The organism is Brevibacterium sp. CT2-23B (assembly GCF_013168765.1).
GTDB classification, from domain to species: domain Bacteria; phylum Actinomycetota; class Actinomycetes; order Actinomycetales; family Brevibacteriaceae; genus Brevibacterium; species Brevibacterium sediminis.
In genome coordinates, this window is the sequence record NZ_JABBYK010000005.1 from 343060 (window position 1) to 400730 (window position 57671).

Consider the following 57671-nt stretch of genomic DNA (forward strand, 5'->3'; position numbering starts at 1 on the left):
CGACCCAGCCTCGATCAAGGCGCAACTCAGTCCTCGAAAGGCGCACGGGTCGACGTCTGCGCTCTGCCTTGAACGAGCCTCCTGGGGGCGTCGACTGCTTGAGCACGGCCCCGATTCCGAGCTGGTCGGCGCATCAGGGGATCACCGCGATGCCGACATAGCTCTGCCCGTGCGGTCCGGTCAGAGCGACAGCTTGGCCGTCGACGCTGAGCACGAATCGCCCATCGGGCTCGATCCCGATTGTCTCGAGCTGAGCGCGAGTGTCAGGCAGAACGCCGGCGCCCTCATTGCTGATCCACACGACGTCGTCGCGCGATTGCATGAGCGAAGCGAAGCGGGCACGCGCCTCGGCGTCGACATAGGCCAGCACCGCACTGTGGAAGACGATCGGTTGGGTCCCGGCTGGTACCTCGGCAAGTAGGATTTCGACGGTGTCGAGCAGGTCGCCGCGGACGAGGTGCGGGGGATCGGCGGCCGCGACCGAGGCAGCGGCGAGGAGGCGCTCCCGTCTCGACTCATGCTCCGGCCAGATCAGCGAAGTCAGCCATTCCCGCTGGTCAGCATCGGTGATATCGAGAGGATTGAGATCGATTCCGGCCCGCCACGCGACCTCGGGGAGACGGTTTGGCACGGCAGTGTTCGTCAGTTCGCATTCGAGCCCGACCGGGCTCGGACCGTCCGCAGGGTCGAGCGTCGTCGACTTCGCGGAATCTGAACCGGACGACCCGGCCGCCTCGGTGACGGTGAACCTGTAGCTGTACCGGTCAGGGTAGAGGCAGAGCCCCGCTGAGGCGCCGACTTCGATGAGCGCAAGCGGTCCTGCAACCCGTGCGAGTGCTGGAAGGAGCGTCGCGCAGCGACCCGCCTCATTCGTCTGGGTCGACCGGGCGAGCATGAGCTCGCGCACCTTCGCCCAGTGATCAAGCAGCCATGCACGCAGGTCAGCATAGGAGCCTTCGCCGGCGCCGAGGTGGCGGGCTGCGCCGAAGAGCAGATTGGCCTGGCGCTTCGGTCGGGGCAGTTCGAGCAGGAGCGAGAGAATCTCGTCATCCGCGGCCACTCCCTCGGCCCATGCGGTGTAGATCGGGGAGGTGCCGGCCGCTTCGAGGCGGGCGAACTTGCCGTAGTAGTCGCGTAGAGTCTCGGCTTCGAGTTCCGTCATCGGCTGCATGTCGCCCTCCTCGCAATGGTATCCGCGCCTCAGTGACTTCATCGTACTGACCAGTTGCCCGACGGCGAGCGGGCAACCGAAACGTCGTTCAAGGCGGAACGCGGATGTCGAGTCGAGCACGGTTCGACATCCGGGCGCCGGCTTGAACGAGCCGATTGAAGTCCCCGTCCCGGTATTCGGTACTTTTGCTGCGAACGCTAGGTCAGCCGCCCGCGCTGTCGTAATGTGTTGCCATCATGCGCCGACGACCATGTTCGCGGCGCATCCCCGCGCCACCACCGTGGCCCGACCTGATCGAAGGAGATCCCATGTCATCCGAGGTGAGCCCGCCGACCAGCGGACAGACCCCCGCCGATTCGGCACTGGAGAAGAGGACCCTGCGCAAGGTCCTCATCCGTCTCATCCCGTTCGTCATCGCGATGTACTTCATCAACTACCTCGATCGGACGAACATCGGCATCGCCGGACCGGGCGGAATGAACGAAGACCTCGCGATGAACGCGACCCAGTTCGGGTTCGCCGCAGGCATCTTCTTCTTCGGCTACCTCATCCTCGAAGTGCCCTCGAACCTCGCTCTGCACAAGTTCGGCGCCCGCATCTGGCTCGCCCGCATCCTCATCAGCTGGGGCATCGTCGCCGCGGCCATGGCATTCGTGCCCAACCACGGCTGGCTCTACGTGCTGCGGTTCCTTCTCGGAGTCGCCGAGGCGGGATTCTTCCCGGGCATCATTCTCTACCTCACGTACTGGTTCCCGACCTCGATGCGCGCGCGGGCCACGGCTCTGTTCATGCTCGCCATCCCGCTCTCCAGCGTCGTGGGTTCGCCCCTGTCGTCGTGGCTGATCTCCAGCGGCAACTCGATCTTCGAGAACTTCGCCGGCTGGCGCTTCATGTTCATCATCGAAGGCGTGCCCGCCGTTCTCCTGGGCATCATGTGCATCTTCTACCTCACCGACCGCCCGCGGGACGCGAAGTGGCTGAGCGCTGAAGAGCGCAACTGGCTGCAGTCGACGATGGACGCCGAGGAGAAGAGCAAGGAAGAGACCTTCCACTACCCGGTCCGCCGCTCCCTTCTCCAGCCCCGCGTCTGGGCCCTGTCCTTCGTCTACTTCGGCATGGTCTACGGCCTCTACGCCATGAGCTTCTTCCTCCCGACGATCATCGCCGGCTTCCAGGAGTCCTTCGGCGTCGAGTACTCGATCGTCGAGATCGGTCTCATCACGGCCATCCCCTATGTCTTCGGTGCCCTGGCCATGTATTTCTGGTCCCGGCACGGCGATCGCACGGGTGAGCGTGTGTGGCACGTGGCCATCCCGCTGTTCGTCGGCGGTGTGGCGATCCCCATCGCCCTCTACCTGTCCTCGCCGTTCACCACGATGATCGCCGTGACGATCACCTGCATGGCGATCTGCGCCGCCCTGCCGACCTTCTGGCCGCTGCCGCAGACCTTCCTCGCCGGTGCCGGTGCCGCCGCGGGACTCGCGCTCATCAACTCGCTCGGCAACTCCGCGGGCTTCTTCGCCCCCTACATCACCGGTTGGCTGGCCGATCTCACCGGAACCCAGAATGCCGGCATGTGGGTCGTCGGCGCGGCCATGGTCGCCGCCGGCATCGTCACCCTCATCCTCCGGGCCGCACCCGCTCCCGATAACCTGGACGTGATGAAGTAACGGCCCGCCGTCCGCCTTCGCCCGACCGATCCGAGGAGCAGAATTGACGACCCCGACGTCCACCGCACCCGACTTCCCCGCCCTCGACCCGGTGGCACTCGATGACCTCACAGCGAAGCTGAGTCCGGGTGCGCTGACGACTGACCCGGACGTCATCGACGCCCACTCCAGCGATGAAGCCCTGTTCTGCCCGCGCGAGGGGGCGATCGCCCTGGTCAGGGCCGCCTCGGCGGAAGACGTCCAAGAGGTCATGGCCTTCGCCAGCGCACACCGGGTGCCGGTCGTCCCGCAGGGGGCGAGATCCGGGATCTCGGGAGGCGCGAACGCCTCACCGGGAGCGATCCTGCTCAACGTGTCGAAGATGAAGGACGTCGTGGCCGTCAACGAGGCCGAACGTCTCGTCACCGTTCAACCGGGCATCATCAACCAGGACCTCAAGGACCACCTCGCCCCGTTCGGACTGTCCTACCCGCCGGATCCCGGATCGGTGGCACTGTCATCGATCGGTGGGAACATCGCAACGAATGCCGGCGGACTCTGCTGCGTGAAATACGGTGTGACCAGGGACTACGTGCGCTCACTCAAAGTCGTACTCGCCGACGGGACCATCACCACGCTCGGCCCGCAGACGGCCAAGGGCGTGGCCGGACTCGATATGCGTCATCTCTTCATCGGCTCCGAAGGCACCCTGGGCATCGTCGTCGAAGCGACGCTGCGCCTCGTGCCCGCCCTGCCCGAGCCGTTCACCGCGATCGCGACTTTCCCGGATGAGCGCAGCGGACTGCAGACCGTCGCCGACTTCATGGCCGGCGGCGGAGTGCCGAGCCTGTTCGAATTCCTCGACGGGGCCAGCCTGCGCATGCTCAACGACTACGGCGACTTCGGCCTCGACGACGGTGCCGGTTCGATGCTCATCATGCAGGTCGACGACAACCCGACCGATGCGGAGGCCGCGATGTCGACCTTCACCGAGGTGGCCCAGCGCTGCGGTGCCCTTGACGTCGCTTACTCCGACGACCCGAGCGATTCCGCGGCTCTCATCACGGCACGGCGGATGATCCAGCCGGCCTACGAGAAATTCGCCAACGCTCACGGCGGCGGTCAGCTGCTCGACGATGTCTGCCTGCCGCGCACCGCCGTGCCCGAATTCTGTGACCGTCTGGCCGAGCTGCGGTCATCATCCGGACTCGAGATCGCCCTCGTCGCGCACGCCGGCGACGGAAATATGCACCCATCGGTGTTCTTCGACTCCGGCGATGCGGCCGAGACGGCGAAGGCCGAAGGTGTGTTCGCTGAGATTATGCGCATCGGCCTCGAACTCGGCGGCACGATCACCGGCGAACACGGGGTCGGGTTCCTCAAGCATGCTTGGCTGCCGAACGAACTCGACGAAGGATCACGACGGATCCAGCTGGCCGTGAAGAACGCGCTCGACCCGCTGGGCATCCTCAACCCGGGGAAGATGCTCGCCGAGATCTGAACGCAGTCGGACCGCCAGCAGAGGGCCCATGAGCTGCCGAGGCGCACCCTCGAAGCAGGAGGCCGGCGGTCTTTCCATCGTCAGCCGGTGGCGAGCTCGCGCAGGGCTGTGACCGCATCCTCGATGAGTTCCTGCTGCGGGTGGCCCGGATCGCTGATCGCGTGGATGAAACGGATCGGTTCGGGCGCTGTCAGCCGGATGATGGCCACCCCGGGAGGCAGGGGTTCGACACCGAGCCGCGGGAGAATCGTCAGACCCAAGCCCCGACTGACCATGTGCAGGGCCGTGGCGAAGCTGTGAGCCTCGTGCTTGAAGTGCACCGCCACCCCTGCGCGTGCGCAGGCGTCGAAGAGGATCGTCCGGCACGGACCGTCTCCGGTGTCGTTGTCGATCCAAGGATGATTCTCCAGCTCGTCGAGGCTGACCTCCGGACGCGAGGCCAGGGGGTGATCGTCGGGCACTGCGACCACATACGGATCCTCGGTGAGGAAGTGGCTCTCCACTTGCGATGGGAACACGGGATCCTCGGAATCTGCGATCACGACCTGGACATCGGAGTGGAATTCGGTCCAGGGACCTTCTGCCAGGTTGAGCTGCACGGCGACATCGGGATGGCGGTTCTCGAGGTAGGACACGAGTTCGGGCATCCACTGGGTGCCGGCCGTGCCGAAGTACCCGATCGACAGGCGTCCGATCCGATTCTCATGCAGGTCCGAGATGCGTTGGCCCAATCGCCCCGAGCTCTCGAGCACGGAGTCGACGTCGGACATGATCGCTGAACCGGTGTCGGTCAGGCACAGGCCGCGTCCCTGTCGCTGAAACAGAGTCAGACCGGTCTCCTGTTCGAGAGTTTTGAGGTGATGGCTGACTGCAGACGGAGAGAGACTGAGATGCTGTGCGGCGGACCGGACGGACCCGGTGAGTGCGACCGATTTGAACGACTTCAGGTGGGCAACGTTGTACACAGTCGAACTGTACGCACATCACGGACAGTTGTGCAATAGTGTGCGCTTTTCTTTCACGATCATGCGACGAATAATCGTTCCTATGAACAGATCAGCCCTCAGCCCTCGAGTCGCGAGTCCGAATCCTCGCCAGATGACAGCGCCCCGCGTCCTGCCCTGGATCGCTGCCCTGCTCACCATGACGTTCTGGGCGTCATCATTCGTCGTCATCCGCGATGCCGGCGAGTTCTTCTCACCTGGTCCGATGGCGCTGCTGCGCGGCGCGTCCGCGGCTGTGGTGCTCTCCGTGTGGATGCTCTTCCGCCGCCCCCGATTCCCCTCCGGCAAGGTCGTCTGGCTGATTCTCGTCCTGTGGGGAGTCGCCTGGTTCTCTGCCTACGTCGTCGTCCTCAACGCTGCGGAACGGTCGATTGATGCCGGAACCGCCTCGATGATCGTCAATATCGCACCGCTGATCATCGCCGTCTTCGCCGGCCTCGTCTTCGGAGAAGGGCTGCCGAAGCGCCTGCTCATCGGCATCATCGTCTCTCTGCTCGGAATCGGGCTGATCACGGCAGCCAGCTTCACCGGCTTCTTCACCGTCGGCGGTCTCGTCCTCAGTCTCGTCGCCGCAGTGCTCTACGCCGCCTGCGTGCTGCTGCAGAAGCACTTCCTGTCCGGAGAGGACTCGGTGACCGTGACCTGGATGGGAATCCTCATCGGCGCACTCGTCAGTCTCGTCTTCGCCCCTGGCCTCATTGACGAGGTGGCCACGGCACCCATCGAGATGACGCTGCAGATCATCTACCTGGGAGTCGTACCGACCGCTATCGCCTTCAACCTCTGGGGATATGCGCTGAAATCTCTGCCGGCAGGTCTGCTCAGCTCTTCGAGTCTCCTCGTCCCCGCGATAGTCGTCGTGATGGCCTGGATCGTTCTCGGAGAGGTCCCGCCTCCGCTGGCCGCAGTGGGCGGTGTGCTCTGCCTGGCCGGGGCGGCTGCCGCGATCGGGCCGCAGATCATCGGAGCTCTGCGACGGTAGCCGGCTCAGCCCGGCAAGGTCTGAGAGTTCAGTCAGGCAGAGTCTGAAGGCTCGGTCGAGCTGGGCCTGAGGGCTCAGCCCTCGGCCTTGCCCTGACGCCAGTAGCCCATGAACGCGATCTGCTTGCGGTCGACCCCGACTTCCTGCACAAGGTAGCGGCGCAGGCGCTTGACCGGTCCGGCCTCTCCGGCGATCCAGGCATAGAAGGGGCGGTCATCCTTCTCCGTCGCACTCGAACTGCCTTGAGCCGCCTCGGTGAGGGCCGCGGGAACGTCCCAGAGGATCTCTTCGTCGATGTTGACATCGTCGAGTTCCCGGACCTGACCATCCGGCCCGCCGGCCGACCCTGCCGCTCCGGCTCCGACGGGGATCCGGGTCTCCGACCGCACCGCCTCGCGGACGGCAGGTTCGAGGAGCTGACCGAAGTCGGCCTCCCCGCGTGGCAGCCATTCGATCTCGAAGCCGGTGGGAGCGGTGATGTCGATCATGTCCTCGGCGCTCGGGACCTCGAGGACGGCCTTGCCCTGCGCGGAGGTGTTCTTGAGCGAATCGAGGATCGAGGCGATGGCGGGCACAGCGGTCTCGTCGCCGGCGAGCAGGATCTGGTGGGCGTCACCGGGGGCGAATTCGATCCCGCCGTAGGGGCCGTCGTAGTCCCGGGAGGGTCCGATGATGTGGAGGGAGTGCCCGACCTCGGCCGCTTCGGCCCACCGCGCGGCAGGACCCGAGTGTCCGACCTCATCGGTGTGGAGCACCATGTCGATGACGAGTCTGCGCTCGGCATCGTCCCATTCGCGCACGGTGTAGGTGCGCATTGCGCCGCGCACCTCGGGGCTGACCTGCAGCCAGGCCTGGTACCAAGACACTCCAGCGGCTTCCTGCTCGGTGAGGAATGCCGGCAGATCGAACTGCGGCGAAGCGGCACGCTGAGGAGGGATGACGAGTTTGATCCGCAGATCACGAGGGTGGGTGTTCGGGCCGAATTCCTCGAGTCCCGCACCCCCGAAAGTCACCCGGCGGAAGGACGGGCTGAGGTCTTCGACGGCGAGGACCTCTGCTTCGAAGGCACCGATGGGGGCTCGTGACACTGATTCTCCTTCGCATCCCCAGGACCATGTGGCCGTGAGGGCGTCCCCGCGGGGACGCGTTGTGTTCGTGTGTGCAGCTGTCGTGGATATGTCAACATCCGCAACGCTACTCTACTCTAATTTAGTAAGGCTAGCCTTTCCAAATAGTGCTACGGTGGTCCCGGCGTCACTACAGGCGCACCAGTTCCGTCCCTGCGGGGACGCCCACCGAAAGGCTCTCGATGCGTCGTCGTCAGCTCCTTGCCCTGTCCGTTCTCGCCCCGTTCGCCCTCGTCGGCTGCCGCGGCGAAGCCGATGGCGATGCGGGTGACGGCGCTTCCGGCGCTGCGGGCAACGTCCCGAACTTCACGTATTCGCCCGAAGGCTATGACGGGCTGACGATCAAACTCGACCGCCCGGCGAAGCGCATCGCCGCGGACTTCTATTCGGCAGCCGGACTCGCGCAGTACGGAATCACACCGGTCGCGGTCTTCGGGTTCGGACAGAACGAGTCCCCGGGCAAGTCCTTCGACTCGGAAGGAGTCGAGGTCGTCGGCACCGATATGGAACTCGATATCGAGGCCCTCGCGGTTGCCGAGCCGGACATCCTCGTCGCCTACGGCAATGAGGCCGGCGACGGGTGGACCTGGTGGGACGAGAAGGTGAAAGGTCAGGTCAGCGAGCTCGTGCCGTTCGTCCCGGTCAAACTCGGCGGGAAGGGCCCCGACGCGATGTTCGCTCAGTACGCGGCCATCGCCGAGGCGCTGGGCAAGGACACGGACACCGGCGCCATCGCGGACAAGCGGAAGGCCTTCGACGACGCTCGGGCACGCATCCGCAGCGTGGCGAAGAAGCAGGACCAGCTGACAGTGCTGCTGGCGAACTTCACCGCGGAGATCAACTACACCTCGAATTCCTTGGGCATCGCCGAGATGCTCAACGAGGACGGGCTCACCCTCGTCGGCCCCGATGCCACGGGAGAGAGCAGTTGGGCAGAAGTCTCCTGGGAGAAGATGTCGGACTACCCGGCCGACGTCGTCCTCGTCCACGACGCCTCGACCGACTACGAAGACAACCCGGTGTACAAGAGCCTGCCCGCAGTCAAGGAGGACCAGCTCGGCACCTGGGACGACAAACGCGCTTACACCTATGACGGCTACGCGAATTGGCTGAACGAACTCGGCGACGTCCTCGAATCCGCGAAGAAGATCGTCAAGAGCTGAGGCCCGCACCCCGCCGGGCTACGATCGGTGCATGACCGACCTGCCTGACGAACTCAGCACCGACGAGATCATCCGATCCCTCGCATCGGGTGCCCCGACCACATGGCTCCGCTCCACGGGCACCGAGGCGGCCCTGCCCGACCTCGGCGACTTGATGGATTTCGCGGCGGCCCGGTTCGACCGCTTCGCCCCCTGGTTCGCAGAGACCTTCCCGGAGACGGCGACCGTTCCGGCCGAGCTCGCATCGGCGTTTCCAGACGTCAGCGGCGGAATGATCGAATCGGCTCTGGTTCCGGCGCCTGCGGCGCAGCACCGCCTCGACGGTCTGTTCGGATCCGAGCTGGGCGGACGGCTGTGGCTCAAACGCGACGACTCCCTGCCGGTGAGCGGGTCGATCAAGGCCCGCGGCGGCTTCCACGAGGTGCTCGAATTCGCCGAGGCGGTCGCCGCCGAGCACGGACTCGACGCTCTTGATCCCGCCACCTATTCGACTCTTGAGTTTCGTGAGATCGCCGCGAACAACCGCATCGTCGTGGGCTCGACGGGCAACCTCGGGCTGTCGATCGGGATTCTGAGCGCTCGCCTCGGCTTTGCCGCCTCGGTGCATATGTCCGCCGACGCCCGGGAATGGAAGAAGACGAAGCTGCGCGACCACGGGGTCGACGTCATCGAACACGCCGGTGACTTCGTCGAAGCCGTCGAGGCCGGCCGTGCCTCGGCCGAGACCTCCGAAAACACGCACTTCGTCGACGACGAGGACTCGAAGAGCCTCTTCGCCGGATATTCGGTGGCTGCCCTGCGGCTGGAGCGCCAGTTCGCGGCCGCAGGTGTGACCATCGACGAACAGAATCCGCTCACCGTCTACCTGCCGTGCGGAATCGGAGGCGGCCCCGGGGGAGTGACCTTCGGGCTCAAACGGGTCTTCGGCACTGCCGTGCGCTGCGTCTTCGTCGAACCGAACCAGGCACCGGCGATGTTCCTCGGCGTGCGCTCCGATCGGCACAGCGGCATCTCCGTTCAGGACATCGGGCTGTCCGGAGCCACCGCGGCCGACGGGCTGGCGGTCGCCCGCCCCTCACGCTTCATCGGACCGATGATCGGGCCGTTCATCTCCGGCTTCGCCGCCGTCCCCGACGAGGTCATCCGCGCGGGAGTCGGGGTGCTCCATGAGACCGAAGACATCGATGTCGAACCCTCCGCTACCGCCGGGCTGACCATTCCGTGGCGGATGGGCGACGCGGCGGCTCGGTCCGCGACCGGCGTCCACCTCGTGTGGCTCACCGGTGGGGCGATGGTCCCCGGCGACGAACGCGCTGCCTACGTCGACGAAGGACTGGGACTCGTCGAACGGATCAGCAGCCCCGCCTCGGCGATCTTCGTCGACTGAACGGCGTGCCCCGGGCCGGGTCACGCTGCCTCGGTCACCAGTCCCATGGGTCGTCGTTGACGGTGATGACGATCTTGCCGTCGACGATCTCGGCCGTGCCGTTGAGGTCGAAGGTCACGGTGTCATCGAAGGGTTCGGACTCGTCGAACATGTCATAGCTGCCGGTCACGAGCGCCTCACCGGAGGTGTCGGAGGAGATCAGCCACGCCGGACCGCCGTTCGGACCGGTCGCGTCCTCGGGGTTCGAATACTGGTCGGCACCCATGGAGTCATCGGCGACGGTCACCGTCGGATACGACGAGATCGACCAGGTGAGGCCGGTGGCGTCATAGCTGTCGGCCAGCGAGGATCCGAACGGGCACCCGTCGGGCTGGGCGACCGTCTTCTTCGCGCAGCTGTCGATGAGGGTCTTGACCTGCTTGTCGACCTCGCTGCGGAACGCGTCCGAGGGATGGGCGGCGAGCAGCGGCGTGTCCTCACCCTCCATGTTCGCGTCATCGCCGAGGAACGCCCGCACCTCGACTGCGTCTGCGGTGATGAGATCGGACTTCTCGGCCAGGTCGATCGTGTAGAGACCGGGGAAGGCCGGCAGGGACAGTGTCGACCCGTCGCTGTCGACGTCGATCCCATTGACCTTGACCTTTTTGAGGCCGGGGGTGTCGACAGTGAGAGTGAGCAGGTCGGGACTCTTGAGCGTCCAGTCGTCGAAGAACAGCGCCTTCTTTCCGGCTTTGTGCAGGGTCAGCGTGCTGTCGCCCTTGGAGCCGCCGACGTCGTAGGTGACCGCGACCGTCGCCGTGTCTCCGGAGATCTCGGCATCCTCGACGGTGACATCGTCGGGCCGTGCCTTGGAGCCGCCGAGGACATCGTTGGTCAAAAGGGACCGTGACTCCTGCGGAACGTCGACGTCGGCGACCTCGAGGGCACCCTCGGCGTCACCGTCGGAGAGCTCCGAGAAGTACTTCTCCACCGTCGCCTCGGGACCGAACATGTGCCCGTTGAGCTGGGTGACGACGATGAGTGCGGCCACAAGGAGGAGGACGGCACCACCGGCGACGACCGATACGAGCGTCGTCTTCTTCTTGTCGAAGGGCTTGGCCGGGCCCGCGTACGGCTGCGGCGCATACATTCCCTGCGGAGCCGAGTTTGACTGCTGCCCGGCTGAGCCCTGCGGCGTCGAATAGGCCGGCTGGTCGGCGACACCCTGCGGGTAGGCATAAGGCTGCTGGTCGGACGGGGTCGGATGCTGCTGCGGACCGACCGGACCAGAGAACTGCTGCGGACCCTGCTGGAGATGGGGCGGCTGGCCCTGCGAGTCGAACGCATTCGGCGATGCGGGCGGCCCCTGATGGCCGACAGGTCCCTGCGGTCCGAACCCGCCAGGGGCGTGCGGTCCGACTTCGCCGGGGCCGGGAGCAACAGGCGGTGGCGTCGGGGCGGCGGCTCGAGCCAGATCGGGATGGATGAACGCGAACTGCGGTTCGCTCATGCCAAGGTATGGTCCCCAGTGCGGGTGCACGGTCCGTCCGGCGGCGATCCGCGCCACGGCCGGGAAGGTGAGGGCGAGTCGCGGGCCGAGGGTGCGCGAAAGCACCTCGATGATCCCGCCCCAGAGGGCGAAGATGAGGAACGTCCAGGCAAGGGGGCCGATCCCCGCACGGGCCGCACCGGAACCGCCGAAGAACATGGCCGCCTCGGCGGATCCGGACATCGACAGGTTCGCGGGGATGGCCAACAGCGACAGCAGACCCCAGACGAGGCAGAACGCCACAGGCAGCTTCCACGCGCTCGACCACTGCTGCTTGTCCTGCTCGATCACGGTCCAGGCCGGACGCCGGGTGACGGTGGCGACGATCGTTGCGATCAGCACGGCGGCCACGACGACGAGCAGACCCAGCCACAGCAGCCCGGGTGCCTCGCGGCTGAACAGGGTGAGGTTCTCGGAGAAGGTGTCCGAATAGGCGCCCAGGTCCCCCTGGGCGGTGGCGCTGATTCCGCCGAGGTGGGTCAGCGACGTGAGGATGAGGCCCATGTTGACGAACGTCAGCGGCACCAGCTGACCCGGCATCTCGACTGACAGCGGCAGGACGAAGAGCGCGACGATCGAGAACACGGCCACGGTGAGGGCGAGGTGGATCCAGGTCACCAGCAGAGGCGGAACAGCCCAGCGCAGGAACGGTGCACCGATCGCCTCGGTGCCCTTGAAATGTCCGGCGACACGACCGGCGATGCTCGTGATGAGGATGACGAGCATCGGCAGGAAGAACGATCGGGCGGTAACTGCCGAGAAGGTGAAGGTGAACGATCCTTCCTCTTCGAAGGCGGAGGCGCGAGCGGCGAAGATGACCTGGAGGAGGAAGAGCACGAGCGTCATCGCCAGGGTCGCGACCCCGATGCGGATCCACGTGGACACTCGGTTGGGTGCGGGGGAGCGGCGTTCGCTCAATTTCGTCATCCACCACAGCAGACCCACGGTGACGATGGTGACCACCAGGGGTGCGCCGGTGGTGAAGATGCCCAGTTGGGCGTTGAAGGTGTCAGGGGCGTTGATGTCCAAGCGCAACGCCGCCGAACCGAACAGCGACAGCGCCATGAGGATGAACGGCAGGGCGTAGTTGAGGCTGTCGAGGTTGAGGCCGGTCTCCTCGGTCAGCGAGTCGAATTCCGACATCGACGTGAGGATGACGGTGAGGATGATGGAGACGATGATGCCGCCGAGGAGGGCGATCCCCGGCGGGATCAGGGCCGTTTTCCACGTCGCTCCCTTAGCCAGCGCCGAGGCGAATTTCGACTTCGGGGCATTCGCCGGGTAGCCCGGTGGTGCGAGGTAGGGCACAGGACCGGACTGGTAGGGACCCGAGCCCTGCGGGTAGGGCCCTTGCTGGTAGGGCGCCTGCAGATTGGGCGCCTGCTGGTAGGGGTCTTGTTGGTACGGGTCGACTGTCTGCTCGGTGGTGGGCGTGCCGTCTTCCGGCGGCGCCCAGCGAGCGGTCTCCTCGGTGGCCTCATCGTCCTGAGCTGCAGGATCTTCCGAGGTCTCGGCGGCGTCCGGAACCTCGTCTTCGGGACTCTCCTGGTCCTCGGCGGTCTGATCCTTCGGATCCTCGGCGGCAGTCGGTGTCGTCTCGTCGGATTCGTCGTGCATACCCAGTCCTCAAGTGCAGTTGCCCGGCAGCTCCGCAATGTCATTCACATCTAAACAATCAACTGAGCAGATCAAGCATGTGTAGTTCACAACTTATATTAGGCTGTTAATGCAAGAGAAGTTCTATATTGGGACTTTTTCTGAAATACGGCGTGATCGATCTGGAGTGACGGATGAGTACGAACCCTCCCGGGCGTGGGGATGAGAACGAATGGGACGTCAACGACCGGTCGGGAAGCCAATGGTCCTCGCAGCCCGGATCCCAGCCGGGACCCCCGCCGAGTCCGCAGTCAGGGCCTCAGTCGGGCAATGGATGGGGCACACCTCCGCCGCCTCCTCAGTCACCTCAGCCGCAGCGCCCCTATATCCAGACCCCGCACTCGCAGAGCGGCCCGCTTCATCGCAACGGACAGCCCGCACACCAGCAGCCCTACGGCTACGGTCCGGGACCGTATCAGCAGGCCGGACCGCCGGCGCAGAAGAAGCGCAGCGGGATGATCGCGCTCCTCGTCGTCGTCGGCATCGTCCTCGCAGGGGGCATCGGATGGGGCGCGGCGACGTTCTTCTCGAAGGACTCCGAGGACCCCGCCAATGTCGCCTCCACCGATGAGCCGACGAACGCCGCCAGCGATGACGGTTCGGCTGCGGCCAGCAATTCACCCGAACCCACCGAGACCGAATCGGCTCTTCCCGACGACCCGAAGAAGGCACTCAAACAGCTCGCCGACTCCGACGGACAGACAGCGAAGAGCGAACTCAACGGCAAATGGGTGCCGCAGCTGAGTTCGAAGAAGGTCGGCCTCGAAGCCGAGGGGAAGACCTGGGACGAAGAAGCGATCCTCGAAGAATTCGAAGGGCTGCGCGAAGAGTTCCCCCGCGTGAAGCTCATCTGGTCGGGCGACTTCGGCAGCTTCAAGGAAGACAATTTCTGGGTCACCGTCGTCGGCATCGGCTACGACGACCCCGAGGACGCCCTGTCGTGGTGCTCATCGCACGGACTCGGCCCCGACAGCTGCTACGCCAAACAGCTCAACACCTCCGGCGGCCACGAAGGAACGACCCGCCTGCAGGACTGAGACTCCCGAGCCGGTCCGTCCGGTCACACCCGCAACCGGCGGCTGAATGATGGGCCGCCGGACCGGCTCAGACGTGGGCGAGCCGCCGGTTGTTCACCGCGAACACGGCAATGCCGATGACGAGCCAGACCGCCCCGATGACCAGGGCCAGCGGGTTTGCGCTGACGAGCACTGCGATGAGCAGACCGGCGCCGATGACCGGAATGACGCCGTGGTTGAACCAGTTGGGAGTCTCGCTGCCCTGCTTCTTCACGAGGAAGTATCCGACCACCGAGGCCTGAAGGAAGATGAACGCCGTCAGCGCCCCGACGTTGACGATCGAGGTCAGCTGGTCGAGACCATCGGCACGGGTCGCCGCCCACCCGGCCACGATCACATTGCCGCCGGCGGCCACGAGGATTCCCTTCCACGGAACACCGGTCTTCGGGGCCACCTCGGCGAGGAATTTCGGCACCTGACGGGATCGTCCCATGTCCATGAGGATGCGGGAGCCTGCGGCCTGACCGATCATCGCGGAGAACGCCGCGCCCACGGCCTTGGCCAAGGCGAGCAGCCAGTGCAGCCACGGGCCGAGAGTCGAGTCGACGGCGTCGTAGTAGGCGGCTCCCTCGAGCGCGGGATCGGCCTGCAGGTCCGCCGGAGTCAACGGTGAGAGCAGACTGCCTACCCAGGTCTGCGCGACGAAGAAGACACCTGCGAGCACGAGGCAGATCAGCGTGGCACGGCCGACGATCCGCGGCCCGCCCTTGGCCTCCTCGGAGAATGTCGCGAGCGAATCGAAGCCGAGATACGACAGGACAGCCACGGACACGGCAGCGAGCACCGCTGTCACGGAGAACGCATCGACCCCGGTCAGCGGGGTCAACCATCCCCGCGTCGGCCCATGCTGGACGAGGTAGGCGATGCCGAGGACGAGGACCAGAGCGAGGACGGCCACCTCGGCGAGGACGACCCCGGTGATCACGCGGGAGGCGACCTTGACCCCGGCGAGATTGAGCCCGGTGGTGAGGATGACGGCCACGGCCACGAACACCCAGACGGGCAGTGCGGGGAAGATCGAGTTCAGAGCGATCCCGGTGAACAGATAGGCGACCGAGGGGATGAAGAGATAGTCGAGGAGGATCATCCAGCCGGCGACGAAACCGGCCGGTTTTCCGATTCCCGCCGAGGCGTAGGCGAACACCGTGCCCGCGCGGGGAACCTCCCGTGACATGCGCATATAGCTGACCGCGGTGAAGGCCATGACGATCGTCGCGACGATGTAGACGAGTGCCACGGCCCCGCCCGAGCGGGCATCGAGGGTGCCGAATACGCCGACTGCGGCCGCGGGACCGATGAAGACGAGTCCGAAGAAGACGAGCTCGCTCAGGCCGATCGTCCGTTTGAGCGTCCCACCTCTCACCGAGGCGGCCGTGTCCTCGGGTGCGGAAGTCCGAGTTTCGTTGTCGACCTGGTTGGACCGATCATCGGCGGTCATATCGTCCATCGTGGTGCCCGTCTTTCGAAGTATGTGCTTCAACTCTACGCGCAGGTCATGGCGCGGTTTCGAGTCCCCGATAGGATCGGGGGAGAGGAAGGAGGCCCGGATGACGCATCACCCGCAGATGATCCAGCCCGGTGGGTTTCCGCCGGGAGGTGTGCCTGCGAAGAAACCGTCCGTGGTGCCGGGAATCCTCCTCATCATCGCCGGAGTCCTCGGTCTCGGGGTGGGACTGTGCATCCTCGTCATCCCGATGTTCCTGTTCCTCCTCGGAGGCGGCGGCAACGTCGACGCCTTCGACGATTTCGCCTCCGGCTTCTTCATCACCGGTTTCGTTGTGGCCGTGGTTTCTGTTCTGGTGCTGATCGCCGGGATCGTCCTCACCACCGTCGTCGCGCGGAAGCGGCGTCGAATGCGACCGCAGGTCCGGATGGTCAGGCCTCCTGGTGGGCCGCCGTTTCAGCAGACTCCCGGAGGACCTCCAACGCCGAGGCGATGATCGGCTGAGCGCCCGAACCGCGGCGGATGCCCGAGAGGATCTTCCGTGACGGCACCGGATCACCGCGCAGCGGCACGCGCACCACATCGAAGCCGTCCGGCAGGCGTGCCAGGCGAGGAATGAGCGCGACCCCGAGTCCCGCCGAGACCAACGACGCACCCGTCTCCCACTCCCGAGACTGATGGGCCTGTTCCGGTTGGAAACCGGCAGCCGCACACGCCGTGCGCACCAGACGGTGATACGGCGAACCCGCCCGGTCGAGGATCCAGGACTCCTCGGCGGCCTCGCTCAACGCCACAGCTGACTTCTCTGCCAGGCGGTGTCCGACGGGAACCAGCAGATCGAGGCGATCGCTGAACAGTGCCGACTGCTCGAAGCGGGGATCGCTGCGCGGCGGCAGCGGGTCGGTGGCCACGACCACGGCGACGTCGGCATGGTCGGAGATGAGAAGGTCGAAGCACTCCTCGGGGTCGGCTTCGATGATCGTGACCTCGGCGCTCGGGAATCGCTCCATTACCGTCAGGGCTGTCGGTGGAAGCAGGGCGGCCGCGGCAGTGGAGAAGCCGCACAGTCGCAGCCGTCTGGTGCGCGTATCTCGACTGGTGCCAAGGCCGTCGAGCTCGCCTCGGATCTCCTCCCACCTGGTGAAGAGCTCCTGAGAGCGCTCGAGGAGGAGCTGACCGGCGCGGGTGAGGACGAGTCCGCGACCGCGCGGTTCGACGATGCGCACGCCGAGATCTTTCGACAGGCCTCTGAGCTGGTGGGATACGGCCGAAGGGGTGTATCCGAGGCGGTGTGCCGCCTCGGTGAGAGTGCCGACTTCGGCAAGGACCCGAAGGACGTGGAGACGCGGATCGATCATGCAATAGTATTGCACGTTTCGGATGAAGAAGATTCGCTTTTCTTCAGCAAACCTCTGGCGGACACTGGGGGCAGGAGCACGAACTCCACGGTCGCGGTCGGCGAAGGGGCCGACAGCAGGCGCGGCCGAGACACGACGAGGTGGTGGACGAATTGACTCTGGCGCCAGAGCAGAAGCGGACCGATTCCAGCACGAGCGGACCCGCTGGGTCGGGTGCGGCTGCCGGATCGGGCGGGCACGGCAGGACCGATATCGACCGGCTCATCGACGAACGTGTGCCCGGCTATTCGCTGGCGGCGCCGTTCTACATCAGCCCGGAGTTCTTCTCCCGCGATATCGAGGCGATCTTCGCCTCGACCTGGATCTTCGTTGCCTCTGCTGCCGAAGTGCCCGAGCCCGGTGACTATCTCACGGTCGACATCGGAGCCTACTCCGTCATCGTCATCCGCGATGACGACGGTGAGATCCGTGCCCACCACAATGTCTGCCGTCACCGGGGGACTCGCTTGCTCAATGACCTGTCCGGATCGGTGGGCAACATCGTGTGCGGCTACCACCAATGGACCTACACCCCTGCCGGAGAGCTCATCTCTGCAGGCGTTCAAGCTCCCGGCTTCGACCGGAGCTGCTTCTCTCTGCGTTCGGTGAACCTCCGCGTCATCGGCGGGCTCATCTTCATCTGTCTCAGCCCGACTCCGCCCGACGATATCGACGAGGTGGCCGAGGTCATCGAGCCCTATCTGACCGGGCATGACATCGCCGGGACGAAGGTGGCCGCGCAGAGTGACCTCATCGAGGACTCGAACTGGAAGCTCGTCATGGAGAACAACCGTGAGTGCTACCACTGCGAAGCCGGCCACCCGGAGCTGACGTGCACGTTCTTCCCCACCTACGGCTACGAACCAGACGAGATTCCCAAACGCCTGCAGCCGGCGTACCAGCGGTACCTCGACGCAGAGGATCAGCTGCATGCCGACTGCGACCGCAACGGCTTGCCCTATGCCCTCGTCGAGGAGCTGAGCGGACGGCCCACCGGATTCCGGATCGAACGGGCAGCTCTCGACGGACAGGGCGAGTCGTACACGATGGACGGATCGGCCGCCTCGGCGAAATTGTTGGGTGACCTCGACACCTTCGCACTGGGCCGGGCCTCGCTGCACGTGCAGCCGAATATGTGGTTCCACGCGATGGGCGACCACGTGGTGACGTTCAGCCTGCTGCCGCTCGCCGAGGACAAGACGCTGGTGCGCACGACCTGGCTCGTCCACGCCGATGCGGAGGAGGGCGTCGACTACGAGCTCGACAACCTCACGACGGTGTGGCTCAAGACGAACGAACAGGACGCGACCTTCTGCGAACGCGGGCACCTGGGAATCTCGTCGCCGGCATATGTGCCCGGTCCCTACGCACCCACCGAATCGCAGGTCGATGACTTCGTCACCTGGTACATCGAACGGCTCAAGGCCCATAGAGAACAGCGGACCGTGCAGTTGGAAGGAGCTGAGCGACGATGAGGTACCGCCATTCGACATTCGCCCAGGCTGCATCCGCGCCCGTGGGCAAGGCGACGTTCCGAGTGCCCACTCGGGGCAGTCGACCCACAACCGCGGCCGCTGCCCCGCCGGTCTTCGATACGGCAGTCGAGCCCGCGCTCGCCGCGCCGGTCGACCGGGTGCCGGCAGAATCGGCTGGCCCCGTGCTCGCCGAACTGCAGCTCGATCCCGAACTGCTCACCGGCCCCGTCGAGGTCACCGGCATCACCCAGGTGACCCACGACGTGAAGACCTTCGAGCTGCGGGCGGGATGGATGAACGCGGTTGACTTCGCGCCGGGTCAGTACGTGACGATGCGCATCCCCGAGCTCGGCCTCGAACGCTGCTACTCGATCTCCTCGGCGCCCTTCGGCACGAACATCTTCACCATCACGGTCAAGCGCGTACCCGGGGGAGAGGTGTCGGCCCATCTGCACGACAACGTGCGGGTCGGCGATCAGCTGCACGTGGACGGGCCCTATGGACTGTTCAGCACGAGCTTCCACCAGGCCGAACGACACCTCTTCCTCTCCGCCGGCTCCGGAATCACCCCGATCATGTCGATGGTGCGCAGCCTGCTGGCCAGACAGGGAGGGTTCGGCACGGACATCGTGTTCGTCCACAGCGCCTCGTCGCCGCTCGACATCATCTTCCGCGCCGAGCTCGAACAGCTCGCCGAGGTCGCCGGAGTCAGCGTCACCATCCTGTGCTCCCGGGATTCCGAGGCCGAGACCTGGGCCGGTCGGCGGGGTCGGATCGATGCGTCCACCCTCGCCGAGGTGGTCCCCGACGCGGCCGACCGCGAAACCTTCGTATGTGGGCCGGGTCCGTATATGGAGGCGGTGCGGCCCCTGCTCGCCGAGGCGGGGGTGGCGTCGGCGCGAATGCATGAGGAGTCGTTCGTCTTCGCTACGTCACCTGCCGACCGTTTGGCCAAGTCAGGTGCGAGAGCCAAAGCTGTCGGAGCCGGCGTCGGCGGCGGCACTGGAGTGAGCCACCTCGTCGAGTTCGCGGTCTCCGGGCGCGTAGTCGATTGTGACGAGACCACGACCGTCCTCGATTCTGCTTTGGACGCCGGACTGTCCGTGCCCTCATCCTGCTCGGAAGGCGCGTGCGGAACCTGCAAGTCTGTGCTCATCAGCGGGGAGGTCGAGATGAAGCACGCCGGAGGCATCCGGCCGAAGGAGATCGCCGCGGGCAAGTTCCTGCCCTGCTGCTCGACCCCGCTGACCGATATCGTCGTCGACAGGTGAGCTGCCTGCTCAGTGCTTGAGCTTCGTCTCCTTCAGCCCATAGGTGCCCAGCACGTAGGGTTCGAAGCCGACGACATCCCGGCTCATTCCGTACAGGGCCCGCTGGTAGGCGATCGGTACGATCGGGGCCTCGTCGGCGACCTGCTGCTGGATCTGGGCGTAGAGCTCGTTCTGCTTCTCCGGATCCTCTTCGGCCACGGCCTCCTCCGCCCATTTCTCCACCTTGGGATTCGCGTAGCCGGAGCGGATTCCGGAGTCGTCGGTGACGGCGAGGAAGTTGATCATCTGCGAGGTGTCGGAGACGTCGGAGGTCGCATAGCTGACCTGAACTTGGAAGTCTCCGTTCGTGCGGTTCGTCGTCAGAGTCGCGTCGTCGAGCTTTTGGACGTGAACGGTCAGGCCGATGTCCTGCCACGCCTGCTGGGCGATCTGCGCCAGCAGCTCACGATCGGCGACACCCGAGGGAATCTGGATGGTGATGTCGATACCGTCTGGATGATCCGACTCCTTGACCAGCTGCTTGGCCTTCTCCATGTCGAACTGGCTGCTGTCGACCTTGTCCGCATGACCGGCGAGGCCCGGTGAGATGAACGAGGTCGCGGGCTCAGCGTAACCGGCGTAGACCACCTCGACGATGGACTTGCGATCGACCGCATACGACATGGCACGTCGCAGCTTGGGATCGTCGAGGCCCTTCTCCTTGTTGTTGATGTTGAAATAGAGGATCTTCGTTGAGGTGAACGCCTGGGCATTGATGTCCTGTGAGCGCGAGAGCTGACTCATGCTCAATGGAGCAGGCTCCTGATTGATGTCGGCCTGGCCGCCCTGCAGCTGCAGGCGACGAGTGTTGTCATCGGCGACGACGTTGAAGGTCACGGAATCCAGAGAGGGGACGCCGTCCTCCCAGTAGTCCGGATTCTTCACCAGCTCGAGGCTCTGTCCCTTATTCCAACTGCCGACCTCGAACGGCCCGGTGCCGTCTGCGTGCGCTGCCATGTACTCGGCGTCGTGTCCGCCGAAGTCATCGGGGTAGATCGATGCCGCGAACAGCGCCATATAGCTGGGCAGGGGACCCCACGGCTGCTTCAGGTCAATGCGCACCGTGTGGTCATCGACTTTCTTTACGTCTTTGATCGGGTCGAATTCGGCTGCCCAGAGATTGTTCTCATCCTCCTGATCCCGCGCATAGTTCAGGGAGAAGACGACATCGTCGGCGTCGAGGGTCTTGCCGCTGTGGAATTTCACTCCCTCGCGCAGGTGGAAGGTCCAGGACATCTTGTCCTTCGATTCCTCCCAATCGGTTGCCAGCCCCGGTTCGACCCCGGACCCGTCGGGTTTGTTGAGCGTGAGAGTCTCGTAGACCTGCTGGAGCGTCCAGATGTCTTCATTCTGGGTCGTCGTGGGCGGCAGCAGAGTTGTGGCATCGGCGGCGCGAGCGAAGACGAGGTCGCCTCCGGGTCGGGCAGTCTTCTCTCCTGATGAACTGCACCCTGCGAGGACCAGGAGGCAGGCGCAGAGCGCGGCAGTCACCGCTGCGAATCTCTTGGCCATCACCCTTCCCCTCTTCGGATCCGATCGAGGTAAGCGCTGTCGAAGGTGGGTATCGCCTTCAGCAGTGTCTTCGTGTAGTCGTCGCGCGGGGACGTGAAGATCTCCTCGGTGGTGTTCTCTTCGACGAGACGTCCGTTGTGGATGACGTAGATCCGCTCGCACAGCTTCCTGACGACCGCCAGGTCATGGGAGATGAAGAGGATCGACAGGTCGAGTTCCTCGCGCAGTCGGGCGAAGAGTGCGACGATCTCAGCTTGAACACTGACGTCGAGGGCGGAGACGGCCTCATCGGCGACGATGATGCTGGGCTCGACGGCAAGCGCTCGGGCGATCGCCACTCTCTGTCTCTGCCCTCCAGACATAGCGGTCGGGGTGCGGTCGAGGAACTCCTCGGGAAGCCGCACCATCTCCATGAGCTCCGCACACCTGGCCCGCAGAGCGGCACCGGAAGCGAGACGATGATGGCGGATCACCTCGGCGAGGGTGGCCCGCACTGTATAACGGGGGTCGAGGGAGGCGAAGGGGTCCTGGAAGACCATCTGCACGATCCGCCACTGTGCGCTTGTGCGCTTCTGTGCGAACTCCCGACCGTCGACGCTCACCGTGCCGTCGTAGTCGCGCTGGAGTCCGCAGATGACTCGGGACAGCGTCGATTTTCCCGAACCCGATTCGCCGACGAGTCCGACGATCTCGCCCGGGCGGACCTGCAGGTCGGCGGAATCGACCGCGGTGAAGGCGCGGTCACCACGTCCGAAGGTGACGGTGACGTTCTCGGCGCGCAGACCGCGCACCGACGCTGACGAAGGCTGAGTCTCGGTCATCGTGTCTCCTCGGCAAGGCCCGCATCGTCAACGTCCTCATCGATGCGCGGAGTCGCTGTCAGCAGTCGACGCGTGTACTCCTCCTGGGGATCGTCGAAGACCTCCTGCAGCGCACCGTGTTCGACGATCTGCCCGTCCTTCATCACACTGATCGACGAGCACAGCTGAGCGACGACCGCGAGGTCATGGGTGACATAGAGCAGACCGAGGCCCTCGTCCTGCTGCATGGTGCGGAAGAGATCGAGCACCTGCGCCTGGATCGTCACGTCGAGCGCCGTCGTCGGTTCGTCGCAGAGCAGCACCTGCGGCTCCTGCGCCAACGCCGCCGCGATCATCACGCGCTGACGCATTCCACCCGAGAGTTGGAACGGGTAGTGCCTGGCTCTGCGGTCGGGATCGGTGATGCCGACACGGTCCATGAGCTCGACGGCGAGGTCGTGAGCCTGCTTCTTCGACAGTCCTCTGCGCTCGGCGATGGCATCGGTGATCTGGCGGCCGACCTTCATCACCGGGTTGAGCGCGATGGCCGGTTCCTGGAACACCATCGAGATGCCGGTGCCGCGGATGCACTGGTCGAATCGTCCGCCCGGCCCGGAGCTGAGGATATTGCGACCGTCGAACCGGATCTCTCCGTCGACGACGGAGGCGCCAGGCGGGAGCATTCCGAGAATGCTGCGCAGCGTCATCGACTTGCCCGATCCCGATTCACCGACGAGACCCATCGGCTCACCGGCCTCGAGGCTGATCGACACGTTGTCGAGGATCCGACGCCGTCCGGCCTCTCCGTCGATGTCGACGGTGAGGGAGTCCACTTCGAGGATGGGCATGGTCACCTCTTCGGCTTCAGCGTGTTCGTCAGTCCGTCGCCGATGAGCGCCAGCGCGAAGGACACGATGACGACGGCGAACCCCGGCCACAGGATGAGGCCGTAGTTGCCGGTGCCCATGTACTGCTGACCGTCATTCATCATCTGACCCCAGTCGGCGGTCGGCGGGACGATGCCCATGCCGAAGTAGCTGAGGGTGACGACGACGCCGATGTTGAGCACGATGTCACTCATCGCATAGATGACGCCCTGGCTGACGGTGTTCGGAATGATGTGGCGGGTGAGGGTCCGGGGAGTGCTCAGCCCCGAGGCGCGGCAGGCGGAGATGAATTCCTGCTCTCTCAGGACGAGCACCTCGCCGCGGACGATGCGGGCGTAGGCCACCCAGGACACGGCGCTGATGGCGACGAAGATGCTGCCCATTCCGTTGCCCAGGACGAAGACGAGCACGATGACCAGGACGTAGAACGGGAAGGCCGAGACGATATCGGCCAGGCGCATGATGACGATGTCGACCCAGCGACCGAAGTACCCGGCCAGCGAACCGAGGACCGTACCGAGGATGAAGGGCACGATGACGGCGACGACAGCGACGATGAGGTCGACGCGACCGCCGTGAAGGAAGCGGGAGAGGACGTCTCGTCCGAGCTGATCGGTACCCAACGGGTGCGCGACCGAAGACGGGGCGAAGGTGTTGAGCAGGTCCTGCCGATTGGGGTCGTCGGTGACGAAGAGCGGTCCGACGGCGAGCAGCAGCACCATCGCACCGAGAATGAACGCACCGATCCACAGCTGCAGATTGTGCCGTCGCAGGAATGCCGGCAGGGGAAGCGTGAACCGCGCGGTCGGCGTCGCTCGGGACGCAGTGCCGCCGCGAGTCCGCGGCGGTTTCCCGTTGGGGCCACCGGCACCGGTCGCCGTGGGGGAGGTCATCGGTTCGCTCATCATGCCCCCAGCCGCACGCGTGGATCGACGATGCTGTAGACGACATCGGTGAGCAGGTAGACGAGGACGACGAGGACACCGAAGATCACAGTCAGCGCCTGCACGACGTCGTAGTCGCGAGCGAGGACGGCTTCCATGAGGAGTGAGCCGACACCGGGGATCGCGAAGACGTTCTCGACGACGAGGGCACCGCCGACGAGGTGACCGACCTGGATGCCGAGGATCGAAACACCTGTGATTCCGGCGTTGCGGAAGGCATAGTCGATCACCGTCCGCTTCCTGCTCAGTCCCTTCGACAGGGCGAAGTTCGTGTACTCGGCCGACATCGAATCGTTCAGTGCCGCCGTGAGGCTGCGGATGAGCACGGGGCAGATCGTCAGCGCGACAGCGAGACCGGGCAGGACGAGGGAGTAGAGGTGCTCTCCGAAGTTGCTGCCGTAGCCGCCGACCGGGAAGATGCCCAGGTTCACCCCGAGGACGAGGATGAGCAGGGTGCCGACGAAGAACGCCGGCATGCCCTGGACGGTGGCGGCGAAGACCCTGGACACGATCGCCGAGGCGGCAGATCGTTTCGCCGCCACCCACAGTGACAGCGGGACGGAGATGACGACAGCGAACACCAGAGACACGAGCATGAGCAGCAGGGTGGCCGGCATCCGCAGCTTCAGCAGCTCGAGGACGGAGGTCTGGAAGATGAATGACTGTCCGAAGTCACCGACGAGGAGGCCTGCGAGGAACTGGAAGTACTGGATGATCATCGGTTCGTTCAGGCCCCAGGCCTGACGAAGCTGAGCGACGTTCTCCGGAGTGGCTTTATCGCCGAGGTATGCGGCTGCGGGATCGCCGGGAGCCAGCTTCATGAGGATGAAGGACAGCGTGGCGACACCGAGGACGATCGGAATCATCAGCAGCACACGCCGGAGGATGTACTTGCCCACACCCACCCCTTCGCAGTGTGACCTGGATTACATCTGTCATTCTATTCGCAATATTGCTTGTCGCGGTGGTCCGGGACGCGGCGTGTCGACCTCTACGGGGCGGCGATGGCGGAGACGATCGCCTGGATCTGCGGAATGAGCTCCTCGAGTACGCGGCCCTGCCTGTTCAGCCACTGATCGAGCTGCGCGGCGGACAGGACTGCCATGACCGCCTCGGCGCGAGTCCGGACCGGATCGGACGGGTTCGCATCCTTCGGCTCGGGAGCCGTGGCCGTCCACATCTCGGCGATGAGGATCTCCACGTGGCGTCGCCAGAAGGGGTAGCTCTGTCGGTCGAACCGGCCCTTCGGCGAGCTGCTCTCGGTGAGGAGGACGAGGTCGAGGTTGCCGGCGATATGCCGCAGGTACGCATCGACGAAAGCGGTGAGGCGCTCGCCTCCCGGGGCGCCCGGGCCCAGAGGCGGAGGGCCCTGGAGCATGCGGGCGTGCATGTCCCGGACCCGGTCGTCGAGCAGAGCCGAGGCGATCCCGGGTTTGTCGGTGAAGTTGCGGTAGAGGGTGCCCTTGCCGACTCCTGCCAGTCGCGCCAGCTCATCCATCGTCAGCCCGTCCACTCCCTTGTCGGCCAAGAGGCCAGTCGCGGCATCGAGGATCTTCCGACGATTGCGCTGCGCATCGGCGCGCAGCGGAGCCTGCGAGGGGACCAAAGGGAGGAATTTCCCGTTCCCTCTTCCATAACCGGACTGCAGTCCGTTAATGTCGTCCATATACGGACTATAGTCCGGATCGGATTCGACTTCGAGGAGGCAGCAATGACATCGATCATCGTCAACGAACACGGGGGACCCGAGAAATACGAGGTCACCGACGACTCACCAGAGGGTGCCGCTGCGCCGGCCGACGGCCAGCTGCAGGTCAGCCTGAGTCTGGCCGGGGTGAACTTCCTCGACGTCGTCCAGCGCCGTGCCGCCCTGCCCACCCCCTTCCGCCCCGGAGTCGAAGGTGTCGGCACGGTCACCGCCGTGGGCGCAGGTGTCAACGGCTTCTCCGTCGGCGATCGCGTCGGCTGGATGACCGGCGGACAGGGCAGCTTCTCATCCACAGCTCTCGTCAGGTCGGACAAGGCCGTGCCGCTGCCGGATGACATCGATGATGAGACCGCTGTTGCGGCACTCATGCAGGGCATCACCGCCCACTACCTGATCACTGACACCTACCCGGTCGCATCCGGCGACGTGGTCCTCATCCACGCGGCCGCCGGCGGACTCGGTCAGCTGCTCACCCAGATTGCGGTGCTCAAAGGTGCCACGGTGATCGGCACGACCTCCTCCGAGGCCAAAGCAGAGATCGCCCGGAAGAACGGCGCCGCCCACGTCTTCGGCTACGAGGACTTCGCTGACAAGACCCGCGAAGTCACCGACGGCCGGGGCGCTTCGGTCGTCTACGACGGGGTGGGCAAGACCACCTTCGACGGCGACCTCGAAGCCGTTGCCACCCGCGGCACCATCGTCGTCGTCGGCAACGCCAGCGGACCGGTCGACCCGGTCGACGTCAATACCCTCAACACCTCGGGCTCCCTCTTCCTCACCCGGCCGACCGTCGTCGACCATGTCAGGACGCCCGAGGAGCTGCGCTCGCGCACCGACGAGATCTTCGGGTGGATCCGCAACGGAGACCTCACCGTCAATATCGGAGAGCGATTCCCTATCACCGAGGTGGCTGCCGCCTTCACAGCGCTCGAATCCCGGGCGACGACCGGAAAGATCATCCTCGAGCACTGATCGCTGAGGAGCCTCGGCTCACCGCAGCACGAAGCCGGGCACGAGATCATCGAGCGGGTCGACCTCGAACGTCGAGGTGGCCACCCGGTGGGCGCTGCCGGTGACGACCGGGATGACGCCGTCGGCGGTCTCTTCGAGCACTCGCGCCCGGAATCGCGTGCCGACGATCGACTCATGGACGAGCGTCTGCCCCGGCGCGAGCTCACTGGCGGCATGGAGTGCGGCGACCCGAGCCGCCGTTCCCGAACCGCACGGTGAGCGGTCGACCTGACCGTCGGCGAAGACCGTGACATTGCGCTGATGCAGTTCGCCGCCGGGCAGAGTGCCGAACCGGTCGACGAAGATCGTGCCGTAGACACCGGAGAGCCGGTCATCCTCGGGGTGGACGGTGTCCGGATGATCGGCGAGACCCGCCTTGATCTCCCGGCCCACGGCGATGAGCGCGGTGAGATTCTCGGGCACGACTTCGCAACTCACTTCACCGAGGCGGCCCACCTCGTCGGCCTGAGAGGAACCGGCGGCAGCACCCAACTGAGCGACGTCGACGAGCGCATAGATCGCCCCGCCCCACGCGAGGTCGACCGTCACCTGGCCCAGGCTCGTATCCACCGTGATCCCCGAGGCGACGAGCCGGCTGGGCACGTTGACGAAGTCCACCGAGGTGGCCCGCCCCTCGGCGTCCGTGTGCACCTGCGCGCGCACTCGACCCGAGGGCACGTCGATCGTGACCTCCGTGGTCCCGGACGGATCGACGGCGACGATCCCGGAGGACACCGCCCATGCGCCGAGCGCCATCGTCCCGTGGCCGCAGGCCGTGGAGAAGCCGTCCTTGTGCCAGAACAGGACCCCGAAGTCAGCCCCGTCGTCATCGGGTTCGGTGATGAATCCGCCGTACATGTCCGCATGACCGCGCGGCTCGAAGCACAGCAGCCTGCGCAGATCATCGACTTCCGAGCCCGGCACGGCCAGTTCCCGCCGTTCTGCCACGCTCGCGCCGGGGATCTCGACCGGGGGTTCGGCGACGATTCGGAACGGTTCGCCGGCAGTATGGAAGTCCACACTCGTGCAGATCGTGCTCACAGCCCCATTCCCACTCTCAGCCCTTCCAACACCGCCGCATGCACATTGCGGGAGGCGACGGCATCACCGATACGGTACAGCGTGAATGGGTGCCCCGCCTCAGCGGAGGTGGTGGCGGAGGTGGTCGTCGGTTCCGCGACTGCCGTCGCACCTGGGTGAGTGCCCGTCGCACCGACGTATCCCGGCTGCGGACGTCCGTGGACCCACGCCTCGAGGTCCGTCGCCCCGTGGTTCGTCGATCGCGACTTGAGCTCGAAATAGACCTCATCATTGGGCGTCGTCCCGAAATCGACGACCACGGCATCGGTGACGACCTCTGCCTCCCGATCCGAATAGTCGTTGCGCAGCACCGCCACGATCTCCTTCCCCTCGATCCGCGGCTTCCGGCTCAGGCGCTCGCCGAGGCGGACCTCGACTCCGAATTCGGAGAACACCTGAAGGTAGGCGGGAGAGTTCATCGACCCCACGTCGATGCCGATGGTGCGTTCGGGGCTGACATAGGTGACCTGCTGGCCGGCTCGGGCCAAACGTTCGACGGCGTCGAGCGCCGGATAGAACCCGTGATCGTCGAAGACGAGCACCCGCTGCTTCGACCTGAGCCGGTCGTCCATGACGTCCCAGACGTCGAAGCTCGGGCCCTGCTCACGGAAGGGATACCCGGCATCGGGAACCCCTCCGGTGGCGACGATGACGACGTCGGGGTCGAGTGCGAGGATGTCGTCCGCCTCGGCGAAGGTGTTCAGTCGCAGGTCGACACCGTGCTTCCTGCACTGCTGGACACGCCAGTCGATGATGCCGATGAGATCGCGGCGGCGCTGCGAGCGAGCGGCGATGCGGACCTGCCCGCCGGGGGCGTCCTCGGCCTCGAGCAGGGTCACCCGGTGACCGCGCACGGCCGCGACACGGGCGGCTTCGAGCCCGGCCGGACCGGCGCCGATGATGACGACATGCTTGGGTCCGGTCGTGACGTCGTGGGGAACCTCCTGCGGCAGATCGGCCTCCCGGCCGGTAGCGGGATTGTGGATGCAGGTGGCCGAACCGGAGGTGTAGATGGAGTCGAGGCACATGTTGGCGCCGACGCAGGGACGGATATCGTCCTCACGTCCTTCGGCCACCTTGCGCGCCAGGTGAGGGTCGGCCAGCTGCGCCCGGGTCATCCCGACGAGGTCGAGGCAGCCATCGGCGATCGCGAACCGGGCGGTCGCGGCGTCGGAGATGCGTGCGGCGTGGAGGACGGGGATGTCGATGGCCTCGCGGATGCGACGGCAGGTCTCGAGCCAGGGGGCCGAGGGGGTGCCCATGCCGGGGATCGCCTCGGCGAGCTGACGGTCCGAGTTGATCATCCCGACGTTGAGGTTGAGGAAATCGATGCCGTGATCGGTGTAGGTCCGGAGGATCTCGGTGGCCCTCGCTTCGTCCATGCCGTCTTCGCGGCGCTCGTCGACGGCCATGCGGATGCCGAGGACGAAGTCGTTGGGAACAGATGCACGCACGGCGTCGATGATGCGCATCGGGAACTTGATGAGATTCTCCAGTTCGCCGGAGTACTCGTCGTCGCGGTCGTTGAGCCACGGGGCGAGGAAGGAATCGAGCAGGTGACCGGCGTGCATGACCTCGAGTCCGTCGAATCCGGCGGCGGCGACGCGTTCGGCGGCGGACGCGAAGTCCGCGACGATGCGATCCATATCGAAGTCCTCGAGCGCCTTGGTGAACGACCGGTGCGCAGCCTCCCGGGTCCGAGAGGCCGAGACCAGCGGCAGCCAGTCGCCGGCGAAGTTCGAGGATCGGTGGCCCAGATGGGTCGCCTGGATCATGATCGCCGCGCCCTCGTCGTGGCAGTCGTCAGCGATCGCGGACAGCCACGGAACCACCTCGTCGGTGGACAGGTCGATATTGCCGAACGCGGCAGGGGAGTCCTTCGACACGATGGCCGAACCGCCGATCATCGTCAGGCCGACACCGCCGCGGGCCTTCTCCCGGTGATAGAGGCGGTAGCGGTCCTTCGGCATGCCGAGTTCGGTGTACGCGGGCTCGTGCGAGGTCGAGACGATGCGATTGCGCAGCGTGAGTCTGCCGAGTTCGAAGGGCTGGAGCAGCGGATCGGCGGACACGTCGGTCGCAGACGTGGTCGGTGCGGGTGTGCCGGTTGCGGGGTCGGCGGTCATGGGTTCCTCCTTCATTGCAGGAACGTCACTGTGGGTTCGACTCCGTGGGGAGTCCGGGTGGGTAATCGGTTACCGACTACTTAGTTCAATGGTGCGATCTCGCGGTTATGCTGTCAATAGTCGCCGACCAGGATTCGAAGGGGAGTGTGCGATGGAGCGAGTGAGACCGCAGGCCGAATCGCTGCGCGAGCAGGCACTGGGCATCATCCGCGATGCCATCACCTCAGGTGAGCTCGCCGAGGATCGCATCTATTCGGCAGCGGGCCTGGCCAAGCAGCTCGGCATCTCACTCAGCCCGGTGCGCGAGGCGATGATGGCGCTCGTCACCGAAGGGACCGTCGAGGCCGTGCCCAATCGCGGCTTCCGTCTGGTCACCATCACCGAGGCGGACCTCGAGGAGATCATCGCCATCCGCGTTCTTCTCGCTGTCCCCGCCGCCCGCAGTCTGGCAGAGGCCGGCAGCGATGACATCGTCGGTCGCGGCCTGAGAGCTGACGGCGTGCAGGCGGTGACTGACGGGTCGGTGACCGAGACCGGCAAGGCAGCGACCAAATGCGAGGCGATCGACCGACTGCGCGAACTCGCCGAGGCGACCGTGGACGCGGCCGAGGCCGGCGAATTCGCCGAGTTCTATACGCAGGACCGCAGGTTCCATGAGGCTCTGCTCGAGCACGGCCTCGGCGGGCGCGCCGCCGCGATCAGCCTGCGCCTGCGCGATCAGTCACGCCTCTACCGGCACCAGGATCAGATCGGGGCCATCGCGGTCGAGTCCGCTCGCGAGCTGCCGAGGATCGTCGACCTCATCGAGTCCGGGGACGCCGCCGAGGCGGCCGACCTCGTCACGTCGAACCTCTACTTCTTCAAACGCGTCCCGGCCACAGCCGACGGCGAAGGCTGATTCGTCACTGTCAGAACGGCCCAGTTTCGGCTGAGTAGCCCAGTTTCGAACATGGGCTGCTCAGCTCAGAGTGGGCTGGTTGTCTCAATCGGCTGTAGTGCGAGCCGAGAAACGACGAAACGACGCTGGGCCGCCCCGAAACAGGACGGCCCAGCGTCGTTTCACTCGATCAGGTATCGCAGTCGATCAGGTTCTCACCTCGATCAGGCGGGTGCCTTGTCGGGGTCGATGTCGACGATCGGCATGGACTCGATGTCCATATCCGGGTTGTCGGCCTGAGTGCGAGCCAGCTCCTCGGCCTCCTCGTGGGTGTTCACCGTCGGGAACGAGCCCGGCAGCGGTCGGTGCGCCGATTCCTTCATGAGCAGCACGGCGACGAGTGCGACGACCGAGAAGAACATGATGTAGAACGCGGGCATGTACGAGTTGCCGGTGACATCGATGAGCGCCTGGGCGAACAGCGGCGTGGTGCCGCCGAACAGAGAGACGCCGAGGTTGAACGTCAGGCCCATCGCACCGTAGCGCGACGCGGTCGGGAACAGCGCCGGCAGGGTCGAGGCCAGGCAGGCGATGTAGAACCCGGCGGGCAGGGCGACCATGAACAGAGCCACCATCACTGCCCACATCTCACCGATCTGCATGACGGCGAACGCGGGAACGATGAGGACGATCGTCATGATGGCTGCTGCCAGGAAGACGAACTTGCGGCCCATCTTGTCGGAGAGTTTGCCGATGAGCGGCAGGCACAGCGACATGACGACGAGGACCGGGATCGTGGCCACGGCCGCCTGGACATTCGAGACCTTGACGGTCTCCTCCAGGTAGGTGGGCATGAAGCTCGTCAGCGCGTAGCCGACCGTCTGGGAGCCTGCGACGACGGCGATGCCGATGAGGATCTCTTTCCAGAAGTGACGGATGACGCCGATGAGGCCGTGGCGGGCGTACTTGTCGTCCTTGACCTTGACGTCGCGGCCGGCTTCCTCGCTCGATTCGAAGCTCGGGGTCTCCGGGATCTTCAGACGGAACCAGATAGCGACGGCGCCGAGCGGGATGGCGATGAGGAACGGGATCCTCCAGCCGCCGTCGAGCATGGCGTTCTCGCCGTTGATGGACGTGGTGATCACGGTCGTGAGAGCCACGGTTCCGGCACCGGCGGCGAAGCCCAGGTAAGAGCCGACATCGAGCCAGGAGGCCCAGTAGCCGCGGGACTTGTCCGGAGCGAACTCCGAGACATAGGTGGTGGCACCGGCGTACTCGCCGCCGGTGGAGAAGCCCTGGATCATTTTGAGCAGGTAGAGGGGGACGATCACCCACAGGCCGACCTGGGCCGCGGTGGGCAGGACGCCGATGAGGGCGGTGGCGGTGGCCATCGTGGCCATCGTGAAGAACAGGACCTTCTGGCGGCCGATCTTGTCACCCAGCGGTCCGAGCACCATGCCGCCGAGCGGGCGGACGAGGAAGGACACGGCGAAGCCGAGGAGGGTCACGAGCAGACCCATCTGTCGGTCCATGCCTTCGGTGAAGACGGAGGTCATCGTCACCGCCAGGTAGCCGTAGACGCCGAAGTCGAACCATTCCATGAAGTTGCCGACTGTGGTGCCGCCGATGGCGGTGCGGATCGATTTGGTTTCGACGACGATGCAGTCATCGGCCTCGAACCGCTTCTGTTTCTTTATTGCACGCCGTTCCTTGCGGGTCGGCTTCTTGTCTTTCTGCGCGGGTCTGTCGTGGCCTTCTGACATCAGTGGTTCCTCGTTTCAGCTGCTGCTAGGCAAGTTGCAGGGCCGAGTCGCCGGAATGGTGCGAACTCTGCGCGGCAGTTGCTGTCGGATTTCGACAATGCAGAACATCCTTGCTTGGTACTCAGGGAGTGTCAATAAAAATTGTGACACAGTTCACGCCGAATGCGCCCGAGGGTAGTTGCCTTCGTTGAAATTCGTCCAGTGGTCCAGAAAATACGCAAGAAAGATGTTGCCTAATTCGCAGTGGCACTTGTCCAGTGGCGTTGTCGGCAGCGACCGGCGGACACGGGGTGGACGGTGACTGCGCGAAGATCAGTTCCTGACGACGCGATAGGTCGCGAGGCCGGGATCGACGGCGCCGCGGACGTGGCCGGACGGACTCGCCGCCACGGCTTGGAGGAAGTCGACGGTGTCGGCGGTGATCTCCTCGCCGGGCAGGACATTGGGGATGCCGGGCGGGTACGCGGCCAGCGAGCTCACGCTCACCCGTCCGACCGCCTCGGCGGCGGTGACGAGTTCGGAATCGGCGAAGTACGCCTCACGCGGTGTCATCGCCAACCGGCCGGCCGTGGGCAGCGGCGGGAGGGAGGCTGCCGGGCTCGTCGCCATGGCGGAGTCCGTGGTTTCGAGTCGCAGGGTCTCCAGGGCATCGATGAGGCGGCCGATGTCCGGGGACTTGCCGATGCCGATGAGGGCGACGAGGGTGGTCGCCGTCGACATCTCGGGGAAGATGTCGAATTCCTCGGCCAGGCGTTTGCGCACCGTGTGACCGTCGAGTCCGGTGGCTGTGATGTCGATGGGCAGGCGGAACGGGTCGATGTCGACGACATCGGCATGACCGAGGAACTCGCCGGACAACAGGTGGTAGCGGTCGGTGGCTTCGATCTGCGCACGGATGTGGCGGATGTTCTCCAGCGAATCCGTGATCGCCTCGGTCGAGGTCATGAGTGCGCGGCGGGCGAGGTCGATCGAAGCCATGAGATGGGCGTTCTCGCTCGTCGAAGCGGTCATCATAAAGGCCCGGGCCAGCGCCGGTTCGAGGCGATCGGCGAATTCGGTGTCGCCGAGGTGGAGGAGCGCGGACTGGGTGAGCGAGCCTGCGAGTTTGTGCGTGCTCATGATGACGATGTCGGCGCCCTGGGTGACGGGGGAGGCCGGCAGGTCAGGGTGGAATCCGAAGTGGGCACCCCAGGCGGCGTCGACGATCAGTGCCGCGCCTGCTTCGTGGGCCGCCTCGGCGAGGGCTTCGACGTCGGCCACAGCGCCGAAGTAGCTCGGGGTCACGAGGTAGACGGCGGTCACCGGCTCGGGGTGATTGCGGATGGCCAGGCGCAGGGCGTCGGGGGTGACACCGTGGGCGATGCCGTTGACTTCGTCGACGTTGGGGTAGACGAAGCCGGGGTTGAGCCCGGCCAGCACGATTCCGTCGATGAAGCTCGAATGCGCGCTGCGCTGGGCGACGACGCCGGACCCGAGGGTGCCGATGGCCAGGGCGGCCATGCGGTTGCCCTGCGAGGAGCCGTTGGTGAGGAACCAGGTGCGGCGGGCGCCCCAGGCCTCGGCGGCCAATTGCAGGGCTTCGTCCTTCGGGGTGTCGACGCCGAGGTCGATTCCGTCGAAGAGCGGGGGGATGTCCAGGGAGAGGGTGTGCTCGCCGAAGAATTCGGCTTGACCTGCGGAGATGCCCTCGGTCGTGCCTCCGTGTCCGGGGGTGGACAGGAACAGCGAGTTGCGGTCGGCCGCGTGCGCCAGAGCTTCGGCATAGGGCGCGCGTGACTGCGTGAGGGCAGGATGCATCGGCGACCCCGAGGAGGAGTGCGGGGCCGGGGGCATGGGGGAGTCCTGGTGCACGGTCATGCGTCCAGATTAAGGAGGCGAGCAGGTACGAGAGAATAGCAACTTTCCTCTGTTGCTCTATAGTCAGTATTGAACTCAATGGGGGAGATCAATGGAACCACTCGATACCCGCGGCCTCACCGCTCTGCGCGCCGTGGCCGACACCGGATCCGTCGCCGCGGCCGCTGCCGCGCTGCAGTGGAGCCAGCCGACGGTCAATCATCATCTGCGCAATCTCGAGCGTGCCCTCGGCGCGACTCTGCTCGATCGCACACCGCGCGGATCACAGCCGACGACCGTGGGCAGCCTCGTGGTGACCCGAGCCGTGGAGATCCTCGGACTGTGCCAGCGCCTCGGCGCCGAGGTGGCTCTCTGGCGAGAATCTCAGGCCGTGCCGGTGCGCATCGGGGCCGTGCCCACCGTCGGTGCTCGCGTCATCCCGCGCCTCCACGATCAGCTGCAGGCTCGCCCGAGGTGGCAGACCCGTGACGAGGCGGTCGCCGGTGACCGGACCGACGTGCTCACCGCGGCCCTGGATGTGACGATGGACGAGCACGCGAAGCTCGTCTCCCGGCTCGAGTCCGGGGACCTCGACCTCGCGCTTCTCGTGTCGACCGATCTCGACCGGACGTGGATCCCGGCGACGCTGACTGCCGCGCACCTGTATTCGGAGAGGCTGTTCCTGTGCGTGCCGCGCTCGATCGGGCCGATCGAGCGCGATTCCCACGGCATGCCCGACCTCGCCGTGCTCGTGTCGCAGACCTGGGCGTTCAGCATCGACCCCGGTGACGCCATCGACGAGGTGGTCCGCTCCTTCTGTCTGTCCGCGGGCTTCGAACCCCGCGTGGGGATGCGGATGGATGACTATGCGGCCATCAACCGGATGATCTCGGCCGGTCTGGCGGTGGCGATGATCCCCGAGTCATCACTGTCGACCGACCCGGACATCACCGTCATCCCGATGCCGCTCAGCGACTGCCGCCGTGACGTCCTGCTCGTCTCCCGGTCCTCGCGACCACAGGGGCGCGCGCGTCACGATCCGATCGTCGATGCGCACAATTCCGCCATCACCGAGGTGGTCGCCGACGTCCGTACCGTCACGCGGCAGTGGCGGTGATGCTGCGGTTTCAGAGCGGCGGTCAGAACGTGCCTCACAGCGCGAGGATCGCGGGCACGGTGAGCACCGCGACGTAGTAGCCCATGAACTGGACGCCGGCGTGCATGCCGATGAACCGGTTGAAGAGTCCCCCGACGAGGCCGACGGTGATCGTCACTCCGAGCGCCAGCAGACCGCCTTCGTAGAGGCAGATGACGCAGATGAGAGCCGCGAACCCAGCGATGATTGCCTCGTGGGAGACCGATCGCATCACCCAGGTCGCCGCTCGGTGAGCGTTCGTCATCACGAATGGGTAGGCGATGGCGACCGCGATGACCGCCGCGATCACGGAGAAGAGCGCGAACTGTCCGGTCGTGAGCAGGTCGTGGAGGTTGTTCGTCGTCCCTGCCTCGGTATCGAGTGTATAAACAGGAGGAGCGTTGAACAGCGGTCCTGCGGGACCGGCTGCCATCGGTGACAGGGGCAGGCCGATCGCGATGAGCGGGATGAGAGTCTCGGCGATATAGGTCGACTCTGTGGTTCCGTTGCGGACAGTGATGACGGTGGTGAGTCGTTCGTACCCGTTCTTGACCCGGCTTCCGACGATCTCGCCCATGAGCACAGCCATGGCCACGGGGGAGAAGACGAAGGTCGCGCTGGTGATCGCCGCTGAACCGCTGGTGTATGCCAGTTGCTTTCCGGTCAGCACCCTGAAGGGGTTCGGCATCCTCGATCCCCCTGCGGGCCGGACGTCGGGAGCAAGATTGAATTCCCGTTTGCCCGACTGCTGCATCGAGCGGCGTCCGGCGGGGGAGAGCGCAGCGAACAGGTCGAAGATGAGCGGCCCGGTGGCGATGCCGAGGAAGAACGAAGTGGTGAAGGTCGCTTCCTTCTGCTCCATGATGAAGGCCTGCAAGCCGACGATGAGCAGGACGAACGGGACGAGCCCCGCAACTGCAGCGAGCTTGCCCTTCGAGGTATAGGCGACGAGGACGGCCGCGGCGATGAAGATCCAGGGAGCGGCAGCGCCGATCGCCTCGGCGAAAGGGGTGAGTACGAGGGCGAACACGATCGACAGCGGAATGGCAATGGCAACTGAGACGACTCCTCCGGAGATCGCCTTCTGAAGTGCGATATGCGGGATTCCGAGAGACCTCAGCAGCTGCGCCTCACGCAGCATCGGCACTGCCGTGGTGTCACCGGGAATTCCGAGGAGAGTTGTCGGCACGGCGTGGGAGATGTGTTTGGCAATGATCGCGGCGAGGAAGAACGCGAGCACCCCGGCAGGAGGCACCCCGATGAGGATGACAAGCAGCGCCAGCGGTGCCACGATCGCCGTCTCGTCCGTGCCCGAGATCAGTCCGATTCCGGTGAAGAGCACCCCGGAGAGAAGCGCCATCCCGACGGCCCACAGTACTGGTTCGATGAGTTCCGCGGTCACTGGTGCCCACCCTTCTCGCGGATGCGCGCCTCATGGTTGTCGACGAGGGCGTCGAAGAGACCGAGGGCTCGGACTTCTGCCTGAACCGCCGGACCGAGGTCGCGGGGGTCGCCGAGATCCCCGTATTCCTCGACGACCTCGTCGATGATCTCCTGCCGGTTGCGGGTGTCGGCCGCCGAGGTGGTGATCACTCTCTTGGGTTTGAACAGAAATCCGGAGATCACGGCGCCGACGATGCAGCCGACGATGCCGACGAGGAGCGCATAGGAGTGACCCAGCGCTTCATCGTCTCCGGCAGCGAAGAGATGATCGGCGATGAGGTAGGCCGGGACTGCTGTCCCGACGGCTATGGCGATACCGCCGATGAGATGTCTGGGGTCGACGGTGTCATTCCACACCTCGAGCAATTGCGGCATCATTGCCTGCCTTCTGTCGGCCGACGGCTGTCGGGAACGTGAACGATGGAACTACCGGCCGAGGATGGCCGAGGATGTTGCGGATGGAAGCGGAATGCCGAGCTGCTCGCCCAGCCACTGGCTGATCGAAGCCACGGCCTCGTTGTCGACGCCGGTGGAGATGCCCAGCCCCTGAAGCATCCAGAGAAGATCCTCAGTGGCCAGGTTTCCGGAAGCTGTGCGGGCGAAGGGGCAGCCACCGATCCCTCCTGCCGATGCGTCGAACTGACTGACACCTGCTTGAAGCGCGGAATAGACATTCGCAAGCGCCTGGCCATAGGTGTTGTGGGTGTGCAGGGCGATCCGATCGATCGGAATCCCGGCGCCGACCAGGCTATCAAGAACAGCGGTCACATGACCGGGAGTCGCGGTGCCGATGGTATCGCCGAGCGAGATCGTCAGGCAGCCGGCATCGACGAGGCGACGCGCAGCCGTAGCGACGCGATCAGGATCGACCGCGCCTTCCCAGGGGTCCCCGAAGACCATCGACAGATAGCCGCGCACTCGCAGGCCCGCCACAGTCGCTGCGCGTGCCACCTCGAGGCTGCGATCGGTGGTGTGCTGAAGGGAACCGCCGAGGTTGGCCTGCGCGAACGATTCGGTGACGCTGATGAAGACCGAGGCATCCTTCGTTCCCGCCGCAACGGCATCATCGAGACCGCGCTGGTTTGGGATGAGGACGGGGAACGCGACTTCGGAGTCCAGGTCGAGCCCGGCGAGCACCGATCGGGTGTCGGCCATCTGGGGAACGGCCCGCGGAGAGACGAAGCTTCCGGCTTCGATGGTCTTCAGGCCGGCTCCGGAGAGCCGCCGAATCAGTTCGAGCCGTGTTGAGACAGGCAGTGTACGTGCTTGCGACTGCAGACCATCTCGAGCGCTGACTTCGCAGATACTGACTTCGGTCGGCAGGTTCGACGACGCGAACTGCTGTGGAAGCTGTGCCGTCATCGCGACACACCGGAGCGGAGTTCGTCGAGGATTGACTGGACCCTGTCGAACCGGAAGGCCCTCTCCTTGATCAGGCGGTCCACGATGATCGCTGTCTCCTCGGCGTTCGCTCCGGCAGAGGCCGCGAGGTTCTTCGCATGAAGTGACATGTGTCCGCGCTGCACGCCCTCGGTGGCGAGAACTCGCAGTGCCGCGAGGTTCTGCGCCAAGCCGGCGGCGACGATCATCTCGGCGAGATCCTGTGCGCTCGCCACTTCGCCGATCTGCAGTGCTGTGCGCGCGGCGGGATGGACCTTGGTGGCACCCCCGACAAGGCCGACCGGCATGGGCACCTCGAGGGTGCCGACCAGGTCGCCGTCGGCATTCCTCTCAAACGTCGAGAGGGAAGAGTAGCGGCCGTCTACGAGCGCATGGGAGTGCGCTCCGGCCTCGACCGCGCGGGTGTCGTTCCCGGTGGCGAGGACGACCGCGGAGATGCCGTTCATGATGCCCTTGTTGTGAGTGGCCGCTCGATAGGGATCGGCTGCGGCGAGTTCGTATGCGTGGAGGATGTTGTCGATGACCTCGTCTCCGCCGAGCAGATCCCTGTCGAAGACTGCCCGTGCCCGAGACAGTCGACGGTCCGCCTTGTTGGTGAGGATGCGCAGGAGCGCGTCACCTCCGGCGATCGCTGCCACGGTTCCGGAGACCGCCTCAGCCATCGTGTTGACCGCATTCGCCCCCATTGCGTCTCGAACATCGACGAGGAGGTGGACGAGAACATACGTCATCGTCCGTGCCTCGACGAGGCGGACCTCGATGCCCTTGACCCCGCCGCCGACCTCGACGAGCTTGGGATCCTGCGCATTGGCCAGGTCGATGATCTCTGCTTGGCGTTCGAGAACACGTGTGCGCGCGGCCTGCGGGTCCGCCACGTTGATGAGTTGGATCTGTGCCTGCATGACGGGCTCGGTCGAGCTTGTGAAGAAACCGCCGTGCGGACGTGCCATTCGTGCTGCGTTGCTGGCGGCGGCGATGACCGAGGCCTCTTCGGTTGCCATGGGTACGAGCACGTCGGTGCCGTTGATCGTGAAGTTGGTGGCTGCGCCGAGCGGAAGCGAGAACACGCCGAAGATGTTCTCGCTGAGGTTGGCGGCGTCTTCGGGACCGAAAGCGTCCGCATCGAGCTGGCTGAACAGTTCGGCGTCGAGCCCAGTCGAGGCTGCGACGGCTTTCCTGCGATCATCGACCGACATATTTCGGAAGTCGGCAATTCGGCTGTTCACTGCCATCGTGTATCTCCAGTCAGGTCGTCATTGGCCGACATCGCCTGTCGGTCGGAGTTCCTCCGCAGATATCAGTCAAACAATGCACGCGGGAATCTGCCATGTCTTTTTCGGATGTGAATATCGCTCAGCTATGGCTGTTCCAGACATGGAAGCTTAGGAAGATGACTTCAGCTTGTCCAGGCGGAGCGCGACCTGGAGGCGGAACGCCCGCTCCGGTGTCCTCCACTCCTGACCGAGCACGAGATCGGCTCTCTCAAGCCGTTGCTTGACGGTGTTGACATGCACTGACATCTGAATCGCGGTTCTGCGGATGTTCATCCCGGACTCGAAGTATTCCCGCAGCGTCGAGATCAGCTCGGCTGAATGGGTTCGGTCCCATCGGCGCAGCGGCTCGAGCATCCGTTGCATGAATCTCTCCGTCTGCTCCGGCGCGGTGCCGAACATTGCGGTGTAAGGCGCGAAATCTTCCGTGGGAAAGGTTCCTTCGCTGATGCCGAGGGAATTGAGGATGCGGATGCACGACCACATTTCGTCCTCGGCAGTGCGCAGCTGATTCCTGTCGTAATCGGTGTCGGAGATGATCACCAGCGAACTGTCGAGGGAGCCCGACTCTTCGAACAGAGTGTCCAGGGTGGGCCTGTCGCGGATCACGGCGCTGGGGAGGAGCACCGTGATCCCGGGGGATCGCTGCGTCATGAGAATGCGCGGCTCGACGCGGACTAGGCGAGCGGCGATGCGGTCATCGTTTTCGATGTCGCCCTGAATCGTCATGAGTCTCCAGGGTCCGGAGAGGCTGAAGCTGCCGGTTCGGGAACGGGCCTCGAGCTCACTGAGATCACGAGTGCCGGCAATGATGTCGACTGCGAGTTCTCCACGGACTCGGTTCTCGGCATCAGCCCGGGCTTGTTCGTTCATTCGGATGAGCGCTAGCGTCTGCGCCGCCTGGGCGACGATGTTCGCGTCGCCGTCCGCCGGTTCGTCGTTGAAACGCACGAACAGTGCGCTGTGCTGTCGGCGGTGAGACGCCACCGAGGCGACGTACATGTGCTGTGCACCAGCGACCTGTGCGCTTCGGCCAGTCGCCCGGCTGTGACTCAGTGCCGTTCGGACGTCAGCATCGTCCACCGTGATGCCGTCGAAGAACGCCTCATCGGCGGGGAATCTCGGAGAGCCCAGACGCCCGCTGTCGACGACGATCACGTCGGCCTCGAGTAATTCGGAGATAGCGTCGAGAACTGCGGGGACTCCTTGTCCCTGCAGGACGAGCTGCGTCAGCTGCTCCTCGACCTCGACGAGCCGTTGGAGGGTGCTGGCCTGCGCGGCTGCCGTCTCCTCGGCTTCCGCGGAGGCTTGGGCCGCCTCTGCGAGGTCTCCCATCAGCTGCGCCGTCTTCAGCACCACGGAAGCGTGGTCCGCGAGAGCCGACAGCAGGGTGATCTCGTCGGTAGTGAAGTCATGTGGGTAGCGGTTGGCCGCGAAGAGGGCGCCGAGGACTTCGCCGTCGACGACCATCGGCACTCCGAGGAGTGATTCCATGCGCTCGGCCTTCACCGCGGAGTCGACGCGTCTTTCGTGCGGCAGCCGGGTCAGATCGTAGTTCGACGTCCACTGTGCGGCGCGATCGCGCACGACCTGTCCTGCCAGTCCGACGCCGGGAGGCACACGCAGTTCTTTGAGATTCGCCGAGATCGCTCCGCGACTTGCCTGAACACGCAGGTCGTCGGTCTCCGGATAGTACTGGGAGAGGTAGGCGATATCGCATCCGATGAGTGTTCGGGCACGGTCGACGAGCTTCTGCAGCAGCTTCTCGGTGTCTCGCACACGGATGAGCTCTGAAGCGCTCTCCAAAAGAGCCGAACGCTCGCGATCTTTCTGCTTCCACCGGGTCATGGTCGCCGACAGATCGGAGAAGGATTCGATGAGGTCGTGGTGGTCCCCGAGACCACGGGATAGGGCCGCCCGGTCGAGATCTATCCCGCGGGAGAGAGCTCTGACGATTTCGGCCACGGCGGTGGCGGACACGGTCCCCGACTCATCATCGATCTCTGTCATGAGACCAGTGTCGCAGGGGCTCGGTGCCTCCGCCGCACCCGGCATCGGATGGGTGCTTCGCCTGAGCGGTCGTGGCCGTCAGCCGGCCGCAGGTGCTCCCGCGTGCTCGGGCTCGCGCACCACGGGCAGCTCGCACGTCGTCGGAGCGACCTGCCGGTAGACGGAGAGGAACGTGTCGAGGCGTTCGATCGCCTCGGTGAGCACCTCGACGGACGGCAGGGTGACGAGTCGGAAGTGGTCGGGCTTGGGCCAGTTGAAGGCCGTGCCGTGGGAGACGAGGATCTTCTGTTCGCGCAGCAGGTCGAGGGCGAACTGCTCGTCGTCGGTGATGCCGAACTTCTCGACATCGAGCTTTGCGAACATGTACAGCGCACCGTCAGCCCGGTGGGCCGAGACACCGTCGATCGAGTTGAGCCCCTCGTAGGCGACCTGCATCTGCGCGCCGAGGCGGCCGGTCGGCAGAACGAGGTCGTCGATCGACTGCTTCCCGCCCAGGGCCGCTTGGATTGCGTGCTGGGCCGGAACGTTCGAGCACATGCGCATATTCGCGAGCAGCTTGATGCCCTCGAGGTAGCTGTGCGCCTCTTCCAGCGGTCCGGTGATCGCCAGCCAGCCGGAACGGTAGCCGGCGACCCGGTAGGCCTTCGACAGTCCGGAGAAGGTCAGGCACAGAACGTCGTCGCCGGTGAGAGTGGCCATGTTGACGAGTTCGACGCCGTTGTAGGTGATCTTCTCGTAGATCTCGTCGGAGAAGACGATGAGACCGTGACGGCGGGCGATGTCGGCGATCTTCTGCAGCGTCTCCTTCGAGTACACCGCACCGGTCGGGTTGTTCGGGTTGATGACGACGATTCCGCGGGTGCGTTCGGTGATCCGGGATTCGAGGTCGTCCAGGTCCGGCTGCCAGGCGTCTTCTTCCGCGCAGCGGTAGTGGACGGGGGTGCCGCCGGACAGCGCCACCGAGGCGGTCCACAACGGGTAGTCGGGTCCGGGCACGAGGATCTCGTCCCCCGGGTTGCACAGGGCCTGCAGACTGAGGGTGATGAGCTCGCTGACTCCGTTGCCGAGGAAGACCTCGTCGGTGCCGAGATTGTGGATGCCGCGGGTCTCGTAGTACTGGACGACGGCGCGGCGGGCGGAGAGGATTCCCCGCGAGTCGGAGTAGCCCTGCGTCACGGGCAGGTTCGCGGCGATGTCCTGGACGATCGCCTCGGGGGCTTCGAATCCGAAGGGGGCAGGGTTGCCGATGTTGAGCTTGAGGATCGTGTGCCCGGCGGCTTCCATCGCCTGGGCCTCTTCGAGGACGGGTCCTCGAATGTCATAGAGGACATTGGCCAACTTCGACGACTGCCTGAACATGTGAATCGAAAAACCTTTCATACGACTGCTGCTACATCCACGCTAGGACCCCCGCCGAGGTGGTTCTGACCAAACAGAGGCCCGTTTCCCAGACCTTTGCTCGGTTCGGAGGACCGTTGTGCAGACCTTTTGCAACTGGGTCTCACGATACTCTGGGGAGCATGGCGGATGTGAAGCCGGGGCCCCGTCGAAGGGGGCGCCCCCGTAAGGAAAACGGCAGTGAGGCGCGGACAGCGATCACCGATGCCGCTTCGGCCGAGTTCGCTGAGAAGGGCTATGACAAGGCGTCGATCCGTGGAATCGCCCGTCGCGCCCAGGTCGACTCCGCACTCGTCCACCACTATTTCGAGTCCAAGGCCGGCCTTTTCGCGGAAGTCGTTAAGCTTCCCGTGCGGCCGGACCGCATCATCCGCTCGGCCTTGGACGTCTCGGTCGACCGCCTCGGCGAGTCTCTCGTGCACACGGTGCTCAGCGCCTGGGAGCAGACAAGCGTGAAGTCGATCGGGGTGACCGTTCTGCGTTCTGCGGTGAGCGATTCGGCAGCCGGCCGACTGATCAGACAATTTCTCCTGCGCGAGCTCAAAGGAGCAGTGGCGGGAAGGATCGCGGACGGAGGCGTCGACCGCGCCGAAGCAGATTTGCGGGCCACGCTCGTCCTCACGCAGATGGCGGGTGCGCTCATGTTTCGCCATGTCCTCGAACTCGAACCGCTGGCATCGATGCCTGTCGACGATCTCACTGCGCGCCTGGCGCCGGCGGTGCAGGGCCATCTCGATGGCGTCGGCGACTCGATGTGAGCCCGAATGGCGGCCGTGCAGGCACCGCTCATCGGCGGCAGGGCGGCGGTCATGAAATCTCTCCGTGAGAACCCTTGACCGGAGCATTCTCGGATGTCATATTCAGCACATGATGAATAAGTCGGTGGAAGCACGAGGGCTGACAATTCGGAGGGGACGTGCCACCGTAATCGACTCACTGGATCTGGATGTGCCCAGGGGCGCGATCGTCGGTCTGCTGGGTCCAAGCGGCAGCGGGAAGACGACGCTGATGCGGGCCGTCGTCGGAGTGCAGATCGTCGCGGGTGGACGTGTGCAGGTGCTCGGCCGGCCTGCCGGTTCGGCGAATCTGCGGCATCGGGTCGGCTATATGACCCAGTCGGCGAGCATCTACGAGGACCTCAGTGTACGGGCGAACCTGCGCTACTTCGCACGGGTGCAGGGAGCTCCGAAGTCCGATGTCGACCGGGTGCTCGAACGCACGGACCTCACCGGGCAGGCCGACCAGCTGGCCCGGACGCTCTCTGGCGGTCAGGCCAACCGGGTGTCCCTCGCCGCGGCAATGCTCGGTTCTCCGGACCTGCTGGTCCTCGATGAGCCGACGGTGGGACTCGATCCAGTGCTGCGCAATGATCTGTGGGATCTCTTCCGGGGGCTCGCCGAGGAGGGGACCACGCTGCTCGTCTCGAGCCACGTCATGGATGAGGCCACACGCTGTGACCGGCTGCTGCTCATGCGGGAGGGCACGATCATCGCGGACACGACACCGCACGATCTGCTCGCCGGCACGGGGGCCGCCTCGGCGGAGGAGGCGTTCCTCGACATCATCGAGAAGGACACGGCCGGTGAAGGACCTGCCGGGCACGGACGCCGGCCGGGGACCCATCTGCTCTCCCGGAACGCGAACGGCAACGGTCGACCAAGCCACGATCGGCGGGGCCGCGGGACGAAGAAGGGAGGTCGGCGATGAACCCGATGCGCACCCTGGCCACGACGGGGCGTGTGCTCACCCAGATCCGCAACGATCCGCGCACGATCGCCCTGCTGCTCATCGTGCCCAGCCTGTTGATCGGCCTGGTGGCGTGGATCTTCGACGAGACCGAGGTGTTCGCCGACATCGGTCCGGCAATGCTCGCGCTCTTCCCGTTCATCGTCATGTTCCTCGTCACGAGCATCGCGACCCTGCGCGAACGTCGGAGCGGAACGCTGGAGCGGTTGCTGTCGATGCCGCTGGGCCGCGGCGATTTCATCCTCGGATACACCCTGGCATTCGGGCTGCTCGCCGTCATTCAGACGACTGTGGCCGTCTGCTATGCGACTCTGGTGTGCGGTCTGGAGATCGAGGGTTCGGTCGGGCTGCTCTTCGTCGTCGCGATTGCCGACGCCCTGCTCGGCACGGCGCTGGGCCTGCTGGCCAGCGCCTTCGCCCGCACGGAGTTCCAGGTCGTGCAGTTCATGCCTGTGTTCGTGTTCCCGCAGATCCTGCTCGGAGGAATCTTCTTGCCCCGTGATCAGCTGCCGGATGTGCTCGAGGTGATCGGCGACTGGCTGCCGCTCTCTCACGCGATCGATGCGCTGGATGCCGTGTCGACCGGCAGCGAGGATGACGCCTATATCTGGCTGCGGGTGCTCTTCATCGCCTGCTGGATCGTCGGAGCCATCATCGTCGGCTCGCTGACTCTGCGGCGTCGGACGCCGTGAGGCGTGGCGACAGCGCGGAAAGTTGCGAGCAGGGTCGTCAGTTCTTTCCGGACCCTATGGGTTCGGTGCGATCGGTGAGCGCGTACGGCCGACGGCCGCGACCGCGGACGAAGGCGAAATAGCACAGCCACAGCGCGACGACCCACAGCAGACCGACCCACAGAGCCGGTCGTGAGTCGGGGACTATGCCGACCATGACGACGACGAAGACGATGAACGCGACGGTGATCCACGATCCCACCGGCCACAGCGGCATGGGGAATTCGCTGGGAAGGCGAGCCTCCTCGGCGATCGCCTTCTTCATCCGGATATGGGAAGCGAGGATGATCAGCCACACGAGCACCGTGGCGAAGGTGGCCAGCGCTCCGAGGAGGAACAGGGCCTGATCAGGGTAGAGGTAGTTGAGGACGACGCCTGCGAGTAGCGCGACGATCATCGTGACCACGGTCATCACGGGCACGCCGCCCGGTGAGGTGCGGGCGAAGGACCGCGGAGCCTGCCCCTGTTCGGCGAGGCCGTGGAGCATCCTGCCGGCGCCGAAGATGTCGGCGTTGATGGCCGACAGGGCCGCCGTGATGAGGACGACCTGGAGGATGGCGGCCGCTGCACTGAAGCCGACGGAGTCGAAGATCGCGACGAAGGGGCTGATCTCGGAGGTGATCTGGTTCCACGGCAGGATGCACATGATCACGCCGAGGGTGAGGACGTAGAAGAGGAGGATGCGCACCGGCACCGAGTTGATGGCGGCCGGCAGCACCTGCTTCGGATTCTGCGCCTCTCCCGCTGTGACGCCGATGATCTCGATGCCGCCGAAGGCGAACATCACGATGGTGAACGATGAGAGCAGACCCCAGAATCCGTTGGGGAAGAAGCCGCCGTGGTCGAACAGAGCCTGCGGGCCCATCTGGTCGTGGTCGGCGATGCCGAAGCCGAAGATGATGATGGCTACTCCGGCGGCGATGAGGGCGATGATCGCAACGATCTTGATGAGTGCGAACCAGAATTCGAGTTCACCGAAGACCTTGACGCCGATCATGTTGATCGCGGCGATGAAGAAGACGACGGCGAGCACCCAGATCCAGCGGGGGACGCCCGGGAACCAGAAGCCCATGTACACGCCGATTGCGGTGGCGTCGAAGACGGCGACGAGAACCATCTCGAAGGCGAAGGTCCAGCCGACGAGGAAGCCTGCGAAGGGGTGGATGTAGCGGGAGGCATACTGGCCGAAGGAGCCGGAGACGGGGTGGCGGACGACGAGTTCGCCAAGGGCGCGCATGACCATGAAGACGGCGGCACCGCCGATGATATAAGCGAGCAGCACTGCCGGTCCTGCGGCTTGGATCGACTCCGAAGATCCCATGAAGAGGCCGGTGCCGATGGCGGAACCGAGGGCCATGAAGCGAATGTGTCGGGCGGTCAGGCCTCTTTTCAGGCCGGCGTTCTCTTCATGTCCGTCAGCGTTTGCGTCGCTGGGGAGCGCCTCGTTGCGGTCCTTGTCGGCTGGAGCCATCGGTGTCTGCTGTCCTCTTCTCTCGACTGACCGTGGCTGCGTGCCCATGTGATCGGCGGACCCGGCTCCACGGCCACCTCAGATTCTCACACCGAGGCGGCGGGCGAATACGGAAGCTGGCACAAAGAGTCCGAGATCTCAGAAAATCGGGTCGGACCGGCGTCTGGAACGGAACAGTCAGGCTGTCTGCCGATCGCTGGAGAGCATCCCGAAGATGAGGGTGTCGGTCCATTCGCCTTTCGACCACCAGTCCTTGCGCAGGTGCGCTTCCTCCCGCATCCCGATCCTGCGAGCCAGATTCGCCGAGGCGGTGTTCCGGGAATCCATCTGCGCGAACACCCGGTGGAGGCCGTAGTGGTCGAAGGCGACATTGAGGACCGCGATGGCCGCCTCGGTGGCGAACCCGTGGCCACTGGCGGCCGGATCGAGGATCCAGCCGATCTCGGCCTTCTGCTCACTGTCGTTGTCGAGCCAGATAGCGATGTCGCCGATGACGTGCGAACCGTCAAGAGAATCGAGACCGTCGGCCGTCTCGATGACCAGGGCCAGGGCACGGGATTCGGTCTCGAGCCCCGTGCGCTGCATGCGTTCTGAGACCTTGGTCCGGGCCACCTCGGCGGTCCAGGGATCTTCGAGGAGGAACTGGGAGACGTCCTCGCGGGAGAATATCCGCAGCTGATCCTCGGCGTCGGATTCGACATAGGTGCGCAGCCGCAGTCGGTCGGTGGTCAGCGGAAGTTCGATGGGTTCCATGGGCCCACTCTGCCAGGTCGACCTGAGGAGACGACGAACGATGCCGGACGCTTCGCTGGGAAGAGTCCGGCACCGTTCGCGGTCGGGCTGTGGTCGGGCTGGTGTCAGGCGGGGAGGATTCCGCGGCGCTTGGCCATGCGGATCAGAGCCGATCCGCCGATGATCGCGGCCACGCCGAAGAAGATCGCGGCACCAATCTCGACTCCGGTGCGCGGCAGGGTTCCGCCGCCACCTCCGGCCAGTCCCGGACCTTCGTCTCCTCCGCCGGTCGAGGCATTGCCTTCGCCGCCTTCGGAGCCGCCATTGGCACCGGCGCCGCCGCCAGCGGAATCGGAGGAGCCGTTGGCGTCCTCGGATGCGTTCGAGTCTTCGGTACCTGCCGCACCGTCAGTGCCACCGGCATCGGACGATCCCGCGGCATCGTCGGAACCGGCCGAGTCGTCGGAACCGGCCGAGTCGTCATTGCTGTTCGCGTCGTCGCCCGGGTCGCCGGGCACTTCGGCGTCGGGGTCGAGTCCCAGACCGTCGGCGATCGTATAGTGCATGTCGGTCTGGTCGGTCAGCCCGACGACATTGGCCGCGCCCGGTCCGTAGGCCGCGATACGCAGCTGCGTGCCGGTGTGGCCCTGTGACTCCTCTTCGTCAGCGGTCGCGTAATTCATCGTCATCTCCGAGCCGTCGGCGGTGGTCAGGGTCCGGGTGAGACCCGGGGTGTCCGAACCGGCACTGACGATCTGGCTGGTGTGAGCGTGATCGGCGGTGGTGATGACGAGAGTTTCGCCGTCTTCCTTCGCAAAGTCGAGGGCGGCCTTGACCGCCTCGTCGAGGTCGACGGTCTCACCGATCTGACCGCACGGGTTGGCCGCGTGATCCTGCTTGTCGATGCTCGCCCCCTCGACCTGGAGGAAGAAGCCCTTGTCATTGTCGAGCAGATCGACAGCCTTGTTCGTCAGCTGGTCGAGCTTCGGCACGTCCGAGGTGCGCTCCGGGTTGTTCTTGCACTTCACGGCCGGTTCGGTGCCACCTCCGTGCGTGGCCTTCGGTCCCTCCCAGCGAACGGGGAAATTGCCCTCTGTGAAGAGACCGAGCACCGGTGCATCCTGGTTCGCCTCGGTGACGGAGTCGAGTGAGTCGGAGTCGTCGACGAGCTGGTAGCCGCGTTCCTCCGCCTGCTCACGCAGCGTCTTGTCCTTCCAATCGCCGGCGGTGGCCTTCTGCTCGAAGGACGCCGAACCGCCGCCGAGGGTGACATCGGCACGAGCATTGAGGATCTGCTCGCTGATCGAGCCGAGACCGCCGTTTTCCAGAGTCTCGCCCGCGCAGTCCTTGGCAGTCTCCTCGGGGCCGTAGCAGCCGCGCTGGCTGATGTGGGCGAGCTGCGCGGCCGGAGTCGCGTCCTGGATCTCCGCGGTCGAGACGTCGCCGGTCTTCATGCCCTTGGCGCGGGCCATCTCGATGAGAGTCTTGTGCGGTTTGCCTGTCCGGTCGACGCCGAGAGCGCCGTTGTAGGTCTTCGTGCCTGATGACCACCCGGTGGCGCTGGCCGCGGAGTCAGTGACATAGTCCGGCTTGCCGGAGTCTCTGTCCACCGCGTAGGTCGTGTACTGCCCGGTCAGCGGCAGTTCGTCGAGGCCGTCGAAGCGACCATGGGCGCCCTTCGCATAGTTGCGGGCGGCGGTGATCTCCGAATCGCCCATGCCGTCGCCGATGAGGAGGATGACGTTCTTCGCGCCGGAGTCCTCGACCGCGTCGCGGATGGCGTCGGTGTTGTCGCCGTCGAGTTGGCGGGCTCCGCCGGGTTCGTCGATTCCTGCCGCCGAGGCGGGACTTGCGAATCCGAAGAGTGCGAGGCTGAGCGCGCCGGTTGCCGCGGCGAGTCGCAGGGTTGTCCTGGCCATGTGCAGTCCTTTCGTTGAGGTGCACAGGCGCTCACCGAAGAGGAGGCGTCGTAACGATTCGAGCGGTGCCGGAGGCAGGGCTCGGACGAGTGCGTGAGCGTCGTGTGCGAGCAGACGGCCTCCAACCTACTCAGCATTCACACAAGGCGAGTGGAGGGAACGTGAAGCCTGAGTTAACTCGCAGTTCGGTCTCTGCGTCTCCGCATTAGTTCTGCGAACCGATGACAAATGGCACCCCCGCCTCGGTGACAAATGGCATCTGTACACACCTGCTCCGATTTCTAGTCTGTGGACATGACTTCACAGACAGCGACTCACACAGCCCCTCCGACCCGGACATCCGCCGCGACCCCTGCAGCTGTCAGCCTGAACCGCCTGACCAAGAGCTTCGGCGAATTGACAGCCGTCGACGGCCTCAACCTCGACATTCGCCCCGGCGAAGTCGTCGCCTTCCTCGGACCCAACGGGGCTGGTAAGACAACGACGATCGACATGCTCCTCGGACTCAGCCGACCAGATGACGGCTCTGTCGAGATCTTCGGGATGCCGCCTCGGCGAGCGGTCGCGCTCGGGCTCGTCAGTTCGGTGATGCAGACCGGTGGACTGCTCGATGACCTCACCGTCCGCGAAACCGTCGACTACACCTCGGCGATCTTCGCCTCCTCCCTCGACACGGACCTCGTCCTCGAACGCGCCGGGATCACCGACATCGCCGATTCGGTGGTGAAGAAATGCTCCGGCGGGCAGAAGCAGCGCCTGCGCTTCGCCATGGCCCTGCTGCCGGACCCCGCCCTCATCGTCCTCGACGAACCGACCACCGGAATGGACGTCACCGGCCGCCGCGACTTCTGGCACCAGATGCGCGCCGACGCACTGACCGGCAAGACAATCCTCTTCGCCACCCACTACCTCGAAGAGGCCGATGAATTCGCCGACCGCGTCGTCCTCGTCGCAGACGGCCGGGTCGTCGCCGACGGACCCGCCCACGAGATCCGCGGCATGACCGCCGCGAAGACCGTGAGCGCAACCCTGCCGATGACCGACGACACCACCGAATCGGGCGTCAATGACCTGCTCGACCGCCTCGGCGGATTGGCCGGTGTCGAATCCATCGACGTCGCTGCCAAACGTCTGAAGATGCGCACCACAGACTCGGATGCAGCCGCGAAGATGCTCTTCGAGAACGCGTGCACCGACCTCGAGATCACCTCCCATTCGCTTGAAGACGCCTTCATCAGCCTTACCTCGAAAGGAGCCTGAAATGTCCGTTCGCCCCGACACCGCTGCCCACCCCGAATCCGCAGCCCACACTGACTCGCTCACTGACACCGAAACCCGCACCGCCGCCTCGGCGACGTTCCTCACCTCGCTGGAGAACCGACGGGTGCCCCGCCTCGGCGGATTCTCAGTCACCCTGCTGCGCCTCGAACTGCTGCGGAAGCTGCGCAACCGGCGCACATTGATCTTCACGATGATCATGCCCGCGGTCTTCTACCTCATCTTCGGCCTGACGAACAAGGGCGAGATGCTCGGCAGCACGGACGCCGCGCTCTACATCTCGGTCTCCTTGGCCACGTATGGGGCGATGATCGCTACGACCACGGGTGGTGCGCAGGTCGCCATCGAACGCGCGCTCGGGTGGAGCCGGCAGCTCGCACTGACGCCGTTGCATCCGGCGGCCTACATCCTCATCAAAGTGATCGTGTCCATGGCTCTCGGCGCGGTGTCCGTCATCGTCGTCTTCGTCCTTGCCGCCGTCACCGGTGTCCACGCACCACTGGGCACACTCATCGCCTCCGGTCTCCTCGTCATCCTCGCCTCCGGTGTCTTCGCCGCTTTCGGTGTCATGCTCGGATACCTGTTGCCGGCCGAAAACGCGATCCAGGTGGCCAGCATGGTCCTCGGCATCCTCTCGCTCATCGGCGGACTCTTCGTTCCACTCGAGATCTGGCCCGACACCCTGCAGACGATCGCCCGCTTCACCCCGGCGTACGGGGTCGGCGAAATCGCCCGCGCACCGCTTGGCGGGGGTTACGATCATTGGGCGATCGTCAGCGCGATCGTGTGGCTGGGGATCTTCGTGGCAGGTTCGGCCTGGGCCCTGCGCCGAGATACCGCACGAGTGTGAGGCCAATGGTCGCGAACGGGCCACGACACCGCATAAGTGAACGACGCGAACACGACGACCAGCATGACGGCCAGCGCACAGTGACCGAGGAAGGACCACAGTGACCACGCACGACACCTCCGGCGAGGCGAGGGCAGAGTCCTCGCCCGTCGGGCTGCGTTCGCTCAACTTCATGAGTTGGTTCTTTCCGTTCTTCTGGCTCGTCTTTCTCGTCTATCCCCTGAGCGCATCGTTCCAGCTCGGCGGAGCACAGCGGATCTGGGGCGTGAGCCTCACCGCCGCATTCGCCGTCATCTTCTACGGCGGAATGATCGCCGGCGGGGTCGGTCTCGGCACCTTCGCCCGCACGATGCGCGATCCCCACGCCCGCCGTACCCGCCGGGCGCTCATCATCGTCAATGCTTCGATCATTGCAATGATCGTCATCACTGCGGTGGCCGTTCCCATCGTCGGTGAGCAGGCGCTGGCATTCCTCGCCTATATCTCCGTCCTCTCCGTCGTCTCGATTCGGCGGGTGATACCTGGCCTCATCATTGCGGCATCGACGCTCATCGTCGCCGAGGCGGCCCAACGTCTCGTCCCCGGATGGACTCACGATTGGTCGTCCACCTTCGGGATCTCGATCTCCGGGTTCGCCATGGTCATGGCGCTCATGGCCGGCGACCGAGCCCGCGCGGCACGGGCGGCAGAAGAGGAGAACCGGCGACTCGAGCGGGAGGCCGAACGCTTGCGCGTGTCCCAAGTCGTTCATGATGTGCTCGGACATTCGCTCACCGTCATCGCGCTCAAGGCGCAGCTGGCGGCGAAGCTCGAAGCGGCCGGCTCGCCTGATGCGGCTCGGCATATCGCCGAGATCGAAGAACTCGCCCGTGGTGCGCTGGCCGATGTCCGGACCACAGTGCAGGGGACACGGACGATCTCCCTGGCCGAGGAGCTCGTCGAGGCGACTCGTGCGCTGCGCGCCGCCGACATCACGGTCGAGGCTCCTACCTCGGTCGATGTCGTCGACCCACGGCTGCGAGAACTCTTCGCCTGGAGTCTGCGTGAAGGCAGTACGAACATCCTCCGGCATGCCCGAGCCCGACGGGCCACCATCGTTCTCGAGAGGAATCGATTGACCATCAGCAACGACAACGGTCGCCGCGATGACCCCGCGCACCCGGTCACGGAGCTCAACCTCGGCGAGGTGGGTGCCGGATCGGGACTGCAGGGACTGCGGAGTCGGGCACGCGCACTCGGTGGGAGTCTGCGAACGCAGCAGACCGACGAAAGTTTCGAACTCATCGTCGAAGGAGCGGATGCGGACCTCGCGCGTCCCCGCGGGGACGCAGGTGGCGGCGAACTCGACGCGGGCGATGGACTAGGCGCAGAGAGGGGTGGGGCCGGTGACGACGCTGCTCATCGCTGACGATCAGACCATGGTCCGTGAGGCGCTCGCTGCCCTGCTCGGCATGGAATCCGACTTCGAGGTCGTCGCCCAGTGTGCCCGCGGCTCCGAGGTCGTGCCGGCGATCACCGCGACGCGGCCGGATGTGGCGCTGCTCGATGTGGACATGCCCGAACCCGATGGGCTTTCAGTCGCTGCCACGCTCAAGGACAAGTTTCCCGAGGTCAAGGTCATCATCGTCACGACCTACGGGCGGCCCGGTTGGGTCAAACGTGCCCTGGACGCCGGGGTCAGCGGGTTCATGGTCAAGGACGCTCCGGTCGATCACCTCGCCGAGGGGATCCGCCGGGTCATGGCCGGGATGTCGGTCATCGACCCCGAACTCGTCGTCGAATCGACGATGCACGGGGCGTCACCGCTGACCGCGCGGGAGACCGATGTTCTGCGCGCGGCCGCGGACGGGGCGAGCGTCGACGAGGTGGCCGCTCAGCTCTATCTGTCTGCCGGCACCGTGCGGAATCGACTGTCCTCGGCGATCGGGAAGACGAACGCCCGCAACCGTGCCGATGCCGCGCGGATCGCCGCGGAGAACGGTTGGCTGTAGCGCTCAGCCAGTCAGGCTGTCACCGCCGCAGCGCCTGTCCCCAGGTCAGCTTCGGTCCCGACTTCAGGATCGAGCGTTCGAAGATCCGCGTGGCCAGCAGCAGCGCGAGCAGCGTGGTGACGATGAGGATGAACAGGGACACCAGCGGCTCCCACCATTCGATGGTGCCGAGGAAGACTCGCATCGGCACTGCCACCGCCGCGGAGAACGGAATGTAGGACAGCACCGCCATGACCGTTTCGTTCGACGAGAAGATGATGACGCCCATGTAGGGGAGGAATATGAGCATCATGATCGGCGTGCTCGTCGACGGCAGGTCCTCGGTGCGAGAGACCATCGATGCCGCGGCCGCGTAGAGGGCGGCGACCATGACGAAGCCGACGATGAAGAGCGGGACGAACCAGGCGATCGGTTCGGCGACCTTGCCCAGCACCAGGTCGTTTCCGCTGATGGCAGCGCCCGCGAGGACCGCAATCGCGGTGAGTCCGATCTGTGCGAAAGCGAGGATCGTGCACGCGATGACCTTGCCGAACATGAGCACCCGCGCCGAGGTGGACGCGAGCAGGATCTCCACGATCCGCGACTGCTTCTCCTCCACCACTGACGAAGCGATCGTGTTCCCGAACGTCATCGCCGCCATGAAGAACACCAGGCCGAGGCCGAGCCCGATGAAGTAGGTGAGCGCTGGGTCGGGGGCGTCGGGATCGAGGAGTTCGACCTCGGGGGTGAGGCTGAGTGCCCCGATGAGTGATTCCGGCGCCGAGCGCAGGGACATCACTGCGACCCCGGTCGGCGAATCCTGGGATTCGACGACGGCGGATTCGACCTCCTCGGAGGTGATCAGGGCTTTTGCCTCGTCGACGTCAGCGACTTCGACGGTCTCGATATTGTCGATTCCCTCGACGGCTTTCGCCCCCGCCGAGGTGACCGCCACCTTGTCCGTGGAGGAGAACAAAGAGGGGAGCGCCCCGGAGACCCCGACGAGGACGCCGAAGAGGACGATGCTCAGGATCGTCGAAACCATGAACGCCTTCGACTTGATTCGCACCATGATCTCGCGTTCGATGACGAGCCCGATCGCGGTGGTGAATCCGGCTCGGTTCGTGCTGACTGGAGCCTTGCGGGTGCTGTCGGCTGCGGTGGTCGTATCGGTGGTGCTCATGCCTGCGTGACCTCCTGGAAGAGACGGTTGAGGGCGACTTCATGCGGAGCGAAGGACGACACCGATGAGACGGTGAGCGCTTTGCGCAGAACCGCCTCGGCAGTATCGGCGTTCGGGGCTGTGAACCGGGCCCAATTTCCGTCGAGTTCGACGACGGAGATATCGGGCAGACCACGCACCCAGCCGAGGTCCGCATCCGTCTGCAGCGTCCACTCGGGCAGGCTGCGCTGCCGGCGCAGTTCCGCGGTGGTGCCAGCTGCGACGAGGCGGCCGTCATTGATGATGACGAGGTCGTCGACGAGACGTTCGACGAGGTCGAGCTGGTGACTGGAGAAGAGGACCGGAGCGCCGGAGGAGGCAAAGTCGGTGAGGACGCCCAGGGTGCGTTCGACGGCTACGGGGTCGAGGCCGGAGAACGGTTCGTCGAGGACGAGTGCCTGCGGGTCGTGAATGAGAGCCGCGGCGATCTGTACCTTCTGCTGATTGCCGAGGCTGACTGATTCGAGGGTGTCGGTGGGCTCGCCCTTGAGCTCGAGCTGTTCGAGGAGGTCGAGCCCGCGCTTCTTCGCCGCATGGCGGGTGAAACCGTGGAAACGGGCGAGGTAGACCAGCTGATCGATAATCGGCATCTTGGGGTAGAGGCCGCGTTCCTCGGGCATGTAGCCGATCGCGCTGCGGTGGCCGGCGGTGATAGGGGTGCCGTCGACGAGGATGCGCCCGGAATCGGCGGCAAGGACGCCGAGGATGATCCGCATGGTCGTGGTCTTGCCGGAGCCGTTCGAACCGACGAAGCCTGTCATCCGGCCGTCGCCGATGTCGAAGCTGAGGTCGTGCAGCACCTGCTTGTCTCCGAAGCTGCGGTTGATGTTCTCCAAGGTGATCATGCTTCAACGCTATGCGGAGACCGGCCTGAGCGGATCAGTCTTGAGGGTGAATTCGGTACCCTGCGTGAGGGGGATCGCGGCTCTTCGCGATCGAGGGTGCAAGCGGGGTCGGTCGGCGCTTGCGAGGACTCCGAATATCCCCTGTTGCGTGGTTCGGTACGCGAGTATCATTCAGCCCATGACGAGACCGAGTGAGATCCTCGGCAGCGTAGTCGCCGCCAGCGAGCGCGAGCAGCTTGAGACGTTCCTGGATTATCTGCGCGACGCCGTCGTGCGCAAAGTCAGCGGCCTGTCGGAGGAGGATGCTCGGCGCAGCCCAGTGCCGAGCGGCACCAGCCTCGGCGGCTTGATCAAACACCTGCGTTGGGTGGAGTTGGGAGCGTTCGCTGAGCAGATCGGGCAGATCCCCGCCGCGGAACTGCCTACACCGCCGTGGACCGACGCAGACCAGGAGGCCGACCTGCGGCTGGAGCCGGACGAGAAGCTGCACGATGTCATCGGTGCCTACCTGGAGGAGTGCGACCGCTCCCGAGAGATCGCCGCCCAGCACAGCCTCGACTACGTACCGCCGGGCGGAAAGTTGACGTTGCGGTGGGTGTACCTGCACGTGATCCTGGAGACCAGCCGGCACGCGGGACACGCGGACATCGTGCGCGAGATGATCGACCGCAGCGTCGGCGACTGACTGCTCTTTGCGAGTCATCAGCCCGTGTTCCGGTGGCCGGGCAGATGCTTCAGTAATTGAAAGTCGAACTACTGAGTAGTCGAAACCGAAACTACTCAGGTGGCCTCGGACTACCTGTCTATTGCTGAAGAGCGGGGTCTGAGCAATGTAGTTGAGTCTGCAATTCCATAGCTTGGAGGGGTTCGACCAGCTCCTCTCTGCCCATCCCCGAACTTGATCGCACTTAGTCGTGCGCGGTCAGGGATTCGAAGCGAGCTGAACATCTTGCTCGACTTCGAAATGAGGAATGTATGACCCTGTTAGGTCTGCGCGTGCGCGCCTGGTGGGCTGCACTCACAGCTGTGCTCATGGTTGCTGCCGGCGGCGCCATTGTGCTGCCGGCCGCCCCGGCCCAGGCGGCACCCGTTTCGATCACCTGCGAGCCGGGCGTCGTCTATTCGGTGTCACAGGCGGGGCAGATGCGTGAAATCTCTGGCGGATCGCCAAAGAATGTTGGCGATGCTGCAAGTGGCGTCAGCAACTTCAACGGACTGGGCATTGGAACGGACGGTTCTGCAGTCTATGCCTATGAGCGCAACTTCAACTGGTTGGGTTCGGAAACGGGCCTTACCGTCTACAGGTTCAACTCGAGCACGGGCAAGTGGGCGTCAACGGGCAAATCAGTGACCGTAAGCGGAATCGGTTTCATCGGCGGGGCGGTTGATCTCTCCACTGGACGGTACTACTTCGGCGGCTACACCAGCAGCGGCACGTCATTCAGGCTCTATGTCTACGACGCCTCGACCAATGCCATCACCTACAAAGGCACCATCGATACGAGTGCCGACTCCGGTGGCGCGGCCAACGGTGACATCGCCTTCGATACCAACGGAAACCTCTTCATCGTCAGGGGATCTGGAACCACAACAACCGTCTTCTCAGTGACTTCGGCCAACTTGGCGAAGGCAAACGGCGGCACCATCTCCTCGTCGAAGTCCGCGGGCTTCACGACGAACTCCAATGTCAATGGCGTGTCCTTCGACGCCGCCGGCAAGGCGTATCTCGGTACCGGCGACACCATCACGAGCTACGACATGCCCAACTGGTCGAACAAACAGTCGTTTGCCAGCGGATCTTGGTCGAGCACCGACCTCGCGTCGTGCTCCTCGCC

At 65.2% G+C, this 57671-nt stretch carries 48 protein-coding genes (1 of these 48 running past the window's edge); 21 read left to right on the forward strand and 27 right to left on the reverse strand.

Annotated elements, in window-relative coordinates:
* Positions 1–133: 133 nt before the first annotated feature.
* Positions 134–1171 (reverse strand): DUF2332 domain-containing protein, encoded by a 1038-nt coding sequence (locus HIM68_RS14495; protein WP_172173344.1) that lies wholly within the window; start codon positions 1169–1171, stop codon positions 134–136.
* A gap of 308 nt (positions 1172–1479) precedes the next feature.
* On the opposite strand from HIM68_RS14495, the gene HIM68_RS14500 reads away from it, so the two are divergent.
* Both HIM68_RS14500 and HIM68_RS14505 read left to right on the forward strand, forming a co-directional pair.
* Positions 1480–2841 (forward strand): MFS transporter, encoded by a 1362-nt coding sequence (locus tag HIM68_RS14500; RefSeq protein WP_172173347.1) that lies wholly within the window; start codon positions 1480–1482, stop codon positions 2839–2841.
* A gap of 43 nt (positions 2842–2884) precedes the next feature.
* Complete coding sequence (locus tag HIM68_RS14505; RefSeq protein WP_216657155.1) at positions 2885–4321, forward strand: FAD-binding oxidoreductase; 1437 nt, start codon at positions 2885–2887, stop codon at positions 4319–4321.
* Positions 4322–4401: 80 nt separating this feature from the next.
* On the opposite strand, the gene HIM68_RS14510 is transcribed toward HIM68_RS14505, so the two are convergent.
* Positions 4402–5286, reverse strand: coding sequence for a LysR family transcriptional regulator (locus tag HIM68_RS14510; RefSeq protein WP_172173350.1), 885 nt, complete (start codon positions 5284–5286; stop codon positions 4402–4404).
* A gap of 133 nt (positions 5287–5419) precedes the next feature.
* Between HIM68_RS14510 and HIM68_RS14515 the strand changes: the two genes are divergently transcribed.
* The gene (locus HIM68_RS14515) at positions 5420–6307 is read left to right on the forward strand and encodes a DMT family transporter (RefSeq protein ID WP_172173353.1); all 888 of its coding nucleotides are present in this window, start codon (positions 5420–5422) and stop codon (positions 6305–6307) included.
* Positions 6308–6381: 74 nt separating this feature from the next.
* Here HIM68_RS14515 and HIM68_RS14520 read toward each other — a convergent pair whose 3' ends face one another.
* Complete coding sequence (locus HIM68_RS14520; RefSeq protein ID WP_172173355.1) at positions 6382–7395, reverse strand: siderophore-interacting protein; 1014 nt, start codon at positions 7393–7395, stop codon at positions 6382–6384.
* Between the two features lie 221 nt (positions 7396–7616).
* Here HIM68_RS14520 and HIM68_RS14525 point away from each other — a divergent pair, with 221 nt between their 5' ends.
* Together HIM68_RS14525 and HIM68_RS14530 are read left to right on the forward strand one after the other, a co-directional pair.
* A complete protein-coding gene (locus tag HIM68_RS14525) occupies positions 7617–8597 on the forward strand; it encodes an ABC transporter substrate-binding protein (protein ID WP_172173358.1) in 981 nt (326 codons plus the stop codon).
* Between the two features lie 31 nt (positions 8598–8628).
* Positions 8629–9984: a D-serine ammonia-lyase gene (locus HIM68_RS14530; RefSeq protein ID WP_172173361.1), complete on the forward strand. Its 1356-nt coding sequence runs from the start codon at positions 8629–8631 to the stop codon at positions 9982–9984.
* A 34-nt stretch (positions 9985–10018) separates the two neighbouring features.
* Here HIM68_RS14530 and HIM68_RS14535 read toward each other — a convergent pair whose 3' ends face one another.
* Positions 10019–13129 carry a hypothetical protein gene (locus HIM68_RS14535; RefSeq protein ID WP_253903974.1) on the reverse strand — a complete coding sequence of 1037 codons (3111 nt, stop codon included), beginning with the start codon at positions 13127–13129 and terminating at the stop codon, positions 10019–10021.
* A gap of 173 nt (positions 13130–13302) precedes the next feature.
* On the opposite strand from HIM68_RS14535, the gene HIM68_RS19065 reads away from it, so the two are divergent.
* Positions 13303–14205, forward strand: a complete 903-nt coding sequence (locus HIM68_RS19065) for a hypothetical protein (protein ID WP_253903975.1) — start codon at positions 13303–13305, stop codon at positions 14203–14205.
* Between the two features lie 67 nt (positions 14206–14272).
* Here HIM68_RS19065 and HIM68_RS14545 read toward each other — a convergent pair whose 3' ends face one another.
* Positions 14273–15691, reverse strand: a complete 1419-nt coding sequence (locus HIM68_RS14545; protein ID WP_253903976.1) for an APC family permease — start codon at positions 15689–15691, stop codon at positions 14273–14275.
* 100 nt (positions 15692–15791) lie between these two features.
* On the opposite strand from HIM68_RS14545, the gene HIM68_RS14550 reads away from it, so the two are divergent.
* Positions 15792–16184, forward strand: coding sequence for a hypothetical protein (locus HIM68_RS14550; RefSeq protein WP_139467532.1), 393 nt, complete (start codon positions 15792–15794; stop codon positions 16182–16184).
* On the opposite strand, the gene HIM68_RS14555 is transcribed toward HIM68_RS14550, so the two are convergent.
* Positions 16120–17046, reverse strand: coding sequence for a LysR family transcriptional regulator (locus HIM68_RS14555; protein ID WP_172173364.1), 927 nt, complete (start codon positions 17044–17046; stop codon positions 16120–16122). The two genes, HIM68_RS14550 and HIM68_RS14555, sit on opposite strands and share 65 nt — an antisense overlap.
* Positions 17047–17186: 140 nt before the next feature.
* Between HIM68_RS14555 and HIM68_RS14560 the strand changes: the two genes are divergently transcribed.
* Together HIM68_RS14560 and HIM68_RS14565 are read left to right on the forward strand one after the other, a co-directional pair.
* Complete coding sequence (locus HIM68_RS14560) at positions 17187–18560, forward strand: SRPBCC family protein (RefSeq protein ID WP_367647551.1); 1374 nt, start codon at positions 17187–17189, stop codon at positions 18558–18560.
* Positions 18557–19831, forward strand: a complete 1275-nt coding sequence (locus HIM68_RS14565) for a hybrid-cluster NAD(P)-dependent oxidoreductase (protein ID WP_172173367.1) — start codon at positions 18557–18559, stop codon at positions 19829–19831. The genes HIM68_RS14560 and HIM68_RS14565 overlap by 4 nt, the downstream gene beginning before the upstream one ends.
* 9 nt (positions 19832–19840) lie before the next feature.
* On the opposite strand, the gene HIM68_RS14570 is transcribed toward HIM68_RS14565, so the two are convergent.
* The 6 genes from HIM68_RS14570 to HIM68_RS14595 form a co-directional block, all read right to left on the reverse strand.
* A complete protein-coding gene (locus tag HIM68_RS14570; RefSeq protein ID WP_139467529.1) occupies positions 19841–21382 on the reverse strand; it encodes an ABC transporter substrate-binding protein in 1542 nt (513 codons plus the stop codon).
* Entirely contained in the window at positions 21382–22203 is an 822-nt protein-coding gene (locus HIM68_RS14575) for an ABC transporter ATP-binding protein (protein ID WP_172173370.1), read from the reverse strand. The genes HIM68_RS14570 and HIM68_RS14575 overlap by 1 nt, the downstream gene beginning before the upstream one ends.
* Positions 22200–23030 (reverse strand): ABC transporter ATP-binding protein, encoded by an 831-nt coding sequence (locus HIM68_RS14580; RefSeq protein ID WP_172173373.1) that lies wholly within the window; start codon positions 23028–23030, stop codon positions 22200–22202. Before HIM68_RS14580 ends, HIM68_RS14575 begins: the two co-directional genes overlap by 4 nt.
* Positions 23031–23032: 2 nt before the next feature.
* A complete protein-coding gene (locus tag HIM68_RS14585) occupies positions 23033–23962 on the reverse strand; it encodes an ABC transporter permease (RefSeq protein WP_172173375.1) in 930 nt (309 codons plus the stop codon).
* 11 nt (positions 23963–23973) lie between these two features.
* Positions 23974–24912 carry an ABC transporter permease gene (locus HIM68_RS14590; RefSeq protein ID WP_139467525.1) on the reverse strand — a complete coding sequence of 313 codons (939 nt, stop codon included), beginning with the start codon at positions 24910–24912 and terminating at the stop codon, positions 23974–23976.
* 92 nt (positions 24913–25004) lie between these two features.
* Positions 25005–25679 (reverse strand): TetR/AcrR family transcriptional regulator, encoded by a 675-nt coding sequence (locus tag HIM68_RS14595; protein ID WP_172173378.1) that lies wholly within the window; start codon positions 25677–25679, stop codon positions 25005–25007.
* A 45-nt stretch (positions 25680–25724) separates the two neighbouring features.
* Between HIM68_RS14595 and HIM68_RS14600 the strand changes: the two genes are divergently transcribed.
* Positions 25725–26693 carry a quinone oxidoreductase gene (locus HIM68_RS14600; RefSeq protein ID WP_172173381.1) on the forward strand — a complete coding sequence of 323 codons (969 nt, stop codon included), beginning with the start codon at positions 25725–25727 and terminating at the stop codon, positions 26691–26693.
* A gap of 18 nt (positions 26694–26711) precedes the next feature.
* Here HIM68_RS14600 and HIM68_RS14605 read toward each other — a convergent pair whose 3' ends face one another.
* Positions 26712–27773 carry a proline racemase family protein gene (locus tag HIM68_RS14605; protein ID WP_367647552.1) on the reverse strand — a complete coding sequence of 354 codons (1062 nt, stop codon included), beginning with the start codon at positions 27771–27773 and terminating at the stop codon, positions 26712–26714.
* Positions 27770–29938: an FAD-dependent oxidoreductase gene (locus HIM68_RS14610; protein WP_216657156.1), complete on the reverse strand. Its 2169-nt coding sequence runs from the start codon at positions 29936–29938 to the stop codon at positions 27770–27772. Before HIM68_RS14610 ends, HIM68_RS14605 begins: the two co-directional genes overlap by 4 nt.
* 151 nt (positions 29939–30089) lie before the next feature.
* Here HIM68_RS14610 and HIM68_RS14615 point away from each other — a divergent pair, with 151 nt between their 5' ends.
* On the forward strand, positions 30090–30836 hold the full coding sequence (locus HIM68_RS14615) for a GntR family transcriptional regulator (RefSeq protein ID WP_253903977.1): 747 nt from the start codon (positions 30090–30092) through the stop codon (positions 30834–30836).
* Between the two features lie 203 nt (positions 30837–31039).
* On the opposite strand, the gene HIM68_RS14620 is transcribed toward HIM68_RS14615, so the two are convergent.
* Together HIM68_RS14620 and HIM68_RS14625 are read right to left on the reverse strand one after the other, a co-directional pair.
* On the reverse strand, positions 31040–32578 hold the full coding sequence (locus HIM68_RS14620) for an MFS transporter (protein ID WP_139909402.1): 1539 nt from the start codon (positions 32576–32578) through the stop codon (positions 31040–31042).
* 312 nt (positions 32579–32890) lie between these two features.
* On the reverse strand, positions 32891–34435 hold the full coding sequence (locus tag HIM68_RS14625) for an aminotransferase class V-fold PLP-dependent enzyme (RefSeq protein WP_310650291.1): 1545 nt from the start codon (positions 34433–34435) through the stop codon (positions 32891–32893).
* Positions 34436–34526: 91 nt separating this feature from the next.
* Between HIM68_RS14625 and HIM68_RS14630 the strand changes: the two genes are divergently transcribed.
* A complete protein-coding gene (locus tag HIM68_RS14630) occupies positions 34527–35531 on the forward strand; it encodes a LysR family transcriptional regulator (protein WP_172173387.1) in 1005 nt (334 codons plus the stop codon).
* A gap of 34 nt (positions 35532–35565) precedes the next feature.
* On the opposite strand, the gene HIM68_RS14635 is transcribed toward HIM68_RS14630, so the two are convergent.
* The 6 genes from HIM68_RS14635 to HIM68_RS14660 form a co-directional block, all read right to left on the reverse strand.
* Positions 35566–36951, reverse strand: coding sequence for a tripartite tricarboxylate transporter permease (locus HIM68_RS14635; RefSeq protein WP_172173390.1), 1386 nt, complete (start codon positions 36949–36951; stop codon positions 35566–35568).
* On the reverse strand, positions 36948–37370 hold the full coding sequence (locus HIM68_RS14640; protein WP_172173393.1) for a hypothetical protein: 423 nt from the start codon (positions 37368–37370) through the stop codon (positions 36948–36950). The genes HIM68_RS14635 and HIM68_RS14640 overlap by 4 nt, the downstream gene beginning before the upstream one ends.
* A gap of 48 nt (positions 37371–37418) precedes the next feature.
* A complete protein-coding gene (locus HIM68_RS14645) occupies positions 37419–38354 on the reverse strand; it encodes a hydroxymethylglutaryl-CoA lyase (RefSeq protein WP_172173396.1) in 936 nt (311 codons plus the stop codon).
* Positions 38351–39625, reverse strand: a complete 1275-nt coding sequence (locus HIM68_RS14650; RefSeq protein ID WP_172173399.1) for a hydroxymethylglutaryl-CoA reductase, degradative — start codon at positions 39623–39625, stop codon at positions 38351–38353. The genes HIM68_RS14645 and HIM68_RS14650 overlap by 4 nt, the downstream gene beginning before the upstream one ends.
* Positions 39626–39775: 150 nt before the next feature.
* A complete protein-coding gene (locus HIM68_RS14655) occupies positions 39776–41674 on the reverse strand; it encodes a GAF domain-containing protein (RefSeq protein WP_172173402.1) in 1899 nt (632 codons plus the stop codon).
* Between the two features lie 78 nt (positions 41675–41752).
* Positions 41753–43039, reverse strand: coding sequence for a pyridoxal phosphate-dependent aminotransferase (locus tag HIM68_RS14660; RefSeq protein ID WP_367647555.1), 1287 nt, complete (start codon positions 43037–43039; stop codon positions 41753–41755).
* Between the two features lie 155 nt (positions 43040–43194).
* On the opposite strand from HIM68_RS14660, the gene HIM68_RS14665 reads away from it, so the two are divergent.
* The 3 genes from HIM68_RS14665 (at position 43195) to HIM68_RS14675 (ending at position 45510) form a co-directional block, all read left to right on the forward strand.
* A complete protein-coding gene (locus HIM68_RS14665) occupies positions 43195–43830 on the forward strand; it encodes a TetR family transcriptional regulator (protein ID WP_139909394.1) in 636 nt (211 codons plus the stop codon).
* A gap of 109 nt (positions 43831–43939) precedes the next feature.
* Complete coding sequence (locus HIM68_RS14670) at positions 43940–44779, forward strand: ABC transporter ATP-binding protein (RefSeq protein ID WP_172173408.1); 840 nt, start codon at positions 43940–43942, stop codon at positions 44777–44779.
* Positions 44776–45510, forward strand: a complete 735-nt coding sequence (locus HIM68_RS14675) for an ABC transporter permease (protein ID WP_172173411.1) — start codon at positions 44776–44778, stop codon at positions 45508–45510. The genes HIM68_RS14670 and HIM68_RS14675 overlap by 4 nt, the downstream gene beginning before the upstream one ends.
* Before the next feature lie 37 nt (positions 45511–45547).
* Here HIM68_RS14675 and HIM68_RS14680 read toward each other — a convergent pair whose 3' ends face one another.
* The 3 genes from HIM68_RS14680 to phoA all read right to left on the reverse strand — a co-directional run bounded on the left by HIM68_RS14680 (position 45548) and on the right by phoA (position 49671).
* Complete coding sequence (locus HIM68_RS14680) at positions 45548–46906, reverse strand: amino acid permease (protein ID WP_253903995.1); 1359 nt, start codon at positions 46904–46906, stop codon at positions 45548–45550.
* A 291-nt stretch (positions 46907–47197) separates the two neighbouring features.
* On the reverse strand, positions 47198–47773 hold the full coding sequence (locus tag HIM68_RS14685; RefSeq protein ID WP_172173417.1) for a GNAT family N-acetyltransferase: 576 nt from the start codon (positions 47771–47773) through the stop codon (positions 47198–47200).
* Between the two features lie 104 nt (positions 47774–47877).
* Positions 47878–49671, reverse strand: a complete 1794-nt coding sequence (phoA, locus tag HIM68_RS14690) for an alkaline phosphatase (RefSeq protein WP_172173420.1) — start codon at positions 49669–49671, stop codon at positions 47878–47880.
* Between the two features lie 294 nt (positions 49672–49965).
* On the opposite strand from phoA, the gene HIM68_RS14695 reads away from it, so the two are divergent.
* The 4 genes from HIM68_RS14695 to HIM68_RS14710 all read left to right on the forward strand — a co-directional run bounded on the left by HIM68_RS14695 (position 49966) and on the right by HIM68_RS14710 (position 53790).
* On the forward strand, positions 49966–50931 hold the full coding sequence (locus HIM68_RS14695; protein ID WP_172173423.1) for an ABC transporter ATP-binding protein: 966 nt from the start codon (positions 49966–49968) through the stop codon (positions 50929–50931).
* 1 nt (position 50932) lies between these two features.
* On the forward strand, positions 50933–51799 hold the full coding sequence (locus HIM68_RS14700; RefSeq protein WP_172173426.1) for an ABC transporter permease: 867 nt from the start codon (positions 50933–50935) through the stop codon (positions 51797–51799).
* Between the two features lie 100 nt (positions 51800–51899).
* A complete protein-coding gene (locus HIM68_RS19375) occupies positions 51900–53207 on the forward strand; it encodes a histidine kinase (protein WP_172173429.1) in 1308 nt (435 codons plus the stop codon).
* Positions 53185–53790 carry a response regulator transcription factor gene (locus HIM68_RS14710; protein WP_172173432.1) on the forward strand — a complete coding sequence of 202 codons (606 nt, stop codon included), beginning with the start codon at positions 53185–53187 and terminating at the stop codon, positions 53788–53790. The genes HIM68_RS19375 and HIM68_RS14710 overlap by 23 nt, the downstream gene beginning before the upstream one ends.
* Positions 53791–53809: 19 nt before the next feature.
* Here the strand turns inward: HIM68_RS14710 and HIM68_RS14715 are convergent, their stop codons facing one another.
* Together HIM68_RS14715 and HIM68_RS14720 are read right to left on the reverse strand one after the other, a co-directional pair.
* On the reverse strand, positions 53810–54952 hold the full coding sequence (locus HIM68_RS14715; RefSeq protein ID WP_172173435.1) for an ABC transporter permease: 1143 nt from the start codon (positions 54950–54952) through the stop codon (positions 53810–53812).
* Positions 54949–55836, reverse strand: coding sequence for an ABC transporter ATP-binding protein (locus HIM68_RS14720; protein ID WP_172173438.1), 888 nt, complete (start codon positions 55834–55836; stop codon positions 54949–54951). Before HIM68_RS14720 ends, HIM68_RS14715 begins: the two co-directional genes overlap by 4 nt.
* A gap of 178 nt (positions 55837–56014) precedes the next feature.
* On the opposite strand from HIM68_RS14720, the gene HIM68_RS14725 reads away from it, so the two are divergent.
* Together HIM68_RS14725 and HIM68_RS14730 are read left to right on the forward strand one after the other, a co-directional pair.
* Positions 56015–56521 (forward strand): DinB family protein, encoded by a 507-nt coding sequence (locus HIM68_RS14725; RefSeq protein WP_172173441.1) that lies wholly within the window; start codon positions 56015–56017, stop codon positions 56519–56521.
* Between the two features lie 290 nt (positions 56522–56811).
* On the forward strand, positions 56812–57671 hold the start of the coding sequence (locus HIM68_RS14730) for a SpaA isopeptide-forming pilin-related protein (protein ID WP_172173444.1). The gene runs 1504 nt beyond the window's last position; 860 of the gene's 2364 nt are visible here — the first part of the coding sequence; the start codon lies at positions 56812–56814; its stop codon lies off the right edge, out of view.

Bases quoted from the DNA above. Each gene is read 5' to 3' on its own strand.
- HIM68_RS14610 (WP_216657156.1), bottom strand. From the start codon at position 29,938: ATGACCGCCGACCCCGCAACCGGCACACCCGCACCGACCACGTCTGCG.
- HIM68_RS14630 (WP_172173387.1), top strand. From the start codon at position 34,527: ATGGAACCACTCGATACCCGCGGCCTCACCGCTCTGCGCGCCGTGGCC.
- HIM68_RS14665 (WP_139909394.1), top strand. From the start codon at position 43,195: ATGGCGGATGTGAAGCCGGGGCCCCGTCGAAGGGGGCGCCCCCGTAAG.
- phoA (WP_172173420.1), bottom strand. From the start codon at position 49,671: ATGGCCAGGACAACCCTGCGACTCGCCGCGGCAACCGGCGCGCTCAGC.
- HIM68_RS14545 (WP_253903976.1), bottom strand. From the start codon at position 15,691: ATGGACGATATGACCGCCGATGATCGGTCCAACCAGGTCGACAACGAA.
- HIM68_RS14725 (WP_172173441.1), top strand. From the start codon at position 56,015: ATGACGAGACCGAGTGAGATCCTCGGCAGCGTAGTCGCCGCCAGCGAG.
- HIM68_RS14680 (WP_253903995.1), bottom strand. From the start codon at position 46,906: ATGGCCCTCGGTTCCGCCATCGGCACCGGCCTCTTCATGGGATCTTCG.
- HIM68_RS19065 (WP_253903975.1), top strand. From the start codon at position 13,303: ATGAGTACGAACCCTCCCGGGCGTGGGGATGAGAACGAATGGGACGTC.
- HIM68_RS14685 (WP_172173417.1), bottom strand. From the start codon at position 47,773: ATGGAACCCATCGAACTTCCGCTGACCACCGACCGACTGCGGCTGCGC.
- HIM68_RS14670 (WP_172173408.1), top strand. From the start codon at position 43,940: ATGATGAATAAGTCGGTGGAAGCACGAGGGCTGACAATTCGGAGGGGA.
- HIM68_RS14650 (WP_172173399.1), bottom strand. From the start codon at position 39,625: ATGGCAGTGAACAGCCGAATTGCCGACTTCCGAAATATGTCGGTCGAT.
- HIM68_RS14500 (WP_172173347.1), top strand. From the start codon at position 1,480: ATGTCATCCGAGGTGAGCCCGCCGACCAGCGGACAGACCCCCGCCGAT.
- HIM68_RS14620 (WP_139909402.1), bottom strand. From the start codon at position 32,578: ATGTCAGAAGGCCACGACAGACCCGCGCAGAAAGACAAGAAGCCGACC.
- HIM68_RS14625 (WP_310650291.1), bottom strand. From the start codon at position 34,435: ATGACCGTGCACCAGGACTCCCCCATGCCCCCGGCCCCGCACTCCTCC.
- HIM68_RS14525 (WP_172173358.1), top strand. From the start codon at position 7,617: ATGCGTCGTCGTCAGCTCCTTGCCCTGTCCGTTCTCGCCCCGTTCGCC.
- HIM68_RS14550 (WP_139467532.1), top strand. From the start codon at position 15,792: ATGACGCATCACCCGCAGATGATCCAGCCCGGTGGGTTTCCGCCGGGA.
- HIM68_RS14715 (WP_172173435.1), bottom strand. From the start codon at position 54,952: ATGAGCACCACCGATACGACCACCGCAGCCGACAGCACCCGCAAGGCT.
- HIM68_RS14565 (WP_172173367.1), top strand. From the start codon at position 18,557: ATGAGGTACCGCCATTCGACATTCGCCCAGGCTGCATCCGCGCCCGTG.
- HIM68_RS14570 (WP_139467529.1), bottom strand. From the start codon at position 21,382: ATGGCCAAGAGATTCGCAGCGGTGACTGCCGCGCTCTGCGCCTGCCTC.
- HIM68_RS14530 (WP_172173361.1), top strand. From the start codon at position 8,629: ATGACCGACCTGCCTGACGAACTCAGCACCGACGAGATCATCCGATCC.
- HIM68_RS14675 (WP_172173411.1), top strand. From the start codon at position 44,776: ATGAACCCGATGCGCACCCTGGCCACGACGGGGCGTGTGCTCACCCAG.
- HIM68_RS14495 (WP_172173344.1), bottom strand. From the start codon at position 1,171: ATGCAGCCGATGACGGAACTCGAAGCCGAGACTCTACGCGACTACTAC.
- HIM68_RS14535 (WP_253903974.1), bottom strand. From the start codon at position 13,129: ATGCACGACGAATCCGACGAGACGACACCGACTGCCGCCGAGGATCCG.
- HIM68_RS14595 (WP_172173378.1), bottom strand. From the start codon at position 25,679: ATGGACGACATTAACGGACTGCAGTCCGGTTATGGAAGAGGGAACGGG.
- HIM68_RS14700 (WP_172173426.1), top strand. From the start codon at position 50,933: ATGTCCGTTCGCCCCGACACCGCTGCCCACCCCGAATCCGCAGCCCAC.
- HIM68_RS14615 (WP_253903977.1), top strand. From the start codon at position 30,090: ATGGAGCGAGTGAGACCGCAGGCCGAATCGCTGCGCGAGCAGGCACTG.
- HIM68_RS14720 (WP_172173438.1), bottom strand. From the start codon at position 55,836: ATGATCACCTTGGAGAACATCAACCGCAGCTTCGGAGACAAGCAGGTG.
- HIM68_RS14640 (WP_172173393.1), bottom strand. From the start codon at position 37,370: ATGATGCCGCAATTGCTCGAGGTGTGGAATGACACCGTCGACCCCAGA.
- HIM68_RS14515 (WP_172173353.1), top strand. From the start codon at position 5,420: ATGACAGCGCCCCGCGTCCTGCCCTGGATCGCTGCCCTGCTCACCATG.
- HIM68_RS14585 (WP_172173375.1), bottom strand. From the start codon at position 23,962: ATGACCTCCCCCACGGCGACCGGTGCCGGTGGCCCCAACGGGAAACCG.
- HIM68_RS14695 (WP_172173423.1), top strand. From the start codon at position 49,966: ATGACTTCACAGACAGCGACTCACACAGCCCCTCCGACCCGGACATCC.
- HIM68_RS14555 (WP_172173364.1), bottom strand. From the start codon at position 17,046: ATGATCGATCCGCGTCTCCACGTCCTTCGGGTCCTTGCCGAAGTCGGC.
- HIM68_RS14645 (WP_172173396.1), bottom strand. From the start codon at position 38,354: ATGACGGCACAGCTTCCACAGCAGTTCGCGTCGTCGAACCTGCCGACC.
- HIM68_RS14580 (WP_172173373.1), bottom strand. From the start codon at position 23,030: ATGCCCATCCTCGAAGTGGACTCCCTCACCGTCGACATCGACGGAGAG.
- HIM68_RS14575 (WP_172173370.1), bottom strand. From the start codon at position 22,203: ATGACCGAGACTCAGCCTTCGTCAGCGTCGGTGCGCGGTCTGCGCGCC.
- HIM68_RS14600 (WP_172173381.1), top strand. From the start codon at position 25,725: ATGACATCGATCATCGTCAACGAACACGGGGGACCCGAGAAATACGAG.
- HIM68_RS14655 (WP_172173402.1), bottom strand. From the start codon at position 41,674: ATGACAGAGATCGATGATGAGTCGGGGACCGTGTCCGCCACCGCCGTG.